52 protein-coding genes (1 of these 52 running past the window's edge) are annotated in these 57,671 nt (G+C 71.1%); 20 read left to right on the top strand and 32 right to left on the bottom strand.

The features are described from left to right. A protein-coding gene (locus AB0B98_RS07645; RefSeq protein ID WP_357361444.1) for an MBL fold metallo-hydrolase crosses the window boundary here: on the top strand, positions 1-33 show its 3' end. The gene continues 798 nt to the left of window position 1, outside the view; only the last 33 of its 831 coding nucleotides appear in the window; its start codon lies off the left edge, out of view; its stop codon occupies positions 31-33. Between the two features lie 5 nt (positions 34-38). On the opposite strand, the gene AB0B98_RS07640 is transcribed toward AB0B98_RS07645, so the two are convergent. From AB0B98_RS07640 to AB0B98_RS07630, 3 genes are all read right to left on the bottom strand, one after another. Further along, positions 39-1,850 (bottom strand): RICIN domain-containing protein, encoded by a 1,812-nt coding sequence (locus tag AB0B98_RS07640; RefSeq protein WP_357361443.1) that lies wholly within the window; start codon positions 1,848-1,850, stop codon positions 39-41. A 307-nt stretch (positions 1,851-2,157) separates the two neighbouring features. Continuing rightward, entirely contained in the window at positions 2,158-3,093 is a 936-nt protein-coding gene (locus AB0B98_RS07635; protein WP_357361442.1) for a carbohydrate kinase, read from the bottom strand. Positions 3,094-3,207: 114 nt separating this feature from the next. Then, positions 3,208-4,362 carry an XdhC family protein gene (locus tag AB0B98_RS07630; RefSeq protein WP_357361441.1) on the bottom strand — a complete coding sequence of 385 codons (1,155 nt, stop codon included), beginning with the start codon at positions 4,360-4,362 and terminating at the stop codon, positions 3,208-3,210. A gap of 369 nt (positions 4,363-4,731) precedes the next feature. On the opposite strand from AB0B98_RS07630, the gene AB0B98_RS07625 reads away from it, so the two are divergent. Further along, entirely contained in the window at positions 4,732-5,829 is a 1,098-nt protein-coding gene (locus tag AB0B98_RS07625) for a lytic polysaccharide monooxygenase (protein WP_238672718.1), read from the top strand. 90 nt (positions 5,830-5,919) lie between these two features. Here the strand turns inward: AB0B98_RS07625 and asnB are convergent, their stop codons facing one another. Continuing rightward, positions 5,920-7,881 carry an asparagine synthase (glutamine-hydrolyzing) gene (asnB, locus tag AB0B98_RS07620; RefSeq protein ID WP_238672693.1) on the bottom strand — a complete coding sequence of 654 codons (1,962 nt, stop codon included), beginning with the start codon at positions 7,879-7,881 and terminating at the stop codon, positions 5,920-5,922. A 132-nt stretch (positions 7,882-8,013) separates the two neighbouring features. On the opposite strand from asnB, the gene AB0B98_RS07615 reads away from it, so the two are divergent. The 3 genes from AB0B98_RS07615 (at position 8,014) to AB0B98_RS07605 (ending at position 13,813) form a co-directional block, all read left to right on the top strand. Then, the gene (locus tag AB0B98_RS07615; RefSeq protein ID WP_357361440.1) at positions 8,014-9,495 is read left to right on the top strand and encodes an aminopeptidase P family protein; all 1,482 of its coding nucleotides are present in this window, start codon (positions 8,014-8,016) and stop codon (positions 9,493-9,495) included. A gap of 520 nt (positions 9,496-10,015) precedes the next feature. Further along, positions 10,016-11,863, top strand: a complete 1,848-nt coding sequence (locus tag AB0B98_RS07610) for a hypothetical protein (protein WP_357361439.1) — start codon at positions 10,016-10,018, stop codon at positions 11,861-11,863. A 291-nt stretch (positions 11,864-12,154) separates the two neighbouring features. Next, positions 12,155-13,813, top strand: a complete 1,659-nt coding sequence (locus tag AB0B98_RS07605) for a hypothetical protein (protein WP_357361438.1) — start codon at positions 12,155-12,157, stop codon at positions 13,811-13,813. A gap of 109 nt (positions 13,814-13,922) precedes the next feature. Here AB0B98_RS07605 and pulA read toward each other — a convergent pair whose 3' ends face one another. The 5 genes from pulA to AB0B98_RS07580 form a co-directional block, all read right to left on the bottom strand. After that, positions 13,923-19,448: a pullulanase-type alpha-1,6-glucosidase gene (gene pulA / locus AB0B98_RS07600; RefSeq protein ID WP_357361437.1), complete on the bottom strand. Its 5,526-nt coding sequence runs from the start codon at positions 19,446-19,448 to the stop codon at positions 13,923-13,925. A 110-nt stretch (positions 19,449-19,558) separates the two neighbouring features. After that, positions 19,559-20,254, bottom strand: coding sequence for a cellulose binding domain-containing protein (locus AB0B98_RS07595; RefSeq protein ID WP_357361436.1), 696 nt, complete (start codon positions 20,252-20,254; stop codon positions 19,559-19,561). A gap of 114 nt (positions 20,255-20,368) precedes the next feature. Beyond that, positions 20,369-21,043, bottom strand: a complete 675-nt coding sequence (locus AB0B98_RS07590) for a hypothetical protein (protein ID WP_357361435.1) — start codon at positions 21,041-21,043, stop codon at positions 20,369-20,371. Positions 21,044-21,141: 98 nt separating this feature from the next. Continuing rightward, a complete protein-coding gene (locus AB0B98_RS07585) occupies positions 21,142-21,531 on the bottom strand; it encodes a hypothetical protein (RefSeq protein WP_357277385.1) in 390 nt (129 codons plus the stop codon). A gap of 37 nt (positions 21,532-21,568) precedes the next feature. Continuing rightward, on the bottom strand, positions 21,569-22,339 hold the full coding sequence (locus AB0B98_RS07580; protein ID WP_357361434.1) for a hypothetical protein: 771 nt from the start codon (positions 22,337-22,339) through the stop codon (positions 21,569-21,571). 19 nt (positions 22,340-22,358) lie between these two features. Here AB0B98_RS07580 and AB0B98_RS07575 point away from each other — a divergent pair, with 19 nt between their 5' ends. From AB0B98_RS07575 to AB0B98_RS07565, 3 genes are all read left to right on the top strand, one after another. Continuing rightward, positions 22,359-22,547, top strand: a complete 189-nt coding sequence (locus AB0B98_RS07575) for a hypothetical protein (protein WP_357361433.1) — start codon at positions 22,359-22,361, stop codon at positions 22,545-22,547. A gap of 64 nt (positions 22,548-22,611) precedes the next feature. Further along, a complete protein-coding gene (locus AB0B98_RS07570; RefSeq protein WP_357361432.1) occupies positions 22,612-23,334 on the top strand; it encodes a hypothetical protein in 723 nt (240 codons plus the stop codon). Positions 23,335-23,956: 622 nt separating this feature from the next. Beyond that, positions 23,957-24,616, top strand: a complete 660-nt coding sequence (locus AB0B98_RS07565; RefSeq protein WP_357361431.1) for a C39 family peptidase — start codon at positions 23,957-23,959, stop codon at positions 24,614-24,616. A 72-nt stretch (positions 24,617-24,688) separates the two neighbouring features. Here the strand turns inward: AB0B98_RS07565 and AB0B98_RS07560 are convergent, their stop codons facing one another. Continuing rightward, positions 24,689-25,498, bottom strand: a complete 810-nt coding sequence (locus AB0B98_RS07560; protein ID WP_357361430.1) for a DedA family protein — start codon at positions 25,496-25,498, stop codon at positions 24,689-24,691. A 213-nt stretch (positions 25,499-25,711) separates the two neighbouring features. Between AB0B98_RS07560 and AB0B98_RS07555 the strand changes: the two genes are divergently transcribed. Beyond that, entirely contained in the window at positions 25,712-28,564 is a 2,853-nt protein-coding gene (locus AB0B98_RS07555) for an aconitate hydratase (protein ID WP_238671536.1), read from the top strand. Between the two features lie 76 nt (positions 28,565-28,640). Here the strand turns inward: AB0B98_RS07555 and AB0B98_RS07550 are convergent, their stop codons facing one another. Further along, positions 28,641-28,856, bottom strand: a complete 216-nt coding sequence (locus tag AB0B98_RS07550; protein ID WP_357361429.1) for a hypothetical protein — start codon at positions 28,854-28,856, stop codon at positions 28,641-28,643. Between the two features lie 45 nt (positions 28,857-28,901). Continuing rightward, positions 28,902-29,345 carry a hypothetical protein gene (locus tag AB0B98_RS07545; RefSeq protein WP_357361428.1) on the bottom strand — a complete coding sequence of 148 codons (444 nt, stop codon included), beginning with the start codon at positions 29,343-29,345 and terminating at the stop codon, positions 28,902-28,904. Between the two features lie 114 nt (positions 29,346-29,459). Here AB0B98_RS07545 and AB0B98_RS07540 point away from each other — a divergent pair, with 114 nt between their 5' ends. Further along, positions 29,460-30,227 carry a DUF5753 domain-containing protein gene (locus AB0B98_RS07540; RefSeq protein WP_357361427.1) on the top strand — a complete coding sequence of 256 codons (768 nt, stop codon included), beginning with the start codon at positions 29,460-29,462 and terminating at the stop codon, positions 30,225-30,227. Beyond that, positions 30,218-30,406: a DUF397 domain-containing protein gene (locus tag AB0B98_RS07535; RefSeq protein ID WP_357361426.1), complete on the top strand. Its 189-nt coding sequence runs from the start codon at positions 30,218-30,220 to the stop codon at positions 30,404-30,406. Before AB0B98_RS07540 ends, AB0B98_RS07535 begins: the two co-directional genes overlap by 10 nt. Positions 30,407-30,582: 176 nt before the next feature. Here AB0B98_RS07535 and AB0B98_RS07530 read toward each other — a convergent pair whose 3' ends face one another. From AB0B98_RS07530 to AB0B98_RS07490, 9 genes are all read right to left on the bottom strand, one after another. Continuing rightward, positions 30,583-31,818 (bottom strand): sigma-70 family RNA polymerase sigma factor, encoded by a 1,236-nt coding sequence (locus AB0B98_RS07530; RefSeq protein WP_357361425.1) that lies wholly within the window; start codon positions 31,816-31,818, stop codon positions 30,583-30,585. A 29-nt stretch (positions 31,819-31,847) separates the two neighbouring features. Further along, positions 31,848-32,174: a YciI family protein gene (locus tag AB0B98_RS07525; RefSeq protein WP_357361672.1), complete on the bottom strand. Its 327-nt coding sequence runs from the start codon at positions 32,172-32,174 to the stop codon at positions 31,848-31,850. A 94-nt stretch (positions 32,175-32,268) separates the two neighbouring features. Then, entirely contained in the window at positions 32,269-32,880 is a 612-nt protein-coding gene (locus AB0B98_RS07520) for an ATP/GTP-binding protein (RefSeq protein WP_238671540.1), read from the bottom strand. Further along, positions 32,861-33,247: a DUF742 domain-containing protein gene (locus tag AB0B98_RS07515; protein WP_357361424.1), complete on the bottom strand. Its 387-nt coding sequence runs from the start codon at positions 33,245-33,247 to the stop codon at positions 32,861-32,863. Before AB0B98_RS07515 ends, AB0B98_RS07520 begins: the two co-directional genes overlap by 20 nt. A 5-nt stretch (positions 33,248-33,252) precedes the next feature. After that, positions 33,253-33,675, bottom strand: coding sequence for a roadblock/LC7 domain-containing protein (locus tag AB0B98_RS07510; RefSeq protein ID WP_091403761.1), 423 nt, complete (start codon positions 33,673-33,675; stop codon positions 33,253-33,255). A 90-nt stretch (positions 33,676-33,765) separates the two neighbouring features. Further along, positions 33,766-36,324: a nitrate- and nitrite sensing domain-containing protein gene (locus AB0B98_RS07505; RefSeq protein ID WP_357361423.1), complete on the bottom strand. Its 2,559-nt coding sequence runs from the start codon at positions 36,322-36,324 to the stop codon at positions 33,766-33,768. A gap of 124 nt (positions 36,325-36,448) precedes the next feature. Beyond that, positions 36,449-38,071, bottom strand: coding sequence for a prenyltransferase (locus tag AB0B98_RS07500; protein WP_357361422.1), 1,623 nt, complete (start codon positions 38,069-38,071; stop codon positions 36,449-36,451). Then, positions 38,064-38,981, bottom strand: coding sequence for a terpene synthase family protein (locus AB0B98_RS07495; protein ID WP_357361421.1), 918 nt, complete (start codon positions 38,979-38,981; stop codon positions 38,064-38,066). The genes AB0B98_RS07500 and AB0B98_RS07495 overlap by 8 nt, the downstream gene beginning before the upstream one ends. Continuing rightward, on the bottom strand, positions 38,978-40,315 hold the full coding sequence (locus AB0B98_RS07490; protein WP_357361671.1) for a cytochrome P450: 1,338 nt from the start codon (positions 40,313-40,315) through the stop codon (positions 38,978-38,980). Before AB0B98_RS07490 ends, AB0B98_RS07495 begins: the two co-directional genes overlap by 4 nt. A 444-nt stretch (positions 40,316-40,759) precedes the next feature. Between AB0B98_RS07490 and AB0B98_RS07485 the strand changes: the two genes are divergently transcribed. Further along, the gene (locus AB0B98_RS07485; protein ID WP_091403743.1) at positions 40,760-41,008 is read left to right on the top strand and encodes a DUF2630 family protein; all 249 of its coding nucleotides are present in this window, start codon (positions 40,760-40,762) and stop codon (positions 41,006-41,008) included. Between the two features lie 44 nt (positions 41,009-41,052). Here the strand turns inward: AB0B98_RS07485 and AB0B98_RS07480 are convergent, their stop codons facing one another. From AB0B98_RS07480 to AB0B98_RS07470, 3 genes are all read right to left on the bottom strand, one after another. Continuing rightward, positions 41,053-41,985: an RIO1 family regulatory kinase/ATPase gene (locus AB0B98_RS07480; protein WP_238671545.1), complete on the bottom strand. Its 933-nt coding sequence runs from the start codon at positions 41,983-41,985 to the stop codon at positions 41,053-41,055. A 210-nt stretch (positions 41,986-42,195) separates the two neighbouring features. Then, a complete protein-coding gene (locus tag AB0B98_RS07475; RefSeq protein WP_091403736.1) occupies positions 42,196-42,840 on the bottom strand; it encodes an HAD family hydrolase in 645 nt (214 codons plus the stop codon). A gap of 65 nt (positions 42,841-42,905) precedes the next feature. After that, complete coding sequence (locus tag AB0B98_RS07470) at positions 42,906-43,766, bottom strand: carbon-nitrogen hydrolase family protein (protein WP_357361420.1); 861 nt, start codon at positions 43,764-43,766, stop codon at positions 42,906-42,908. A gap of 77 nt (positions 43,767-43,843) precedes the next feature. Here AB0B98_RS07470 and AB0B98_RS07465 point away from each other — a divergent pair, with 77 nt between their 5' ends. From AB0B98_RS07465 to mug, 6 genes are all read left to right on the top strand, one after another. Continuing rightward, complete coding sequence (locus AB0B98_RS07465; RefSeq protein ID WP_091403732.1) at positions 43,844-44,416, top strand: TetR/AcrR family transcriptional regulator; 573 nt, start codon at positions 43,844-43,846, stop codon at positions 44,414-44,416. Between the two features lie 81 nt (positions 44,417-44,497). Then, positions 44,498-45,427, top strand: a complete 930-nt coding sequence (locus AB0B98_RS07460) for a TIGR04222 domain-containing membrane protein (protein WP_357361419.1) — start codon at positions 44,498-44,500, stop codon at positions 45,425-45,427. Beyond that, a complete protein-coding gene (locus AB0B98_RS07455) occupies positions 45,424-46,242 on the top strand; it encodes a DUF692 domain-containing protein (RefSeq protein ID WP_357361418.1) in 819 nt (272 codons plus the stop codon). Before AB0B98_RS07460 ends, AB0B98_RS07455 begins: the two co-directional genes overlap by 4 nt. Further along, entirely contained in the window at positions 46,239-46,784 is a 546-nt protein-coding gene (locus AB0B98_RS07450; RefSeq protein ID WP_357361417.1) for a hypothetical protein, read from the top strand. The genes AB0B98_RS07455 and AB0B98_RS07450 overlap by 4 nt, the downstream gene beginning before the upstream one ends. After that, positions 46,769-47,530: an SDR family oxidoreductase gene (locus AB0B98_RS07445; protein WP_238671551.1), complete on the top strand. Its 762-nt coding sequence runs from the start codon at positions 46,769-46,771 to the stop codon at positions 47,528-47,530. The genes AB0B98_RS07450 and AB0B98_RS07445 overlap by 16 nt, the downstream gene beginning before the upstream one ends. 143 nt (positions 47,531-47,673) lie before the next feature. After that, on the top strand, positions 47,674-48,267 hold the full coding sequence (gene mug / locus AB0B98_RS07440) for a G/U mismatch-specific DNA glycosylase (RefSeq protein WP_357361670.1): 594 nt from the start codon (positions 47,674-47,676) through the stop codon (positions 48,265-48,267). An 88-nt stretch (positions 48,268-48,355) separates the two neighbouring features. Here mug and AB0B98_RS07435 read toward each other — a convergent pair whose 3' ends face one another. The 3 genes from AB0B98_RS07435 to AB0B98_RS07425 all read right to left on the bottom strand — a co-directional run bounded on the left by AB0B98_RS07435 (position 48,356) and on the right by AB0B98_RS07425 (position 51,488). Further along, positions 48,356-50,332 carry an ABC transporter ATP-binding protein gene (locus AB0B98_RS07435; RefSeq protein ID WP_238671562.1) on the bottom strand — a complete coding sequence of 659 codons (1,977 nt, stop codon included), beginning with the start codon at positions 50,330-50,332 and terminating at the stop codon, positions 48,356-48,358. A 114-nt stretch (positions 50,333-50,446) separates the two neighbouring features. Continuing rightward, entirely contained in the window at positions 50,447-51,214 is a 768-nt protein-coding gene (locus AB0B98_RS07430) for an enoyl-CoA hydratase/isomerase family protein (RefSeq protein WP_357361416.1), read from the bottom strand. A gap of 46 nt (positions 51,215-51,260) precedes the next feature. Further along, entirely contained in the window at positions 51,261-51,488 is a 228-nt protein-coding gene (locus AB0B98_RS07425; protein WP_007462679.1) for a helix-turn-helix domain-containing protein, read from the bottom strand. Positions 51,489-51,704: 216 nt separating this feature from the next. Here AB0B98_RS07425 and AB0B98_RS07420 point away from each other — a divergent pair, with 216 nt between their 5' ends. Beyond that, positions 51,705-52,304, top strand: a complete 600-nt coding sequence (locus AB0B98_RS07420; RefSeq protein WP_357361415.1) for a cadmium resistance transporter — start codon at positions 51,705-51,707, stop codon at positions 52,302-52,304. Positions 52,305-52,325: 21 nt separating this feature from the next. Here AB0B98_RS07420 and AB0B98_RS07415 read toward each other — a convergent pair whose 3' ends face one another. Continuing rightward, complete coding sequence (locus tag AB0B98_RS07415; protein ID WP_091403713.1) at positions 52,326-53,930, bottom strand: ABC-F family ATP-binding cassette domain-containing protein; 1,605 nt, start codon at positions 53,928-53,930, stop codon at positions 52,326-52,328. A 262-nt stretch (positions 53,931-54,192) separates the two neighbouring features. Between AB0B98_RS07415 and AB0B98_RS07410 the strand changes: the two genes are divergently transcribed. Further along, on the top strand, positions 54,193-55,116 hold the full coding sequence (locus AB0B98_RS07410) for a neutral zinc metallopeptidase (protein WP_357361414.1): 924 nt from the start codon (positions 54,193-54,195) through the stop codon (positions 55,114-55,116). Between the two features lie 73 nt (positions 55,117-55,189). On the opposite strand, the gene AB0B98_RS07405 is transcribed toward AB0B98_RS07410, so the two are convergent. From AB0B98_RS07405 to AB0B98_RS07390, 4 genes are all read right to left on the bottom strand, one after another. Next, positions 55,190-55,549, bottom strand: coding sequence for a nuclear transport factor 2 family protein (locus AB0B98_RS07405; RefSeq protein WP_357361413.1), 360 nt, complete (start codon positions 55,547-55,549; stop codon positions 55,190-55,192). A 68-nt stretch (positions 55,550-55,617) separates the two neighbouring features. After that, on the bottom strand, positions 55,618-55,917 hold the full coding sequence (locus AB0B98_RS07400) for a muconolactone Delta-isomerase family protein (RefSeq protein ID WP_357361412.1): 300 nt from the start codon (positions 55,915-55,917) through the stop codon (positions 55,618-55,620). Between the two features lie 94 nt (positions 55,918-56,011). Continuing rightward, positions 56,012-56,659, bottom strand: coding sequence for an acVLRF1 family peptidyl-tRNA hydrolase (locus AB0B98_RS07395; RefSeq protein ID WP_357361411.1), 648 nt, complete (start codon positions 56,657-56,659; stop codon positions 56,012-56,014). A 144-nt stretch (positions 56,660-56,803) separates the two neighbouring features. After that, positions 56,804-57,436, bottom strand: a complete 633-nt coding sequence (locus AB0B98_RS07390; RefSeq protein ID WP_357361410.1) for a LysE family transporter — start codon at positions 57,434-57,436, stop codon at positions 56,804-56,806. Positions 57,437-57,671: the final 235 nt, after the last annotated feature.

The raw sequence follows: 57,671 nt of genomic DNA, 5'->3' as shown, positions 1-57,671 counted from the left end.
CGGGGCTACCTCCAGCTGAACGGCGACGCCTGACCCGCCTACGCCGAGGCACGTCGCCACTGCTGGTGGGTGCCGGTGCCACACGTCCACTGGGCGAGGCGGGCACCGTCGGTGGTGGCGGCGTTGAGCACCTCCAGGCACTTGCCACTGTGCCGGGCGACGAGCTGCACGTACCCCGAGCCGAGATCCTGCACGCGCCACTGCTGGTTCGTGCCGCCGTTGCAGCTCCACTGGATCACGCGGACCCCGTCGGTGGTTGCTGTCGCGCCGCCGGACACGTCGAGGCACTTGCCGCTGTGCACGCTGACCACCGCCTGGTAACCGCCACCCGCGTCCTGGAAGCGCCACCGCTGGTTCGGCTGACCGTTCGCGGCCCACTGCACGATCTCCGCACCGTCGGTGGTCGCGTTGTTGTAGACGTCCAGCAGCTTGCCGCTGTGTCGCGCGCTGAGGGTGTACGTGGTCGGCACCGGCACCGAGGTGTCCGGGGTCAGCCGGTACAGCCCGGCTCCGTGGGCCGGTAGCGACCGGGTGAGGGTGCCGGTCACCGTGCCGAGGGCCGCGCCGGACCACAGGTCGGTCACTGCGGCCGACCCGATCCCGAGGTCGGCGAGGTTCACCGACACCTGCGCCGCGCTGCTGTCCCGGTTGAACAGGGCGACGTACCGATCGGTGCTGCCCGGCACGTCGGCGACCCACACCTGCCGGCTGCCACCGTAGAGCTGACGGTTGTTCGTGCTGTTCTGGTTGACTCCCAGAACAGCGGCGTTGGTCATCAGCGCCAGCTCCGCGGCGCGGTTCTCGACAAGGTTGCCGCCCCACATCAACGGCGCCCGGTTGATCGCCCAGAGTGACATCAGGGTGCGCTGCTCGTCGGCTGTCAGATTGGAGTATCGCGGCGAGCCAACCGGCCCGTACTTGGAGAGCCGGCCGATCGGGATCATGTCGGCGTCGGGCCACGCGCCGGTGGTGCGGTACGGGGTCCAGTTGCGCAGTTGGTCGAAGAGCGCGTCCACTGACGACCAGTTGTCCCACAGATCGTTGACGATCCGCCACATGTGCGCGTTGGCCTGGACGTGTGCGCCGCTGGCCAACGAGGTCGGGCCGGGTGACAGGCTCAACACCATCGGACGGCCGCTGCGCTGGATGGCCAGTCGGTACCCCTCGACCTCCGACTGCCGGTACGTCGGGGCGGCGATGTCGTCCACCTTCACGTAGTCGACCCCCCAGGACGCCAGCAACTGGAACATCGAGTCCAGGTAGGTCTGCGCGCAGGGGTTGGACATGTTCAGGCCCCACATCAGGTTGAGCCAGGCCGCTGTGGTGGTGTTGTTGATCTGGTTGGCGCGGCAGGTGGTCCCGAGGATCGGAACGTTGTCGGCGACCGCCTGGCGGGGAATGCCTCGCATCAGGTGGACGCCGAACTTCAGCCCCTGCGCGTGGACGTAGTCGGCGAGCGGCTTGAACCCGTTCTCACCGGCGGCTGAGGGGAACCGGGTGGTGTCCGGCAGCAGCCGTCCGTTGGCGTCCATCCGGAGCCGGGGTTGCAGGTTCGCGTCCTGGTTGGGGCTGTTGTTGTGCCGACCGGGGTAGTACCAGGCCCAGTCGATCACCACGTACTCCCAGCCGAACTGCCGCAGGTTGGCGCCCATGTAGTCGGCGTTGGCCCGGACGTCGGCCTCGGTGACACTCCAGTTGAACGAGTCGTAGCTGTTCCACCCCATCGGCGGGGTGTCGGCCACCCCGTTGTCCCACGCCTTCGCCCGCTCGGGCGGGTCGGCGACGACCATCCCGGCAGCCACGAGCAGCATGACCAGCAGGGCCGCGACGCGGCGAAACAACAGAGGCACCAAAACCACCCGCATCAGAACCTCCCCGACGACGCCCACGTTTCCATCGTGCGACGTCGATGTTAACGCTCACAAATTCCCGAGGTCAACCCCCTCCCCCACCCCCGCCAGCACCCCCCGACGCCACCCCGCCCACCCCCTCCCCCCGCCCCGCCCGCCCCGCGTTGCCCGCGTTGCCCCACCCCCGCCCCCGTCGATCATGGAGTTGTGGCGGGTCGTAAAAGCCGCAAATATTCGGCATTCGGGCACCACAAGTCCATGATCGACTGGGCGGGGCAGTGCGGGGCGAGGGCAGCGCGGGGTGGGGTTAGGGGTTGAAGCGGTTTTGGACGGCGGTGCGGGTGGGCATGGCGGTGGCGCCGCCCGGGGATTCGCAGACCAGGCCGGCAACCCGCAACGCGAAGGCGACCCGGTCGACCCAGCCTGACGGGCTCTCCGGTTCGCCGTCGACGAGCAGGTCGGCGATCAGCGCGGCCATCACGGAGTCACCCGCGCCGGTGGCGTCGATGGCGTCGACAGTGGGGGCCGGCACCCGGACCGGGTCGGCTTCGGCGGCGGCCAGCACCGCACCGGCCGCGCCGAGCGTCACCACCACAGTGGCCGCCCCCAACTCACGCAGGTACGCCGCCACCCCCTCGACCGGCTCACCGGGATAGAGCAGCACCGCGTCGGCGGCGCTCAGCTTGACCAGGTGCGCGCCGGCGGCGAACTCGGCGACCACCTCGCGCAGCCCTTCCAGCGCGGCCGGCCCGTTCAGCAGCCGGGGACGTACGTTCGGGTCGAAGACCCGCAGGCCGGCGGCGAGCGACCAGGCACGGCGGGCGGCGGCCAGCGTGTCGGGTTGGAGCAGCACGATCGAGCCGCAGTAGAGCACGTCGGCGCCCTCCAGCAGCGCCAGGTCCAGGTCGTCGGGGCCGAGCAGTCCGTAGGAGGCCGGCTCGCCGTAGAAACGGAAGTCCGGCTCCGGCCCGGCGTACGTGACCACGGCGAGCGTGGTCGGTGCCGGGACCATGATCGCACCGGCCAGCCCGACGTCGGCCGCGGTGAGGAAGTCGCGGATCCTGCCGCCCAGCGCGTCGTCACCGAGCGAGCCGACGAACTGTGCCGCACCGCCGAGTCGGGCCACGCCGACGGCGACGTTGAGTGGCCCGCCGCCGATGGCCTGCCGATAGACCCGTTCCCCGTCGATTTCGCTGTCGAGCAGGTCGACGAGCGCTTCGCCGAGCACCACCGCGTACCCCATGCCGATCCTCTCGTCGTCGCCACCGGCTGCCGCTCGCCGAGCCGATCTCCGTGGCACCAGGCTGGCACAACGCACGGCCCGATGGGCGCCGAAGGCCGTGCACCGACGTGCGCGCTACCCCGGCCGGTGGATCGGCCCGTCGACAGCCGCCAGGGGGCGGCCGGTGCCGCCCCACCGGGCCGCGACGATCTGCGCGGCCACACTCACCGCGGTCTCCTCCGGGGTACGACCGCCGAGGTCCAACCCGATCGGGGAGGCGAGCCGGGCGAGCTGCGCCGGGCTGAGCCCCGCCTCACTCAGCAGCTTGTGTCGCTCGTCGTGGGTGCGCCGTGAGCCCATCGCGCCGACGTACGCCAGCGGGTGGCGCAGTGCCAGCTCCAGCAACGGCACGTCGAACTTGGGGTCGTGGGTGAGCACGCACAGCACTGTCCGCTCGTCGAGCCGATCGGCCGCCAACTCGGTACGCAGGTAGCGGTGCGGCCACTGCACCACCACCTCGTCCGCTTCGGGAAAGCGCCGCGCGGTGGCGAAGACCGGCCGGGCGTCGCAGACGGTGACCCGGTAGCCGAGGAACGCGCCGATCCGGGCCACCGCGGCGGCGAAGTCGATCGCACCGAAGACGATCATCCGGGGCGGGTTGGCGTACGCGGTCACGAAGAGGCTGATGCCGCCGCCTCGGCGCTGCCCGTGGTACCCGTACCGGAGCATTGCGCTGCGTCCGGCGGCGAGCAGCCCGAGGGCGTCGGCGCTGGCCGCGTCGTCGAGGCGGTCGTCACCGAGCGAGCCGACGGACCCCTGGCCGGTCAGCACCAGCCGCCGGCCGAGCCGCCGGGCCGGGTCGATCGATCCGCCGCCGCCCGGAGAACTGCCGGCGTCGGCGGCCACGCAGGTGACGATCGCCGCCGGGTGGCCGCTTCGGCGGGCGGCGGCGACCGCCTCCAGCACCGGCAGGGCGCTCGTGTCGACGCGCTCCACAAACACGTCGAGGATGCCGCCGCAGGTCAGGCCCACTGTGTACGCGTCGTCGTCGCTGATCCCGTAGCGGCACAGCTCGGGTCGGCCGGTGTCGAGCACCAGGCGGGCGCGTTCGTAGAGATCGGCCTCGACGCAGCCGCCGGAGACGCTGCCGGTGACCGTGCCGTCGGTCGCGACCACCATGGCGGCGCCGGGCGGCTGCGGGGCGGAGTGCCAGGTGGCCACCACCGTGGCCAGCGCGACCGGCTCGCCGTCGCGGCACCGGCGGTGCACCTCGTCGAACACGTCCGGCACCGGCTGCCGCCTCTCCGTTCCCGCTCCCCGTACGCAGGATATGGCGTCCAGCGGCGACCGACGGGACTTCTCATGCATCGAGGAACGACTATTGCGCTCGGCCGCCGTGGCGTGGTGGGATGACGCGTACCGGGCGGTGCGAGGGCTGCGGCGCCGCCGGTTGCCGGGTTGGTTAGACGCGAGGGCACCGGTCCAGGACAGGACCGTCGACGGCGCACGTCCACCGGCTGTTTTCCGCCGGGGCACGTCGCCGTGATCGTCGCACCGCTCACGACAGCGGGGCGATCACGCCACATCCCACCCGATTGCGGCGGGGCGGCTCGGACAAGCGCCCCTCGCGAGTCAGGAGAACCCGTGAACCGTTCCCGTATGGCCGCCTTGCTCACCGCGGCCATGACTCTCGCGCTGGGCGCTGTCGCCCTGGCGTCCACTCCTCAGCCGGCCGCCGCGCACGGCGCGGCGATGACGCCGGGCAGCCGCACCTACCTGTGCTGGCAGGACGGCCGCAGCCAGACCGGTGAGATCAAGCCGAACAACCCCGCGTGCTCCGCCGCCGTGGCGCAGAGCGGGGCGAACTCGCTGTACAACTGGTTCAGCGTGCTGCGCTCCGACGCTGGCGGCCGGACCACCGGCTTCATCCCGGACGGGCAACTGTGCAGCGGCGGCAACACCGGTTTCCGCGGCTACGACCTGCCCCGCACCGACTGGCCGCTGACTCACCTGACCTCCGGGGCACGGTTGGACTTCAAGTACAGCAACTGGGCGCACCACCCGGGCACGTTCTACTTCTACGTCACCAAGAACAGCTGGAGCCCGACCCGGGCCCTGGCCTGGAGTGACCTGGAGGAGCCGTTCCTGACGGTGACCAACCCGCCGCAGCGCGGCTCGGTCGGCAGCAACGACGGGCACTACTACTTCAGCGGCAACCTGCCGTCGGGTAAGAGTGGCCGGCACATCATCTACTCCCGCTGGGTCCGCTCGGATTCGCAGGAGAACTTCTTCGGCTGCTCCGACGTGACCTTCGACGGCGGCAGCGGCCAGGTCACCGGCGTGGGTCCGGGTGGGACGCCGACCGACCCGACCGACCCGCCGACCGACCCGACGGATCCGCCGACCGACCCGACGGACCCGCCGACCGACCCGACCACCCCGCCGCCGTCCGGCGGTGACTGCATGGCCACCTACAAGGTGAGCAGCGCCTGGCAGGGTGGCTTCCAGGGCGAGGTCACGATCATGAACCACGGCAGTACGCCGTTCGCCGGTTGGACGGCTAGCTGGGCCTGGCCCAACGGACAGTCGATCAGTCAGATCTGGGGTGCCACCCAGACATCGTCCGGCTCGACGGTGACGGCGACGAACGTCGCCTACAACGGCACAGTCGCACCGGAGGGCACCACCACGTTCGGCTTCCTGGCCAGCTCCACAGGCACGAACGGGCTCCCCACGGTCACCTGCGCCCGCCGCTAACCACCACCACAATGAAATGATCAAGAGGTTTGCGTCACCGGAACCGCTCCGGATGACGCAAACCTCTTGATCAACAGGGTGGGGCGTGGGTCAGCGGACCATGGAGCCGACCACCGGCTTCGTGAGCAGGGCGGACTGGTTGCGCTGGATACCCGGGTCGAGGGTCTTGGCCACGAAGATCGCGTGCCAGATGCAGAAGATCAGCACCGTCCACACCTTGCGGGAGTGGTCGGCCTCCTCCCGCTTGTGCTCGTCGAGCAGCCGCAGCGCGTACGACAGGTCGAGCAGGTCACCCGCGCCCGAGGTGCTGAGCACGTGCCGGGCCCACTCGTACATCTCGCCGCGCAGCCACACCCGGGTGGGGGTCGGGAAGCCCAACTTCTTGCGGTTGACGATGGCCGGCGGCACGACACCCTGCAACGCCTGACGCATCGCGTACTTGGTGGCGTCGGAGCGCGGCGGCAACTTCAGGTCGACCGGGATCTTCGCCGCGACGTCGAAGACCTCACGGTCGAGGAACGGCACCCGCACCTCCAGCGAGTGCGACATCGAGATCCGGTCGGCCTTGACCAGGATGTCGCCGCGCAGCCAGGTGTAGAGGTCGACGTACTGCATCTTGGTGACGTCGTCGAGCTCCGTGCACTCGGCGTAGATCGGGGCGGTGACGTCCGTGTAGCGCACCGAGGGGTCGTAGCGGCGCATCAGGTGCTGCTTCTCCTCCTCGGTGAACATCCGGGCGTTGCCGTAGTAACGCTCCTCGATCGGGGTGGTGCCGCGCTCCAGGAAGCTCTTGCCCTTGACCCCCTGCGGGATCGCCTTGGAGACCGCGCGCAGCCCCTTCTGCACACCGCCGGGCAGACCGTTGACGGTGCCCAGCGACAGCGGCTCCCGGTAGATCGTGTAACCGCCGAAGAACTCGTCCGCGCCCTCACCGGAGAGCACCACTGTGACGTGCTCGGCGGCCTTCTTCGCCACGAAGTAGAGCGGTACCAGCGCCGGGTCGGCCACCGGGTCGTCAAGGTGCCAGACGATCTTCGGCAGCGCGTCGATCATGTCCTGCGGACCGATCTTGGTGGGGATCGTGGTGACGTCGAGGTGCCGGGCCGAATCCTGCGCGACGTCGATCTCCGAGTAACCCGGCACGTCGTAGCCGACGGTGAAGGTGAGGATGTTCGGGTTGAACTCCCGCGCCAGCGCCACCACCGCTGTGGAGTCGATGCCACTGGACAGGAACGAGCCGACCGGCACGTCGGAGCGCATGTGCATGCGCACGCTCTCCCGCAGCGTCTCGCGGATCTCGTGGTAGAGCCTCTGCTCGTCGTCGACCGGCGCCGGCCGGAACACCGGCCGGTACCACCGGCGTACGTCGATCCGGCCGCCCGGGGTCCAGTTCAGGTACTCCCCGGAGCCGATCCGGCTGATGCCCTTGTGCAGGGTGCCGGGCTCGGGGACGTACTGCAGGGTCAGGTAGTGGCTCAGGTTCGCCGTGTCGACGCCAGCGTCGCCCTGGTAGTTGCTGTGCGCGAACGGCAGCAGCGCCTTCTTCTCCGAGGCCAGGTAGAGGCCGTCGGCGGTCTCCAGGTAGTGCATCGGCTTGATGCCGAAATAGTCGCGGGCACCGAACGCCCGGCGTTCCTGCCGGTCCCAGATGACGAAGGCGAACATGCCCCGCAGCCGGGTGAGCACCTGCTCACCCCAGAAGTGGTAGCCCGCGACGATCACCTCGCCGTCACCGGCGGTGGCGAACTGGGCACCGAAGTTTCGGATCAACTCCTCGCGCAGCTCGATGTAGTTGTAGATCTCGCCGTTGAAGGTCAGCAGGTAACGGCCGTTCGCGTAGGGCAGTGGCTCGTGGCTCGACGCGACGTCGATGATGGCCAGCCGCTTGTGGGCGAACACGCCGTCCGCGTACCGGCCGGAGGCGTCGCCGACCACCTCGACCCCTGTCTCGTCGGGGCCGCGGTGGTGCAGGCATTCCAACGCTCCGGCGATGTGGTCGCGATGCGCGGCGGCGTTGCCGTTCGCGCTGAAGAAGGCCAGAAGTCCGCACATGGTGGCCATCTTTCCACGCGCGCTGTCGGCCCTTGCAGCCGTCCGTCGATCCACCCGACTCCCAGGGGGCGTTACCGCCAACCGGACGCGCGGTACCGTCGGGACCAGCAACGAAGCGGAGGGAGCGGCGCAATGACCGAGGGACAGACCGACGGTACGCCGACGGACGGTACGGAATCGCACGATCCGGACTTCCCGGAGGCGTTCCTGTCCTTCATGCGGCAGGGCTGGAGCGACACCGCGCTCCCCGTGACGCCCCGCCCGGAGACGCCCAACTACGCCAAGCGACGGGCAGCGCTCTCGGCGGCCTTCCCCGGCGAGACGCTGGTGATCCCCACCGGCACCGAGAAGGTCCGGGCCAACGACACCGACTACCCGTTCCGGCCGGGCAGCGACTTCGCCTACCTGACCGGCGACCACGACGCCGACAGCGTCCTGGTGCTGCGCCCGAACGGCTCGGGGCACGACGCGACGCTGTACATGCGTCCCCGATCCTCCCGGGAGACCGACGAGTTCTTCCGCAGCCGCAACGGCGAGCTGTGGGTGGGCCGGCGGCACACCCTCGGCGAGAAGTCGACCGAGCTGGGCCTGCCCACCGCCGACCTGACCGGCCTGGAGGCGACCCTCGCCGACCTGGCTCCGGGGCGTACCCGGGTGCTGCGCGGTTTCGACGCCCAGGTGGACGCGGCCGTCCGGCCCTACGACGGGCCTCGCACGGAGGGCCAGCCGGCCCGCGACCGTGAGCTGGCCATCGCCATCTCGGAGATGAAGCTGGTCAAGGACGAGTGGGAGATCGGCCAACTCCAGGACGCGATCGACGCCACCGTCCGCGGCTTCGAGGACGTCGCCCGGATCCTGCCGGCCGACCGGGCGGTCTCCGAGCGGCTGCTGGAGGGCGTCTTCGCGCTGCGGGCCCGCCACGACGGCAACGACGTCGGGTACGGCTCGATCGTCGGTGCCGGCGAGCACGCCACGATCCTGCACTGGGTGCACAACCACGGTGCCACCCGACCGGGTGACCTGCTGCTGATGGACATGGGTGTCGAGGGCCGCAACCTCTACACCGCCGACGTCACCCGGGTGCTGCCGGTGAACGGCCGGTTCACCGCGCTACAGCGCCAGGTCTACGACATCGTGTACGCCTCGCAGCAGGCCGGCATCGAGGCGATCCGCCCGGGGGTGAAGTTCAAGGACGTCCACCTGACCTGCATGCGGGTGCTCGCCGAGGGCCTGTCCGAGCTGGGTCTGCTGCCGGTGAGCGTGGACGAGGCGATGGACGAGAAGTCGACGGTCTACCGGCGGTGGACGCTGCACGGCTTCGGTCACATGCTCGGCATCGACGTGCACGACTGCTCCAACGCCCGCAAGGAGACCTACCGCGACGGCACGCTGGGCGAGGGGTACGTGCTCACCGTCGAGCCCGGTCTGTACTTCCAGCCGGAGGACGAGCTGGTCCCCGCCGAGCTGCGCGGTATGGGCATTCGGATCGAGGACGACGTGCTGGTCACCGCGACCGGCGCGGTCAACCTGTCGGCCGGGCTGCCCCGCACCTCCGACGAGGTGGAGACCTGGCTGGCCGAGCAGCGCGAAGCCGGCCCCCGCCTGCCCAGCTGAGCCTGCTGGCGGCCGAGGCTGGCGGATCAAGCCCGCCCCTGGCCTGACCGCCCCTCGCCCCTTCGCCGCCAGCCCCTGGCCGCCTGCCCCTTCTTGAGGGCTGGCGGCCAGGGGCTTCGGCCGTGATCCACTCGGCTTCCTTGACGTCGCGCTGTCCCGGCCGCTCGGATGCCGCGCTTTCAAGAAGACCGAGTGGATCATCCCCGAGGGCCAGCAACGGTCGCTGTTCGTGCCGCTCGGGTCCTTTCCGCCGACCCCGGACCGGTTGGCCGCCCTCACCCGACCTGCGCCCAATGCGTGGTTATCTCGGATACGTCCGCATCGCGAAGATGGTTCTCATACGGTGAGGATCAGAGGCTACAACCCATTTGTAGCTGGTCGTGGCGCCTCGGGCGGTGCGATCCCGTCTGGTAGCAGGAAAGGGCGGAAGGCTCTGATGTCCAACGACGTAACGAGTACCGACGGCGGGGCCTCAGCAGCTCCGCCGACACGGCGAAGGCGGGCGCTCTGGGTCGCCGGCGTGGCCGGGCTGACCGGCGTGGTCGGGCTGGCGGCCCTCGGCGGCGTCGCCGCTCGAAACGACAAGCCAAAGGCCGACCAGGTGTCCGACGCGCAGCCGTCGACCAACCGGCAGAACGTCAGCGACGACGGCGGCGCGAACAAGGGCGGCGCCAAGGACGACGGCGGTCAGGACGACGAGTGGAGCGGCGACTGGAGCGGCTTCGACGACCAGTCCGGCAAGGATGGCAAGGAGCGCAAGGACGGCAAGGACGGCAAGGACGACGAGAAGGACCGGACCAGGCAGGTCCCGTGCGACTCCGACAAGCTGATCCAGGCGATCACGTTCGCCAACAACGAGGACGGCGGCGTACTGGAGCTGGCCAGGGGCTGCACCTACACCCTGACCCGCAACCAGGACGGCAACGGCCTCCCGGTGATCACCGAGCGCATCACCCTCAAGGGTGAGCACACCACCATCGGCCGCGAGGCCACAGCCGACTACTTCCGCATCCTCAACGTCGGCGCTGGCGGGCACCTCACTCTCAAGGGCCTGAGCATCAGGGGTGGCCAGACCCTTCAGCCCCCGATGGCCTTCGACCCGGCGACGGTCTGGGCGCCGTACTCGGCCCAGGTCCGCTCGACTGTTGCCGAGCCGGCGGCAGCAGCGACGCCCGCCGCGAAGCCGACGACCACGGCCGCGCCGGGCGCCAAGGCAGCGGCAGCGAAGCCGGCAGCAACCGCCGGCAAGCTGGCCACGAAGGCAGCGCCCGCGAAGGCCACAGCCAAGGCAGCGCCTGCCAAGGCCACCGCCAAGGCAGCGCCCGCGAAGGCCACCGCCAAGGCCACCGCCAAGCCGGCGGCGAAAGCAGCGCCAGCCAAGCCCGCAGCCGCAGCAGCCAAGGCCGCTCCGACTGCCAGCAAGGCCACCCCGGCCAAGCCGGTAGCCGCTGCGGCGAAGCCGGTGGGTGCCGGTACGGCGGTGGTGCCGCTGGTCGAGCAGCCCGGGTTCACCGACGGGGCCGGGGTGCTGGTGCAGCCCGGTGGTCGCGCGGAGATCCTGGACAGCGAGTTGCTCTACAACCAGTCCGGCGGCAACGGCGGCGGGCTGGCCAACTTCGGCAGCGCCAGGCTCAGCAAGACGACTGTGGCGCACAACACCGCCTTCTTCTTCGGCGGCGGCATTTTCAACGCCGGCGTACTTCAGGTCGACGAGTCGAAGATCACTGACAACACCGGGATCATCGGCGGCGGCGGCATCTCCAACGGCGCTGCCGACATCTTCACCGAGGACGTCGACGGCGGCTCGGTCTGGGTCTACAAGAGCGAGATCACCGACAACGAGACGCTCGGCTTCGGCGGCGGCGTCCTGGACGTCGGGGGCACCACGACGTTGCACCAGACGACGGTCAGTGACAACACAGCGGTGCTCGACGGTGGTGGCGTCGCGGTGGCCGACAGCCAGCTCACCCTCAAGGACGCCACGGTGGTCAGGAACAGCGCCGCTCGCTCGGGTGGCGGTGTGGCCGCCTTCGACAGCGTTGCGACCATCGAGAACAGCAGGATCAACGACAACACGGCGGGCTTCTCCGGCGCCGGCCTCTTCAACGAGGAGAGCGTCACCACGCTGCGCGACAGCGAGGTGTCGGGCAACCGGGCCGTCGGTCCGTTCGCCCGTGGCGGCGGCATCCTCAACACCGAGGGCGGCGAGGTCACGCTCCACCGGACGAAGGTGGCGCACAACTTCTCCACCCTTGAGCCGGGGGGCATCTTCAACAGCCTCGGTGGCACCGTGACGCTGGACGACGAGTCCGCTGTCACTGCCAACCGCCCGACCAACTGCTTCAACGTTTTGGACTGCTTCGCCTGATTGGGTGGGGCCGAAACACATAGAGGGCGCGCCCCTTCGAGCCGTGACCGGCTCGGAGGGGCGTACCCATTTGGGCAGGTCAGGCGCTTGCAGGCCGGCTTGGGTGGCGGTGTGTCGGTCCGGACCCCGCTGGGGGCAACATGAACCGAATGTGGGCTTCTCTCGGATAAGCCCGCGAGGCGAGGAACCTTCTCATACGGTGGTTTTGGGAGCTACAACCGATTTGTAGCAGGGGACGCCCGTCTGACGGCGGCGACCCTGTCTGGTACGAGGAGAGGGCAGAGAGCTCCGATGTCCAACTACCTAACGAACAACGAAGCCTCCGGGCGGGCGACGGCCAAGAGCCGCCGCAAGCTCTGGCTCGCCAGTGGCGTGGCCGGTTTGACGGGCGTGATCAGTCTCGCGGCGGTTGGCGTCGCGGGCAGCGCCGGAGCGGTCGGCTTGAACTGGAACACCGCGCAGGTCAGCAAGGACGGCGACCAGCGGGGTGACGAGGCGCGCGACTGGGACAAGGACGAGGACCGCAACAAGGACCGGGACAAGGACAAGGACCGGGACAAGGACCACGAGCGCGGGAAGGAGGTGCCCTGCGACACCGACAAGCTGATTCAGGCGATCGTGTTCGCCAACAACAAGCACGGCGGTGTGCTGGAGCTGGCCAAGGGCTGCACCTACAACCTGAGCCGCAACGACTACGAGGGCAACGGCCTGCCGGTGATCACCGAGCGGATCACGCTCAAGGGCGAGCACACCACGATCTCTCGGGAAGCCACCGCGGACTACTTCCGCATCCTCAACGTCGGTGCCGGCGGTCACCTCACCATCAAGGGCCTGACCATCAAGGGTGGCCAGACCCTCGAACGGTACAACGGCGTCGAGCCGGCGGCCGTCTGGGCGTCCTACTCGGACTCCGAGGCGATCGCGGCGCAGGTCAAGGCAGGCGTTCCGCTGAACCAGGCGCTCACCTCCCGGCAGGCCAACCCGAAGGCGGGCCTGACGGCGGCACCGAAGGTCACGGCCAAGGCCGCGCCGACCGCTCAGGGGGGCGTCGTGACGCCGCTCGTCGAATACCCGGAGTCCACCGACGGCGCCGGCATCCTGGTTCAGCCGGGTGGCACCGCCGAGATCCTGGAGTCCGAGGTCGTCCTGAACCAGTCGGGCGGCAACGGTGGTGGTGTGGCCAACTTCGGCACCACGAAGATCTGGCACAGCACCGTCACCCGTAACACCGCCTTCTTCTTCGGTGGTGGCGTCTTCAACGCCGGGCTGCTCAAGGTCGAGGAGTCGAAGATCAAGGACAACACGGCGGTCATCGGTGGTGGCGGTATCTCCAACGGCGCCGCGGAGATCTTCACCGAGGACGTCGACGGCGGAACTGTCGAGCTCAAGAAGACCGAGATCACCGACAACGAGACGCTCGGCTTCGGCGGTGGCTACCTCGACATCGAGGGCAACACCACTGCGTACGAGACCAAGTTCGTCTCGAACACGGCGGTCCTCGCCGGTGGCGGTCTCGCCGCTGCGGACAGCCAGCTGAACCTGCACAACGTCACCATCGAGAAGAACAGCACCGCCGGTGTCGGTGGCGGTGCGGCCATCGCCTTCGACAGCGTGGCCACCTTCGAGAAGAGCAGCATCAAGGACAACACCGCCGGCTTCTTCGGCGGCGGGCTCTTCAACGCCGGCAGCGTCACCACGCTGCGCGACAGCGAGGTCGCCGGCAACCGGGCCGTGGGCCCGATCGGGGTCGGCGGCGGCATCTTCAACATCTTCGGCGAGGTCAACCTGTCGAAGACGAAGGTCGCCCACAACTTCTCCACCTTCGAGCCGGGCGGTGTCTTCAGCTTCTTCGGAGACGTGAACGTGGACGACAAGTCCGCCATCACCGCGAACCGTCCGACCAACTGCCTGGCCATCCCGGGCGGCACCATCGAGAACTGCTTCGCCTGATCGATCGCCCTCGGGTGACGACGACTCAGCACCCTCGGGTGACGACGGCGTAGCGCCAACACAATGGACCGGCCCCCTTCCGCGAGACGCGGAAGGGGGCCGGTTCGCGTCACTTCTGGACGAAGACCGCCACGCTGCGCGCCGGTACGGTGAACGTGCCGGCCGCCCTGTCGAACGAGGCGGTACGCAGCACCGGGTCGGCCGAGTCGACAAGCACCGGGTGCAGTGCCACGTCCGCTCCGCGCAGTCCGGTCACCGTCTGGTCGACCGCCGACGGGGTGCTGTTGAAGACGACGGTCAGCGACTTCCACGGCCCGCCCAGCCCACCGGCGTCCAGGGTCATGGTCAGCACCCCCGGTGTCTCCTGCGCGCCGGACAGCGGGAACGCCACCCGCCGCTGCACCTGCTCGGCGGTGGCCAGCCCGAACACCGGCGACGACGCCCGGATGCGCAGCAACTCGGCGTACCTGGCGTCGGTGGTGTTGATCGCCGCGCAGTCCGGCACCAGCGTCGGGTCGGCCAGCAGCGGCTTCGCGTACGACCACTTGTCCTCGTTGTCGGGTGCGGGCGGCAGACCGGCACCGAACCCGTTGCCCCGCTCGCAGCCCCACCGGATCTGGTTGAACCAGTCACCGGAGTTGTACGAGTTGCGGTCCAACGACTTCGACCGCAGCCGCTCGGTGCCGGTGGTGACGAACCCGGTGCCCTGTCCCAGCACCACTGTGCCGAGCGCCAGCACCTGCATCCGTGAGCGGTCCGCCGCTGTCGTGGCCTGCGGGAGCTTGTACGCCAACGCGTCGTACAGGATCTCGTTGTCGTGCGCGTCGGCGTAGGTGACGGCCTCCCCCGGCGCGGCGGTGTAGCCGGCCGGGGAGCCGTTGTAGTCCACCTGCGCCCCGGTGACCTCACGCCCGGCGGTGTCGGTGAACCGGTAGCCGCGCAGGTTGCCGGTGAGCCCCACCTTGATCAGGTCGTGGGCGTGCAGCAGCCGGGCCTTCTGCTCGGCCGGTGACCCGTTGGCCGCGTCGCCGTTCGGGTCGGTGTAGAGCCCGGAGGCGAAACCCTGCACCCGGGGGTTGGCGTCGAACGGCCCGCCGCCACGCACCGCGTCGCGCAGCCGGTCGTTGAAGGTGCCGATGCCGGTGCCGGCCATGTTGGCCTGGGTGGCCTGGACGAAACGGGCGTCGTTGGCGACCTCGCCGAAGTTCCAGCCCTCGCCGTAGAGCATGATCGCCCTGCCGTCCACGCCGTCGCGGGCGACGGTGAGCCGGTCCAGTGCCGCCCGGACGGCGAGGATGTTCGCCTTCGGGTGGTGACCCATCAGGTCGAAGCGGAAACCGTCCACCTTGTACTGCCGGGCCCAGGTGACCAGCGAGTCGACCACCAGCTTGCCCATCATGGCGTGCTCGGGGGCGGTGTTGGCGCAGCAGGTGGAGTTGGCCACACTGCCGTCCTCCAGCAGCCGGTGGTAGTAGCCGGGCACGATCTGGTCGAGCACCGACTTCGCGTCGGTGCCGTCCGCCGACGTGTGGTTGTAGACCACGTCCATCACCACCCGCAGCCCGGCGTCGTTCACCCCGGCGACCATCCGCCGGAACTCGGTGGTCCGCGCCGCGCCCACCGGGTCGACGGCGTAGCCACCCTCGGGCACCGTGTAGTGCAGCGGGTCGTACCCCCAGTTGTAGCCGTCGGTTTCGGCGACCGCCGCCACGCACTTCTGCTGCTCAGCGGAGTCCGGCGGCAGCGCCGCCAGGTCGCAGGCCGGCTCGCGCTGGTCGGCCCGCTTCTCGAGGATCGTCGCGAAGTCGAACGCCGGCAGCAGGTGCAGGTGGGTGACCCCGGCGTCGCCGAGCGCCCGCAGGTGGGTCATGCCGGCGGTTCCCGGGTCGGTGAACGCGAGGAAGGTCCCCCGCCGCTCGGTCGGCACTGTGTCGTCGGCGATGGAGAAGTCCCGCACCGACAGTTCGGTGATCTGCGCCTTCGCGGCCGGCACCGGCGCCGGTTTGCGCAGCGTGCGCCAGCCAGTCGGGGCCAGCGCCGGGTCGTTCAGGTCGATCAGTTGGCTGTGCGTGGAGTCCGCGGCGAGGGCCACCGCGTACGGGTCGGTCACCGACGCGGTGACCATCCGCTGCGCCGCCGGCTGCCACGCCCGCACCTCGTACCGGTAGAACCTGCCGGTCCAGGTGTGGTCGCCGCGCACCGACCAGACGCCGGTACGGTCGTCGCGGCGCATCGGCACCGTCCTGGGTGTGGCGGTGGGCGAGTCGAACAGTTGCAGGCGCACGCTGTGGGCGGTCGGCGCCCACAGCGCGAGGCTCGGCGTCCGGCCCGCGAAGGTGGGCCCGAGGGTGGCGTCGGTCGCCCGGGAGTACACGTCGTCGAGCACGCCGGGGATCTGCACGCCGGTCGCGGCGAGCAGCGCACCCTCGGCGTCGCGTTCGGTGACCAGCAGTTGCCCCCGCAGCGCCGCCGGGACCTTGGCCAGGTCCGCCCGGTCCAGGTCGAAGCTACGGTACGACCACAGGTGCGGGAACCTGTCGCGTTGGGCCTCGGTGAGCCCGTTGCGCTGCGCCCGCAGCGGCACCGTGGTGTACGTGCCGGTCAGCTCGCCGTCGACCACGCTGACCCCGCCGGTAGGTGCGGTGACCAGCGCGTACGTCCTACCGTCGGTCGGCGGGGTCTGCCAGGCCACTGTGGACCTGTCGATCCAGTGCGCCTTCTGCTTGCTGATGTCGGTGTCTCCGCTGGCGGTGGTGGCCGTCGACGGCAGCAGGCGGCCCGGCGTGGCGGCGAGCAGCCACGCCTCCCGACCGGCGCTGGCGAAGTCGAGCCGCTGGTCGTCGGGCAGGTCCTTGGTGTCGCCGTTGTGGATGATGTAGTTCAGGCCGGTGGCGCCGGCCGCCAGCGGCACCCGGAACACCGCCCCGAACGCGTCGACGGCGCTCGGCCGCAGCGGGGCGGACCACTCGGTCGGGTTGGCCGCGCCGTCCCACAGGTGCAGGCCCCAACCGTCGTAGTTGCCGTCGGCCCGCCGATAGTGGAGCACCGCGGTGCCCTCCTCGACCGGCGGCTCCGGTTCACCGGCGGCCGCCTGCCTGCTCGGGTAGATCGCCGGGTCGCCCTGCTTGAGCCAGATCTCGCCGGTCCGGGTGACGTCGATGCTGCGGTCCTGGGCGACGTCCTTGGTACCAGCCTTGTCGACAACCAGGAAGTTGACCGACGTCGCGCCCGGCTTGAGTTTCACCCAGGCGAACCGGCCGTAGGAGTCCTCCCCGGCGAACGGCTGCCCCTTCGGCCACTCGGTGACGTACGCCGGGTCGATGTCCCCCCAGGCGTACAGCCCCCAGTCGTCGTACCCTCCGGCCGGGCGTTGGTAGTGCACCACCGCCCACTCCCGGGAGCTGCCCTGCGGCGGGGTCCCCACGACGGCCGTGGACCTGGCGGTGGCGGTACGGCCCCGGCCATCGCGGACCACCGCCTTGTACTCGACCCGGGTGCCGCCGGCCAGGCCGGTCAGGTCGTGCTGCACCGTGTACGGGGCGTGGTCGGCGCTGCCCAGCAGCGTCCACCGACCGCCGGCCACCCGGGCCGCGACGGTGACTGTGGCCAGGGGATCGCCTGTCACCCGGGCGGTGACCGCCGCCCTGGTGGCGACCGGCGCGTCCGGAACCGGGCTGGTGATGGTGATGGTCGGCTTGTTGGCCGCCGGTGCGATGGGTCGACCGGCCCGGTACACGGCGGCCGACAGCGGCGGCACGGTGAGGGTCAGTTCACCGTCGTCCCCGGCCCGCGCTGCGGCACAACATGCGCCGGAGGCCGGTCCGGTGCCGGCGCCGCCGTAGATGCCGGTGAAGGTGGCGCCGGCCGACCAGGTGTCCACCGTGACAGTTTGCGCGGTGTCGGCGTTGTTCACTGCCACCACGTACTCGGTGCGGTCTGCCGGGGCGATCCGGGACGCGGCGAAGACGCCCGGACCGTCGGCCGCGTACCTGGTGACCTGCACGCCGTCGCGCAACGCCGGGTGGGCCTGGCGCAGCCGGCCCAGGTCGGCGATGGTCCGGTACAGCGGGTGGGTCGGGTCGAACTGGTCGGCGGCGTGGGTGCGGTCGGTGCCGAGCAGGTCGTCGTCGAGGTAGTCGGGAACCGACGAGGCGAACATGTCCTGGCGGGCGTCCTTGTCCCCGCCAGGGCCGGTGAAGCCCTGCTCGTCGCCGGAGTAGACCACCGGCTGGCCCCGGGTCAGGAACATCAACTGGTGCGCGAGCTGGTCGCGACGCAGGTGGCTGGCCGGGTCGCTGCCACCACCGGCGATGAACGATCCGATCCGGCCCATGTCATGGTTGCCGAGGAAGGTGGTCAACCGGCCCGCGTCGGTGTCCCGGGCCGCGTAGAGGTCGTCGCGGGCGTACACGTCGGCGAGCGCCTTCGCGGAGCCGGCACCGGCGGTGAAGCCCCGCGCGGCCTCCTGGAAGGCGAAGTCGAGGGTGGCCGGAAGGCCACCCTGGCGGACGTAGCTGGAGCTGATCTCCGGATCGGCGCTGTACACCTCACCGAACATGAAGAAGTTCTTCTTGCCGGCCTTCTGCGCGGCCCGCTCGATGCCCTGGCTGAACTGCGGCCAGAAGTCCATGTTGACGTGCTTCACGGTGTCCAGCCGGAAGCCGTCGACGCCGGTCGCGCCGATCCAGTCCCCGTACGCCTTGGTCAGGCCCCGGACCACCTCGGGACGCTCGGTCCACAGGTCGTCGAGACCGAAGAAGTCGCCGTACTCGCTGTTCTCCCCGGCAAACGTGGAGTCACCCCGGTTGTGGTACATGGTGGCGTCGTTCAGCCAGGCCGGGACCTTGACGCTCGCGTCCTTCGGTTCGGCGAACGTCGGCGTGTACGGGAAGGACTCCTTGTCGACCGGCGGGAACGCCCGGCTGCCGTCGGCGTAGTTGCGGTCCTCGAAGGCCCGGCCCTGCGCGTCGGTGTACGGCGAGGTCGCCTTGTCCACGTACGCGTACTTGTCCTCGGCGTACTTGATGACGTCGGCGGTGTGGTTGACGATCACGTCGAGGTAGATCTTGATGCCGCGCTGGTGGGCGAGCCTGACCAGCCGCTTCATCTCCTCCATCGTGCCGAAGTGCGGGTCCACCTGGGTGAAGTCGGTGATCCAGTAGCCGTGGTAGCCGGCCGAGATGTCGTCGCCGGCGCCCTGCACCGGCCGGTTCTTGAAGATCGGGGCGAGCCAGATGGCTGTGGTGCCCATCCCCTGGATGTAGTCCAACTTGTCGATGACGCCAGCGAGGTCGCCGCCGTGGTAGAAGCCCTTGTCGGTCGGGTCGAGGCCGGTCCGCAGCCGGTCGCCGGTGAGGCCGCCCCGGTCGTTGCGGGGGTCTCCGTTGGCGAACCGATCCGGCAGGACGAAGTAGAACTGCTCGGCTCGGGCGGAGTTGCCGCCAGCCTTCAGCAGCGCCTCGGCGGTGGGTTCGTCACGCCACTGGGTCGCGCCGCCGAGCGTGAGTGGGGCGCCGTCGGACGGCCGGGGGCCTGCGGCGGCGGGGTGCACGGCGACCGGAGCGCCGACGAGCGTGACGGTGAGCAGGGAGGCAAGGGCCAGCAGGGCGGTGCGCGGTATCGGCGGGGGTTTCATCGACGCCTTCCTCTGGTCGCTGATTGGCCGCACGCTAACCCTTGCCGAAACATTCTGCAATACCTTGCAAACATGGTCGCAACAAAGCAGCATCCTTGCGGAAGTGCCGCTCAGAGCCCGTTACAGCGGACCCCGTCCACCGTGCACGCGCGGGGCGTCTGCGACGCCCGCTCGATGTGGAACCGCAACGACACCGAACCGCCGGGCGACACGTCGACGCCGCTGACGTAGGTGAAGCCGTCGTCGGACTGGCGGATCGTCCCCTGTGGTACGCCCTCCACCCAGGCGGTCACCAGCCGCCCACCGGAGAACTCCAACCGCACCGTCCAACCACGGCTCCGGGTGGACGTGTTGACCATCGCCACCTCGCCGATGAAACCCCCGTCGAAGCTCTGCACCACCCGGTACCGCCCGGTCATCGCCGGCTGCCCCGGCGCGGCCCGGCTCGGCGACCGCGTCGCCGACGGCTTTCCGATCGGACCGGCCGTCGGATCGGCCGTCGGTGAACCGGACCCGGCTGCGGCGCTCGGCGGCAACCCGCTCGCACGGCCGGATATTCCCGGCAGCACCGGCGCCGGAGACGGCACCGAGGTGGGCACGCTCGGAGCCACCACCACCGCAGACGGCACCGGCAGTGCCGGCGGTTGCGCGCCGTCCGGCGCGGGGCTACGTCCCCGGTACGCGCCCAGGGCCACGATGAGCAGGACCACCATCACGACGACACCGGCGCCGACCACGATCCAGGGTGACGTGGCGATCGCCACCGGACCGTGTGGCGGGCGCGGAACACGGCGCATGCCGGACATGTACCTCCTTCAGCGGACCGTCCGCGCAGCGTAGCGATCGGCGGCCCGGCCCGGAAAGCCTTGGCGGTGCGGCGGTGCGGCGGTGCGGCGGTGCTGGGGTGCGGCGGCGCTGGCTCAGCCGATCCGGCAGTCGACCCCGTTGATCGTGCACTTGGCCGGTCGCTGCCCCGAGTCACCCCAGCCGACGCGCAGCCGCAGCCTCCGGGAGTCACCCGCGTCCAGCGAACGGGTGCCGCGCAACACAAACTTTCCGTGCCCGCTGCCCTGCACCGAGACGCCCGAGTCATCACCCACTCGCAGCGTCCAGGTGTCGTCGTCGAACACCAACTCCACCTGCCAATCCGCCGACCGACTCGACTCGTTGGCGATCGCCAGCACCGCCGCGTCCCCGTCCCAGCCGTTCGAACCGACCTCGTACTGGGCGCTGACCGTCTGGTCCGCCGACGGCGCCAACAGGACGCTCGTCCGCCTCGGAGTCGGCGAGCCGGTGACTGAGGCTCGCGGTGACGGCGTCCGACTGCTGCGTGACGGTCGCGGCGACACCGAGCGTCGCTCCACAGCGGCCGGAGTCGGCCCACCGGTGGCCGACGCGGCGGCCGGCATGGTCGGCAGGAACGCCGGAGGCGCTGCCTGCGGCGGCGCGTCCCGCTCCCTGGTCCGAAACGACAGCAGCGCGATCACCAGGAGCACCACAAGCGCGCACACACCGAGCAGCACCACGATCCACGGCACCGACACCAACACCCGCGCCGCACGCGAATCTGCCGCACCGTCCGGCCGCACCGCCATCAGGTCTCCCCTCGTCCCCCACCGACGCGACAGCGTAGCTAGCGCCGCACGGACCGGAAACCAGGCGGGTACGGATCGGGCCGACCGGCCCCCGTCGGTCAGCCCGTCCGGACGACAGTGCAGATCAGTGGTCCGTCATCCGAGATTCGCAACAGGTAGCGGTACCGTTCCCCCGGCACCGCCTGCCCCCGACTGTCCAGGAACTCCCACTCCACCGCCACCATCGTCAACAGCGCGGACACCGGCTGCACGTCCTCTATCCGGGCGTGGGCCGCTATCAACTCCCGGTCCTGATAGTCGGGTGCGGCGCCCACGAAGGACAGCGCCACCGCCGCGGCGGACGTGAACGAGAAGCTGTAGGTGTCGGCCACCACCAGCCCCGGCAGGGCGTAGCAGCCGGCGATGGCCGGCAGGTCACCTGAGGTCAACGCCACGCCGTACCGGTCGAAGAAGTCGGCCAACGTGGCAAGATCCGTGGAGGCGTTCACGGTCACAGCAATTGCCGGTCACCGCCCAGGTCAAACCTCAGCGCGGCGGTACCCGCACCTCGATCTCGGAACCCAACCGGGCGTCGGCGGCCAGACCCAGGTCGTCCCCGCTCCAGAACCGCCCCGGGTCATACCAATTCGGACGCCGACCCGCCGGCAGCAACCCCATTGCCTCATAGGTCACCGCCACCACCTCGGCGCAGTACGCCGTCTCCAGCGCCCGGTCCCGCTCCCCCGCCGACCGGGCACGGTCGGCCGGGTTGGCACGGTCGGCCGGGTTGGCACGGTCGGCCGGGTTGGGGCGGGGTGTCGGCTGGCCGAGGCGTGACAGCGCCGACAGCCGGCCGAGGTGCGGCAGCGCGGAAAGCCGGTCCGGGCGCGGCAGCGCCGGCACCCGACCCCGCACCCAGCGCCACGCCAACTGGGCGGTCGACGGGAACGGCGTGCCGTCCAACCGCGCGATCGTCCGCAGCACGGCCCGCTCCATCTCGGCGTCGGCCGGCGGGTCGAGCTGCCGCAGCCAGGCCCGTTGGCCGTACCGGTTGGCCCAGACGCAGACCGCGTCCCGCAGGTCGTGCAGCTGGACACCGCGTTGGTGGCTGCCCGACCACAGGTCCGGCAACGACCTGCCCAACTCCGCGTGCCACATCAGCGGGGGCATGTCGTCCAGCACCACCGCCATCCCGACGTGGTTCACCGGGCTGTTGGTGGTGAACTGGATCGCCCGGTCCGGCACGCTGCGACCTCGGAACACCCACACGTCACCGGTGCGGGTCAACTCGACGGCCTCATCCAGGCTGATGCTCATGAGGGTCTAGCCTAGGCCGATGCGGCAACGAATGCGGTGGTGGAAGGTTCTCGGGCTGGCCGGGCTCGCCGGCGTCGCGGCCTCCGGTGTGGTCATCGCGCGGGCCGAACGGCGTCGGCGCGCGTACACCCCAGAGGAGATCCGGCAGCGGCTGCTGGAGCGGCATGCCCAGGCCAGCGATGCCGCGAAACCCGGCGACCAGACCTGACCCGCAGTCCTTTGTAGATCATGGCGGGGCAGCCGGGCAGGTCGATGATCGGTACGACCAGGCCATGACGACGCCCGTCGCACAACGGCCCTTCGTCCTGTCCATCCCGACCGCGCCGGTCGAACGACACGGCAACGTCGACCTGCACCTGCCCACCCACAACGGTCCCGCGCCCGCCGTCGTGGTGGTGCACGGCGCTCCGCTGCCACCCGACGCGGCCGATCCCCGCGACTGGTTGCTGTACCGCGGCTACGGTGCGCTGCTCGCCGCGAGCGGAGTGGTCACCGCGCTGGTCAGCTACCAGGTGTCCGACCTGTCGGCGCTGCCGGTCGCAGCCGACGACATCGCCGCGATGGTCGAGCAGGTCCGCGTCGATCCGCAGGTCGACCCCGAGCGGGTGGTGCTGTGGTTCTTCTCCGGCGGCGGCCTCTTCGCTGCCGACTGGCTGCGCGTCCCGCCGCCGTGGCTACGCGGGATCGCACTGACGTACCCGCTGCTCGTCCCGTTCCCCGGCTGGGAGGTCGACGATCGGTTCCTGCCGGTCGAAGCCCTCAGCTCCGGCACGGGTGTGCCTCTGGTGCTGACCCGCGCCGGCCAGGACATCCCGCCGGTCCTGGCCGGCATCGCCGCGTTCCTCCCCGCAGCGACCGCTCAGGGCTGGCCGATGCAGGTGATCGAGGTGCCGGACGGCCAGCACTCCTTCGAGATCCTCAACCACGGCCCGCAATCCGAGGCAGCCGTCCTGGCCGCCCGCGACGCCGTCCTGGAACTACTCGACGCGACCTGACCGTTCTCGCCCGCGGACCCCGCAAACGGGCGTGATCGACTCGGTTTTCATGATGTCGGGGTGTCCCCGGCGCCCGGACGCCGCGATTTCCGTGAACCCGAGTCGATCACGTCGTTTGGTCGCCGTGTCGGGGTCCGCCAGGGCCGGCAGGTGGGTGGTTTGTCGGGTTTGATCGTTGGTGTCGGGTGGTCGGGGGCACCCCGGTGGCGGAATCGTGGGCCGGGCCGGGTCGTTATACCTGGCAGACCACCGCAACAGCCCGGCTCAAGGTCCGCCGGCCGCGCCGGGAACACCCGGCCGGCCGCCTCGGTTACATCCCCGCACGGCCGAGCACCACAAACGGCCGAGCACCCCAACGGCTGAGCACCACAGCGGCCGGGCATGGCAGCCGCCGGGAACACCCGGCCGGCCGCCTCGGTTACATCCCCCGCACGGCCGAGCACCACAACGGCCGACCCCCGCGGGGAGGCGGAACGATTCGCCGCCGCGAACGGTTACACCCTGTCCCGACGCCGACCCCTCGTTACGGGTCGCCGGGCTGAACCCCTCGAACTTTCCCCGCGCCACCCAACCCACCCCCCGAGGTGGTGCGGGCACCCCCGATGCAGAGGAGCACGCCATCATGCGTACCGATCTGATCCGTAAGACCGCTCTGACCGCCGCCGGCCTCGCGTTCACCGGTGGAGCGATCGCCGGCCCGGTGACCGCCGCCTACGCGATGTCGGATGCCAAGCCCACCACGCAGACCCAGACCGACCGCAAGGGTCACGGTGAGCGTGAGTTGGGTGTGCGCTACGAGGCCCAGCCGAACTTCTACTACTGCGGCCCCGCCGCGACCCGTAACGCCCTGAGTGTGCAGGGCAAGAACATCAACGTCGACGACATGGCCAAGGAAATGGGCACCACCGAGGCCGGCACCAACTCCATCAACGACATCACCCCCGTGCTGAACAAGGAAACCGGTAAGACCAACGCCTACCGGTCGGTGGAGATCAGCACCCCCGACGCCGACGCCAAGCAGACCGACACCCTGCGCGCCGACATCGTCAAGACCGTCGACGACGGCCGGGCCGTGGTCGCCAACATCGCCGGCACCAGCACCGACACCGACGGTGTCACCCACTCCTACGAGGGCGGGCACTACATCAGCGTCGTCGGGTACCGCGACAACGGAGACACGGTGAAGATCGCCGACTCCGCCGACCCGAACACCGCCGCCTACTGGATCAGCGTCGAACACCTCGCCGACTGGATCGCCACCCGCGGCTACGCCACCAGCTGACACCACCCACACCCTCAGCACAGCGAAGGGCCGGACCCCCACCACGGGGTCCGGCCCTTCGGCATGTCCAGGTCAGTGCTCGCCAGCGCGAATCGGCCCAACGCCGGGGGTCACCGCAGCGGACTGACCGTCCGGGGCCACGTCGGTCGACTGATCGCCCGAAGCCACCGCAGCAGACTGACCGTCCGGGGCCACCGCAACAGACTGACCGCCGGAAGCCACCACGGCAGACGGGGAAGCCACCTCGACCGCAGCCGCGCTGGAGGCACCGTCGGCCGACTCGACGCGGTGGGCGCGTCGGCGCAGCCACCAGGTGCTGCCGAGCCCGGCGAGCACCGCGAGGACCAACCCGGCCCAGGAGATGTCCTTCAGCCAGTGTTCGGCCGCCCGGCCAACGGAGTAGAGCAGGTACGTCGTGCCGAAGGCCCAGACCAACCCGCCGGCCGCGTTCGCCAGCAGGAAGCGGCGGTACGGCACGTGCAGCGCCCCGGCGAGCGGCCCGGCCAGGATCCTCAGCAGTGCCACGAATCGGCCGAAGAAGACCGCCCAGACGCCGTGCCGCGCGAAGCTCTGTTCGGCGCGGGCGAGCTGCGCCGGGCCCAGGTGCTTGGGGAACCGTCTGCCCAGCCGGGCGAGCAGCGGACGGCCGCCGCGTCGGCCGACGGCGTACCCGACGGAATCGCCGACGATGGCGCCGAACGCCGCGGCGCTGGCCACCCACTCCGGCTCCACCACTCCGGTGGCGGCGAGCAGGGCGGAGCTGACCAGGACGATCTCGCCGGGCAGCGGGACGCCCATGCTCTCCACGCCGATCACGCCGGCGACGAGCAGGTAGACCACGCCCGGAGGCAGCGCCGAGAGCCAGTGCTGAACGTCGATCACTCGGCACCCCTTCCGAATCGGCCCCGACCCTACCCCGCCGACCGCGACGACGCGGCGCGGTCGTTGGCCACCCAACCCGTGACGCCAGGTTGCACAGATAGCAAGACGGACGTACGGTTTTGTTGGAAGCGGAATCGGCGGTAAGTGTCACCTAACCTCGGCGGCACCCCGACCGGTGCGACAGACTGCTCAGGACTACTCACGGTCGCTGGTGTGAAGGAGTACGACGTGGCGAGCCTCGACACCTTCGGTGCGAAGACCCAGCTACGCGTCGGAGACGCGAGCTACGAGATTTTCAAGATCGACAAGGTGGACGGCCACGCGCGGTTGCCGTACAGCCTGAAGATCCTGCTGGAGAACCTGCTGCGGACCGAGGACGGCGCGAACATCACCGCCGACCACATCCGCCAGCTCGGCGGGTGGGACTCCACCGCCGCCCCGAGCGTGGAGATCCAGTTCACCCCGGCGCGGGTCCTGATGCAGGACTTCACCGGCGTGCCCTGCGTGGTCGACCTGGCCACCATGCGCGAGGCCGTACGTGACCTGGGCGGCGACGCCAGCAAGGTCAACCCCCTCGCCCCGGCCGAGCTGGTCATCGACCACTCGGTCATCGCCGACCTGTTCGGCCGCGAGGACGCGTTCGCCCGCAACGTCGAGCTGGAGTACGAGCGCAACAAGGAGCGTTACCAGTTCCTGCGCTGGGGTCAGACCGCGTTCAACGAGTTCAAGGTCGTCCCGCCGGGCACCGGCATCGTGCACCAGGTCAACATCGAGTACCTGGCCCGCACCATCATGGAGCGGGGTGGCCAGGCGTACCCGGACACGGTGGTCGGCACCGACTCGCACACCACAATGGTCAACGGCCTGGGCGTGCTGGGCTGGGGCGTCGGCGGCATCGAGGCCGAGGCCGCGATGCTCGGCCAGCCGGTCAGCATGCTGATCCCCCGGGTGGTGGGCTTCAAGCTCTCCGGTGAGATGCCGGCCGGCACCACCGCCACCGACCTGGTGCTGACCATCACCGAGATGCTGCGCAAGCACGGTGTGGTCGGCAAGTTCGTCGAGTTCTACGGCCCCGGCGTTGGCGCCGTGCCGCTGGCCAACCGGGCCACCATCGGCAACATGTCGCCGGAGTACGGCTCCACCGTGGCGATCTTCCCGATCGACGCGGAGACGATTCGCTACCTGGAGCTGACCGGCCGTGACGCGGCGCAGGTCGCGCTCGTCGAGGCGTACGCCAAGGAGCAGGGCCTCTGGCACGACCCGGATGCCGAGCCGGACTACTCCGAACGCCTGGAGCTGGACCTCGGCTCCATCGAGCCGTCGCTCGCTGGGCCGAAGCGCCCGCAGGACCGGGTGCCGCTGGGTGCTGCGAAGACGCTGTTCCGCTCCGCGTTGACCGACTACGTGGCCGATGACTCCGTCGGCGAGCGCGACCTCAAGCCGGGTGTTCCTCGCGAGGAGCTGCCGCGTGGCGCGAACGGCCCGGCCGACGAGGCCAGCGCCGAGTCGTTCCCGGCCAGCGACCCGCCGGCCAACGAGTTCAGCGACCCGGCCGACGAGCCGCGTGACCTGGAGACCGCTGCTGTCGGCGCGGGCGGCCGGGCCAGCAACCCGGTCCGGGTCACCGGCGCGGACGGCGTCGAGTACGAGCTGGACCACGGTGCCGTGGTGATCGCCGCGATCACCTCCTGCACCAACACGTCCAACCCGCAGGTGATGATCGGTGCCGCGCTGCTGGCCCGCAACGCTGTGGAGAAGGGCCTGACCCGCAAGCCGTGGGTGAAGACCACACTGGCGCCCGGGTCGAAGGTCGTCATGGACTACTACGAGCGGGCCGGCCTCACGCCGTACCTGGACAAGCTCGGCTTCAACCTGGTCGGCTACGGCTGCACCACCTGCATCGGCAACTCGGGCCCGCTGCCCGAGGAGGTGTCCGCCGCAGTCAACGAGCACGACCTGTCGGTGGTTTCGGTGCTCTCCGGCAACCGGAACTTCGAGGGCCGGATCAACCCGGACGTCAAGATGAACTACCTGGCGTCGCCGCCGCTGGTGGTCGCCTACGCCCTGGCCGGCACCATGGACATCGACCTGGCCAACGAGCCGATCGGTGAGGACTCCGAGGGCAACCCGGTCTACCTGCGCGAGATCTGGCCGAACAGCGCCGAGATCCAGGACGTCATCGCCCAGGCGATCGGCGCCACCGGGTTCAGCGCCGCGTACGCCGATGTCTTCGCCGGCGACGAGCGGTGGCAGTCGCTGCCGACCCCGACCGGCGACACCTTCGCCTGGGAGAACGACTCCACCTACGTGCGCAAGCCCCCGTACTTCGAGGGCATGCAGCAGGAGCCGAGCCCGGTCGTCGACATCTCGGCTGCCCGGGTGCTGGCCAAGCTGGGTGACTCGGTGACCACCGACCACATCTCGCCGGCCGGCGCGATCAAGGCGGACTCCCCGGCCGGCACGTACCTGGCCGAGCATGGCGTGCCGCGCCACGAGTTCAACTCGTACGGTTCCCGCCGGGGTAACCACGAGGTGATGATCCGGGGCACCTTCGCCAACATCCGGCTGCGCAACCAGTTGGTCCCGGGGGTGGAGGGCGGCTTCACCGTCAACCACCTCACCGGCGAGCAGACCTCGATCTTCGACGCCTCCGTCGCCTACCAGGAGGCCGGCATCCCGCTGGTCGTGCTGGCCGGCAAGGAGTACGGCTCGGGCTCGTCGCGGGACTGGGCGGCCAAGGGCACCATGCTGCTGGGCGTCCGGGCGGTCATCGCCGAGTCGTACGAGCGGATCCACCGTTCCAACCTGATCGGGATGGGCGTGCTGCCGCTCCAGTTCCCGGTGGACGTCACCGCCGAGTCGCTCGGTTTGACCGGCACGGAGACGTTCACCATCACCGGGGTGACCGCCCTGAACGACGGTGAGGTCCCCCGCACTGTGCAGGTCAGCACCGACACCGGCGTGGAGTTCGACGCCGTGGTGCGGATCGACACCCCCGGTGAGGCGGACTACTACCGGCACGGCGGCATCCTCCAGTACGTGCTGCGCCGCATGATCGCCAACTGATCGCGTACGGCTGGTGAAGGCCGCTCCCGCTCCGGCGGGGGCGGCCTTCACCGTTCCAGCCGCGGAAGGCTCGCTGTCAGAGCGTCCGTAGTCGCTCGGCTACCGCGTCATCCACGGCGCGGCACGCGTAACCCCGTAACCGCCGTCGCAGGATGGTCGCCCGAAGCGCGTCTCGCGCGGCAGTCCGCAACACTGCACTGTCGGCGGCCACAGCCTCATCGAACTCGGCGAAGAGACTCTCGACCTGACGCATGTCGTAACCGCGCAGAGTAACCACGAACGGCAGTGCCATGTGGCCACCATATCGATCGCCGCCTGCGCCGACAGGGGTGAGCGCTCAGCGCAGCCGTAGCGCGACAGCGCGGGCCTCCTCGTCGGTCAGCGGCAGGAACCAGAGGAAACGGCGGACGATGGCGACCGGATCGGGTCCGCCCGGCTGACCACGCAGGTCGCGGATCGCCCGGCGGGTGATCCGGGAGAACTCGGGGATCAGGGTCGCGCGGCGGGCGGCGTCCGTCGGGGTAGCTCGCAGTGCCGGGCAGGGCCAGTCGCGACCGCAGGCGTTGCACATCCAGAGCGGGCCGTCGGCGGTGTGCGCGACCGGCGGGCCGCACCGGGGCCGCCAGCGTGATTCGGGTACGACGTCCGGTGCGCGACCGGGGCCACGGTACGGAGGGTGTGGTGGCCCGGTCGGGCCGGTGTTGACCATCCGGGGTGAGGCGGGCCGAGCCGGTCGATTGCCCGGCCGATGTGGGCGGTTGCAGGACCTGTCCTCGGGCATCCGGTGCTCCCTCTTCGACGCTGTCTACACAGCACCCTGCCGAGGGTTGCCAAGCGATCACACCGCGTAGAAGTATCTCCTTCTGACGTCTGGAACGTTCTGGAGGGGCCGGAGATGAATCGAGCCGTGCAGGCGGCCATGGTCGAGAAGGGCCACACGGCGGACAGTCTCGCTGCTCAGATCGGCGTCGATCCGAAGACGGCAGCCAAGTGGGCGAGCACGGGACGAATTCCGCAGACGCGTCATCGCGCCCGGGTCGCCGAGCTGCTCGGACGAAACGTCGACGAGCTGTGGCCGGACGCGCTCAAGCGCCGGACGCCGGCCTGGTTCCGCCCCTGGGCCGAGATCGAGCGTGAGGCGCTGTCACTGCGATCGTTCCAGCTCGCGTGGATACCGGGGCTTCTTCAGACGAAGGCGTACGCGCTGGCGACGCTGGGCGGCGAGGCGCTGACGCCGGCCGAGGCCGACGATCTCGCCGAGGCGCGGCTGAGCCGGCAGGCCGTCCTGCGGCGGGAGCGTCCGCCGCTGCTCGTCGCGGTCCTCGACGAGGCAATCCTCCGGCGGACCATCGACAGTGACCGGGCCATGATGCGGGAGCAGTGCGAGCGGCTTGCCGAGCAGGCCACGCTGCCGAACGTGTCGCTCTTCGTCGTGCCCGCCGACGTCGGCATGTACCCGGGCCTGGGTGGGCCGTTCACAGTGGCCGAGATGCCGGACGGGGCGCGGGTCGCGCACGTCGACAGCCAGGCGCAGGCACAGCTCATCGACAAGGCAGCCGACGTTGCTACCCTGGATCGACGGTGGGAACGCATTCGCGACGGAGCACTGTCCCGTGCGCAGTCCCTCAATCTCATCAGAGAAGCGGCAGCATCATGGATCTGACCGGCGCTCGGTGGCGCAAGAGCAGCAGGAGTGGCAACAACGGCGGCGACTGCGTCGAGGTGGCCGCCAACCTCCCCGGCGTCATCGGCGTACGCGACTCCAAGGACCCGGCCGGTCCGGCGCTCGCCTTCGACCCGGCGGCCTGGGCCCGGTTCCTGGTGTTGGCCAAGCGCGGCTGAACCTCTGCGAGGTCCCGGCACGACCCAGCCGCGTCACCCTCGAAAGCAGAGATCTTGGACAGTTTCCGTTAACTGATAACGGAAACTGTCCAAGATTCACCCTGCCCGCTCTTTCCTGGCCCGACCGCCGTCGTCGGCATGGCCGGACCATGACGCACGAGAGCCAACCCGAGCGTCTAGGGTGCGAGTTCGTCGGCCCGGTCGAGCAGCGCACGGCGCTCGGCGGTTGAGCCCACCGCTGCCGCCGCCTCCCGGAACAGTCCTGCCGCGCGCAGCCGGTCGCCCTGCCGGGCCACCAGATCGGCCTGCACCGCCACGGCCAGCGGATGGCCGTCCAGTCCGCCGTCGGCGCGCGCCGCGTCGAGCACCACCAACCCGGCGTCCGGCCCGTACGCGTACCCGTGCGCGACAGCACGGTTGAGCGCGATCACCGGTGAGGGGCGGAGGTCGGCGAGCGCGTCGTAGGCCCGCGCGATCCTCGGCCAGTCGGTCTCGTCGGCCGAGGCGGCGGTGGCGTGGCAGGCGGCGATCCGGGCCTGCCACGCGTACGGCCCGTCGTGGCGTACCCGATCGAGGGCGACCAGGGCCTCGGCGATGGCGGCGCCGTCCCACCTGTCGCGGTCCTGCCGCTCCAGGGTGAGCAGGTTGCCGGCAGTGTCGCGGCGGGCGTCCCGACGGGAGTGTTGGAACAGCACCAGTGCGAGCAACGCGGCGACTTCGGACTGGTCGGGCATCAGCCGGTCGAGCAGCCGGGCCAGCCGGACCGCCTCGTCGGCGAAGGCCGGTTCGCCGTCGGCGACGTAACCCCGGGTGAACAGCAGGTACAGCACAGCGAGGACGCCGGGCAGCCGCTCGGTCAGCGCCGGCCCGCTCGGCACCCGGTACGGGATGCCGGCCTGGGCGATGCGGGTGCGCGCTCGGGTCAACCGGCGGGTCATCGTCGACTCGCTGACCAGCAGCAGGCGCGCGATGTCGGAGGTCGGCACGCCGCAGACCGTTCGCAACGTCAACGCCACCCGGGCTTCGATCGCGAGCGCCGGATGGCAGCAGGTGAAGATGAGACGCAGCCGGTCGTCCACCACGTCCTGCCCCACCTCGGGCTCGGGATGCGCCTCGTCCGGCGTGAGCAACGCCAGGTCGTGCAGCTTTCGCCGCTCCACAGTGGCCCGGCGCAGCACGTCGATCGCCCGGTTGCGCGCCACCGTCATGAGCCAGCCGCCCGGGTTGGCCGGCACACCGTCGGTGGGCCAACGCTCCAACGCGACGGTCAACGACTCCTGGGCGCAGTCCTCGGCCAACGCCCAGTCCCCGGTCACCCGGATCAGTGTCGCGACGATCCGGGGGTACGCCTCGACGCTGGCGACCGCGACGGCCTCCGCCGCCACCGCGCCGGCCGGTGCCGGAGTGCGCACCGGCCGGCGCTGCGACGTCGACAACTCGGTCAGTCGGACAGGGCCGCGAACGGACGCAACTCCAGTCGCCCCTCGCGGGCCATCGGGTGGGTGCGGGCCACCTCGATCGCCTCGTCCAGGTCGGCGCAGTCGAGCAGGTCGAAGCCCACGATCACCTCGGCGGTCTCCGCGAACGGGCCCTCGGAGACGAGCAGTTCACCGCCGCGAACACGAACGGTGGTGGCCGCGCTGGTCGGCGCCAGCGCGTCGCCGGTCAGGCGGCGGCCACGAGAGTCGTTCTCCGCCACCCACTTGTGGATGTCGGGCAGCTCGGTGGGGTCGGTGTCCGGCTCAGCGTCGTTGCACACGAACATCATGTACTTCATCTGGTCGCTCCCTGGTCTCTCGGGGTATCACCAGCATGACGATCGGCCGACAGCGTTCCGGACACCCTCCCCCAAAAAACTTTGGTCAGTCTCCGCTGGCGGCGCGGCGGCGGGCCTCGCGGGTCTTCATGGCGTGCTCCATCAGCGTGACGAGCACCTCCTTGCTGGACTCACGCTGCCGGGCGTCGCAGAGCAGCACCGGCACACCCGGGTCCAGGTTCAGCGCGGCCTGCACCTCGTCCAGGCGGTACGACCGAGCGCCCTGGAAGCAGTTCACCGCCACCACGAAGGGCGTGCCCCGACCCTCGAAGTAGTCGATCGAGGGGAAGCAGTCGGCGAGCCGACGGGTGTCGGCCAGCACCACAGCGCCGATCGCGCCCAACGCCAGCTCGTCCCAGACGAACCAGAACCGGTCCTGCCCCGGCGTACCGAACAGGTACAGCACCAGGTCGTCGCTGATGGTGATCCGGCCGAAGTCCATGGCCACGGTGGTGGTGGTCTTGCCTTCCACCCCGGACAGGTCGTCGATGCCGACGCCCGACTCCGTCAGCACCTCTTCGGTGCGCAACGGCCGGGTTTCGCTGACCGCGCCAACCATCGTCGTCTTGCCCACGCCGAAGCCGCCCGCGACCAGGATCTTGATCGCGGTGGGCAGTGGCGTCGCTCCCGCCGGCCGGTCAGAGTGCCCGTAGTCCATTGATTACCGCCTCGAAGATGCTGTTGTCGGGAAGACCGGCCGTGGTCTGCGGCTCGCGGACCTGCACCAGGCTGCGGGCCGCCAGATCACCGAGAAGCACCCGAATGGTGCCCACCGGCAGGTCGAGATGGGCGGCGATCTCGGCGACGGACTGTATGCGTTGGCACAGCCCGACGATCGCCAAATGCTCGGGACCGAGACCGACCTCGGGTATGACCTCGGCTCGGGTCGCTGTGACCAGGGAGATCAGGTCGAATGTTCCGGTGACCGGGCGGGCCCGACCACGCGTCATCGCGTACGGACGCACCACCGGACCCGCGTGGTCATCCACCCACTGATGGTCTGCGGACTCCCCCTGGACCGTCATCGCCGCTACCTCTCGCCGACCTGCTGATCAGTGCCGCGCGAGGGCGATGCGACGTACTTGCCGACACGGGTGACCAGCATCGCCATCTCGTAGGCGATCAGGCCGACGTCGGCGTCCTCGCTGGCCAGTACCGCCAGGCAGGCGTTGCGGCCGGCCGCGGTGACGAACAGGAACGACGACTGCATCTCGATGATGGTCTGCTGCACCTGCCCGCCACCGAAACGCTTGCCGGCGCCTCGGGCGAGGCTCTGGATGCCGGCCGCCATGGCTGCGAGGTGCTCGCCGTCGTCCCGGCTCAACCCCTGGGAGGAGGCCATCAAGAGGCCGTCGGTGGAGAGCGCGACCGCGTGTTCGGCCTGCTTCACCCGGCCCACCAGGTCATCCAGCAACCACGTCAGGTCGGCGCTCGAAGCCGTCTTCTGGGTCACTTCGTCGTCCTCTTCTCGCCCGGCTGTGCGCCGTGTTCGTCTGGGGCTTGACCGTCACACCGCGCGGAAACCCGCGTCGTCGGTGCTCGGTCAGGTCGCTTGTGGATCCTCGTCGGTCGGCTCGGACGGCGTCGCCGCCGGGGCGCCGGAGGCGCCGCCGAGCAGCCGAGCCGCGTCGGTCCGCCCACGCCGGGTGCCGGTCTGGTAGGAGCTCATCATCCGGCGAACCTGCTCCGGTGGGCGCACCACATCCTCGTCGTCGGTTTCGGATACCGCCGGGTCGTCTCGCAACTCGGGAACGATGTTCGCCTGTCGGATCCGGACGGGCAGGCCGGAGTCGGTGCGCTCCGCCTCGGCGCGGGCGGGCATCGGACCACCGTCGCCGGCCGGGGTCGGCTCGCCGTCGGGGGCCTGCGCGCGGGGGCGGTCGACGGCGGGCAGGCCGGCGGGCACGGTCGGGGCTTCCAGGGCTGGCTGGGCCGGGCCGCGCCGGGCGCGGGTGGGCAGGTCGGGGGTGCCGGTTGCCGGGGTGGTCCGCTGTCGGGTGGGGAGAACGGTGTCCGCCTCGGCCTCCTCGTCCGTCGTCGGTGCGGTGGTCTCGGCCGGCACCGCCACCGGCGAGGTCACCGCCACCTCCGGCGCGGTGGTCGTCGGTGCCGCGAGCGCGACCGGTGCGAGGGACGCCGGACGGCCGCTGTCAGTGGCGGGCGCCGATGGCATCGGGATGGCCGAGCCGGCCCGGAACGAGCCGGAGTCCTCCGGGGAGGCGTCGGCCTCGGTGACCAGGTCCAGCGGGATCAGCACGACAGCTGTGGTGCCGCCGTACGCGGACTCCTTGAGCCGCACCCGCACGCCGTGCCGTTCGGTCAGCCGGCTCACCACGTAGAGCCCGAGGCGGGCGGCGTTGGCGAGGTTCAGCTCGGACTGGTCGACGATGCGGTGGTTCGCGGCGGCCAGGTCCTCCTCGCTCATGCCGAGGCCCCGGTCCTCGATCTCGATGGCGAACCCGTTGGAGACCAGTTGGCCGCGGACCTCGACGGTCGTGTGCGGTGGGGAGAACGACAGGCCGTTCTCGATCAGCTCGGCCAGCAGGTGGATGACGTCGCCGACCGCGCGGCCGGCGAGCGAGACCGGCCCGAGCGGCAGCACGTTGACCCTGGTGTAGTCCTCCACCTCGGCCACGGCGCCGCGCACCACGTCGACCATGGGGACGTTGCGTCGCCAGGCCCGACCGGGGGTGGAGCCGGAGAGCACGATCAGGTTCTCCGCGTTGCGCCGCATCCGGGTGGCCAGGTGGTCGACCCGGAACAGGTCCTCCAGCTCCTCGGCGTCGTGTTCGCGGCGCTCCATGGCGTCGAGCAGGGTGAGCTGGCGGTGGACGAGCGCCTGCGTGCGCCGGGCCAGGCTCAGGAAGACCTCGCGGACGTTGCGACGCAGGTCGGCCTGCTCGACGGCGGTCCGCAGCGCGGTCTCCTGGACGGCGTTGAACGCCTTGCCGACCTGGCCGATCTCGTCGGTGCCGAACTCCAGCGGGGGCGCCTCGGTGGCCACGTCGACCTCCTCGCCGCGCCCGAGCCGCTCCACCACCCGGGGCAGCCGCTCGTCGGCGAGCTGCCAGGCGGCCTCGCGCAGCCGGTCCAGCTGGCGCAGCAGGTTCCGCGCGGTGGTGATCGACACCACGACGGAGGCGATGACGGCGAGCAGGCCCAGACCGGTGGCGAGCACCAGTCGGACGACGACCATCACGGCCACGCCGGTGGCCCGATCCACGATGCCCTCACCGCCGGCGGTCACGGCGCCGTTCACCTCGGCCAGTACCGGCTCGACGGTGCCCCGCCACTGCTCGGCGCCGACCGGCAGTTGGGTCGACGGCCGCCCCTCGCGGATGATGCTGTCCTGCACGGCACGCAGCCGGGTGAACGCCTCACCCTCGACGAGCTGCTGGTAACGGCGCTGATCGGCGTCGGCGAGCCGGACCCGGGTCTCCTCACCGAGGAACCGCTCCGAGCCGACCAGCGCGACGTAGCGGGCGTACTCGGCACCGCTCATCCGACCGTTGCCGAAGAGGCCGCTGAGCAGCGCGTCCTCCTGGGAGATCAGCTCCTTCATCCGGTTGAGCTGGATCAGGGCCGCCGCCTCGCCGGCGATCTGCTTGTCGTCCAGACTGCCCGTCACGTCGTAGATCTGGAAGATCGACTCGATGGCGCCGGTGTACGCCTCAGCGGCGGCGATCCGGTCGATCTTGCGGTCCAGCACCTCCGCGCGGGTCTGCTGCAACGCGTTGACCTGGGCGATCGTCATACCGAGCTGGGTGTCCAGTGCGGAACTGCCGGCGATGTCGACCTGCCAGTTGCGTACCGAGGCGGCGAAGTCGGCGGCCAACTCGGCGGTCTTACGCTGTTCGGCCTCGAGCGCCGTGCGCTGCGCGGCCTCGGGGTTGCTCAGGTACGCCTGGGTCAACCGCCGCTCCACCTGGAGCTCCTGCAACAGCGGCTCGCTCGGCGTGTAGACCTTACTGTTCAGCAACTGGACACCGAGCAGGTTGAAGCCGTCCCGCAGGGTCACCCACGCCGCGAACATCCAGAGCGCGACCAGGGAGAGCAGCAGGGCGACAACCTTGGTGCGGATACTCGTACCGCGAGAACGCATTGAACCGTCCCAGGCAGGGCGTTGACTCAGCTCATCAACGGGTGATCAGAGGGGGCGACGTCCCACCGCAGCGGGGCATCCGGGGCTGAGGCTCTGCGTACGCTAGCAGTGTCCACACAACCCCTCAAGTTGCTGTTTTTGTTGACCGGTAACCGCAATCCACCACCGATCGGTCCACGCCGGAGGCACGGATGCCTGCCAGCCGGCAGGCGGCGAGCACTGCGGCGCGAACGATGACTGTCGGACAGTACAGCTCCTTGCCGTACCACAGTGGAGGGTGCTTGCGGCCGGCGGATTCGTGTAGGTAGGCGTGCCCACGGGCCACCGCGTCGTCGACCCTTGGCACTGTCGTCGGCACCGACAGCAGCACCTGGAGGGCGTACGCGGTCTCCTCGGCGGTGCCGTCCCACCGCCCCCACGAACCGTCAGCGCGCTGGCTGTTCAGCACCCAGCCGGCCGCCCGATCCACCGCCTCGGCGGCCGCCGCACCCCGCCCGAACTCGGCCAGCGCCAGCACGCAGCAGGCGGTGGCGTAGTACGGCGAGGCGTGCCACCGGTCCTGCCAGGGGCCGTCGGCGAGCTGGTGTGCCGGCAGCACGGCGCTGAGCCGCTCGACCGTCCGGTGGTACCGGGCGTCCGCGTCGGGGTGTGCGGCCACGTGCTGACCGAACGCGTCCAGCACGTGCGCGTTGGTGGTGACCGAGAAGCCGTCCTCGCTCCCCGGCCAGGTGCAGAACCCGTCCGCCGTCTCGTACGCCCACAGGCCGGCCGGGTCGGGGCGGCGGCCGAGCCGGGCTAGCGCGTCCAGCGTGACCGAGGTGGTGTCGGCGTCCGTCGGCAGGCCCTCGCCGGTGGCAATGCCCTCGGCGCCGGTGGCGGCGGCCAGGGTACGCAGCACGGTCTCCGGCGGGTTGACCAGGACACCGGCGCGGCGCAGCCCACTGAGCACCCAGGCGCGCTCGAACACGGTGATCGGGGTCGGGCAGGGCACCGGCCCGTCAGCCTCGCGGATCAACTCCCGCAGGAAGGCGTGCGCGCGGGGACTGGCGTCCGGACCGGCGGCAGTCAGCCAGGCGGCTGTCGCTGCGGGCGACGCGCCGACGGCGGTCACTGTCGGTCCGGCGGCGACCGGTGTCGCGTCCAGCACCTCGTAGAAGTGGGCAAGCTTCGTCGGCAGCGCCGCCCCGGCGGCAACCGCGGCGCGGACCGCGCGCAGCCGGTCGGACCCGAGGCCCACGGGCAGCGCCAGCGGAGGGCGCGGCAGCCGCTCGGCGGTCGCCCGGTCCAACAGTGCCAACCGGCCGTTGATCGACTCGACAAGCGCGGGGACGATGAGGTCCAGCGCCGGGGTGTCCGGCAACGCCCGCGCGTGCGTGGCGAGCAGCCGGCCGGTGAGCGCGTCCAGTCCGCGTGCCACCGGGGCGAGCAGGTCGCCACCGACCCATCCGCCGTCGGCCAGCGCCGCGAGCAGAGCGTCGGTGGCGCTGAGCGTGGGCACCACCGCGTACCCCTCGGGTGGGCCCCACGCGCCGTCCGGGCGCTGCTCGTGCAGCAGGAACCCGATCCGCTGGTGGTGTCCCGGCAGCCAGGCCGCACCGGCGACGAGCCGGCCGCTTTCGTACACCGAGGGGGCGACCTGCCCCCACGGCCGCAGCGCCAGGCCGGCGATCAACTCGCGGGCGGCGTCCGCGACCGGGTCGGCGGCGGTCCCCGCGTCGGCGAACACCCGGGTGCCGCCGTCACTCATCGCGCTCCCCCCAGAAGTCCGACAGTTGGTAGAAGCCGCCGGTGAACGAGATCTGCCGGTTGAGGTACTCCGCCTGGCGGGGGCACCGCTCGGCGAGGGCGGCCAGGTCCCCCCGGGACCGGGCGGTCAGCTCGGCCAGCCGGTCGTGCACCTGCGCCGGGTCGTCGACCAGCGACAGGGCGTTCAGATCACCCCACTCGGCGTCGCGCCCCTGGGTGGCGAGGTCGTTGACCAGCCGCAGCACCCGCTGCACGCCGCGTCCGGCGTCCAGCAGATCGGTCAACTGGGCGAGGGTCTTCTCGTCGCCGGTGGCGATCCAGTGGGTGACGTTGACGAATGAGCAGGCGAGGTTGTCCGCGTTGTCCAGGTAGCGGTCCAGGTCCGGCAGGCGCCGCCCGGTGGTCGGGTCGGTCGGCAGGTTCTTCCAGTCCCACTCCCGCGCCACGGCGGCGAACATCCGCGCCAACTCGTCGCGCCAGATCGGGCGCAGCCGGGCGAACGCCGGCACGGTGGCCAGCTCGTCGCGCAGGTCGGCCAGCAGCCGGGCGAGGTGGCGCCCCGGCGGCGGGGCGGCGCCGTCGGCCACCGCAAGGCAGTCGGTGACCACCGTCCGGACGTCGTCGACGGACCGCGCGAGGTAGTCGACCTGCCAGTCGGCGGCGAAGACCCAGAGCAGGGTACGGGTGGTGATCCGCAGCTCCGCGGCGGTGTGCCACGGCGCGGTGAAGGCGATGGCGGTGGCCACCGAGCTGAGCAGCGCCGGGTCGAACGGCGCGGCGTCGAACAGCTCCGGGTGCGCGGCGGTGACATCCTGCAGGTCGCGTACGCCCCGCACGGCGAGTGCGCACACCCGGCCCTGCTCGGCGACCGCGTCCTGACCGGCCCGCGCCGGTCGCGGGGTCGCCGTCACGATGCGGCCGGGCGCTCGACCGGGCTGAGGATGACCTGGGCGCGCTGCTTGGGTTGCAGCGAGGCGCCCATCCGCGGAGTGAGGTTCACCGGTTCGCGCAGCCGGAAGCGGTAGCGGCTCAGCACGGTGCTGACGATGAGCTGGGCCTCCAGCAGGAACAGGTACTGCCCGAGGCACTGGTGCGGGCCTCCGCCGAACGGGAAGTAGGAGTAGCGGTAGCGCCGCCGGGGCAGCTCCGGCGCGAACCGCTCCGGGTCGAAGAGCGTCGGGTCGTCCCAGAACGTCGACATCCGCTGGGTCACGTACGGGCTGACCAGCACTGTGCCGCCGGCCTTGATCCGCACCCCGCCCAGCACGTCGTCGCCGACGGCGGTGCGCGGGATCATCCAGCCGGCCGGGTAGAGCCGCAGCATCTCGTCGAGCACCATCCGGCCGTAGCGCAGCTGGGGCAGGTGCTCACGGCCGACCCGTTCGGCGCCGACCACCTGCTCGATCTCGTCGGTCATCCGCTCGGCCACGTCGGGGCGGGACGCCAGCACCGGCCAGAGCCAGGAGAGCAGGGCGATGGTGGTCTCGGTGGCGGTGGAGAACATCGCGACGACGTCGCCGCGGATCGCGTACTCGTCGGGTTCGCTGCCGTCGGCGCGCGGCCGGCAGAGGGTGGAGATGATGTCGTCGCCGTCGGTGGGACGGGCCCGGGCCTCACGGATGATCGGCAGCACCACCTCGTCGATGGTGCGCACCGCCTCGCGGAAGGGCCGGTCGCCGGGCATCGGCACCGCGTACGGCACGGCGGGCATCAGCAGTCGGGGGAGCATCGCGGTGGTGACGGTGTCCAACGCGGCGCTGATCCGCAGCGCGTCGGGGACCGAGATCCGGTCGGCGAAGAGCACCCGCATGGTGGTGCGCAGGACGATCCGGGTCAGCTCGGCGCCGCCGTCGATGGGGCGACCGGTGCGGGCCGGTTCGAGCCACTCGTCGACCGCCTCGTTGATCGCCTCGGCCATCTTGTCGACGAGCGTCTCGGCCCGCTTCGCGGTGAACAACGGTTGCAGCGCGCCTCGGCTGGACTCCCACACTTCACCCTCGGCGACCAGGATGGCGTCACCGACGATCCGACGAACGGGTCGCCAGAGCAACCCGTCGCCGTCCCGGGTGTAGTTGGCAACGTTGTCCCGCAGCACGCGTTGCAGGTGCTCCGGATGGCTGACCAGATAGGGGCGGAACGAGCCGAGGTTGAGCCGAATGACCTCGCCGTCGGCGTCCTGAGCGAAGTCGACGAGCGCGCCCAGCGGATCGCGGACCAGCGCCGGCAGCGCGCGTCGTAACGGGATTGTCCGGGGCTCGGTGCTGACGGTGGCGGGGCGTGCCTCGGACACCTGTGACATCGAACCACGTCTCCTCGTCGTCCCGGCGACCGAAGCGATCCACTTCGGTCGGGCAGGTTGATGAAACTTTCACCTTCTGGGCCGACGGAAGCATCTCACCAATCGAGGAGCACCTCCAGACTTGCGGACGGCGCGATTTCCATCTAAGCGAACGCACACTCATCGATGTTTGCGTTCCTGCCGCGTCCTGAGTGGACGCGAAGGCGAAGCTCTACGCCGGGTAGTCCGACCAACCAGCGCGACCGCCGGATCGGCCGCACGCCGTCGACCCGGCTGCGGCATCGGCACCGACGGGCGGCATCGGGCCGGCCGGTGCGGGTCGGTGACCCGGGACGCACCGGTACCCCCGAATCCGGGCGATGCCCGGCACCCTGTGCCAGGCTCTGTGGCATGGACGACAAGACCATCCTGAACCGGATCTCCGAGCTGGTCGACGAGGAACACAAGCTGCGTGCCGACGCCCAGGCCCACGAGTCGGGCACCGAGGGCGAGGCCAGCGAGCGACTGCGCGCCCTGGAGGAGTCCCTCGACCAGTGCTGGGATCTGCTGCGCCGCCGACGGGCCGCCCGGGAGACCCACGGCGACCCGGACGCCCAGGGCGAACGCCCCAAGCCCGAGGTGGAGCGCTACCTGCAATAGCCGACGTCGCGGGTCGGGCGGTGTGGCCGCCCGACCCGCTCCGATCAGCGCAGGCCCGCCTCGTGCAGCAACTCTCCGGTCAACATGCCGGGGTCCACCTGTTCGGCGGGGAGACCCCGGGCCGCGAACCAGGTGCCGACCACCCGCACATCGCGGGCCAGGAACTCCGGCCCCTGCGGGTTCGCCACCACGTCGACCACCTGCGGCAGGTCGATCACGACCAGCCGACCCTGGTGCACGAGCAGGTTGTACGGCGACAGGTCTCCGTGCGCGTAGCCGGCCCGCGCCAGCACCCGTAGCGCCTCCACCAGTTGGGACCACAGGTCACGCAGCTCGGCCGGGCCGGGCCGCAACTGGGCCAGCCGGGGTGCCGCCTCGCCCGACTCGGCGTCACCGACGAACTCCAGCATCAGCTCGGTGCCCCGGACCTGCACCGGGTACGGCACGGCGATCCGGTCGTGCCCGGCACCGATCTCCCAGAGCCGGCTCAGCGCGGCGAACTCGGCCGCCGCCCACTGCCCGGCGATCATCTGCCGGCCGAACGCCGTCCGGCCGGCCATCGCCCGGTTCTCCCGAGACCGGCGCACCCGACGGCCCTCCAGGTAGCCGGCATCCCGATGGAACAAACGGTGCTCGGGATCGCGGTAGCGTTTCACAGCGAGCAGGCAGGACCGGTCGGTGTCCGGCACGGCCCGACGGACCAGGTGGACGTCCGCCTCCTTACCGGTCTTCAGCACACCCAGCTCGGTGTCCTTCGCGGCCAACTCGGTGACCAGCCAGGCGGGGTGCGGCTGTGGCCCGTGCACAGCGTCGTCCCAGGACGACCAGCGTTCGCCGGTGTCCGGGTCGGGCTCGCTGTCCGGGTCTGCGAGCGGCTCGGTGGGCCGCCCGCGCTTCAGAAACTGCGGTTCGTCGTCGTCGAAGCGGCTCTTGCCGCGGCTTCGGCGCTCAAGCGCCGGAAGGTCATGATCGCGCACTGTGGTGAAGTTCCCTTGGTCGAGACTGAGATCGGCAGCTGGAAGCGACCTGCAAAGACGGCCATGACCGACCCCCTCTTCTCGACCGGGCACACGCCCGGGATGCACCATGCGCGGACAATGCTCGTACCACCACGTCCGCCGGTCAACCGAATTACCGAGCGCCACCCGAACGGCCGCTCGGACGCACGATCGCCAGCGCGGAAACCCTCAGCGGGCCAGGACTGTGGCGACCGCGGCGATCAACCCGTCCACCGTGCGGCTCGGCGCGAACCGGACGTCCGACCAGGTGCGCCCCCGGTGCAGCCAGACGCTGGGCAGCCCGACGGCGGCGGCGCCGCCGATGTCCGCCTCCGGGCTGTCACCGATCACCCAGGCCCCCCGCAGCGGCATCCGGACCCGCTGGGCGGCGAGCGCGAAGATTCTCGGGTTGGGTTTGCTGACGCCGGCCTCTTCGGAGATCACCCAGTCCGCGACGTACTGGTCCAACCCGGTCTGGCGAATCTTGGCGTCCTCGACGCGCACGGTGCCGTTGCAGACCACCACCGGCACCCAGCCGGCATCGTCGGCGATCCGCAGCGCGCAGGCGGTCAGCGGGTCGAGCCGGGTCTGCGCCACCACCCCGTCGTGCAGCTCCTCGACCAGGTCGATCGAGGGAATGCGCAGCTCGTAACGGTCCCGGATGGCGTCGGCGAGGTCCCAGCGGTCGGTCAGACCGTCGGCGTCGATCGAGATCAGCCAGTCGATGTCGGTGTGGGGCGCGCCGATGCTGTCCAGGAAGCGCTCACCCCAGCGGCGGAACGGCCCGGCCCGATCCAGCAGGGTGTTGTCCAGGTCCAGCAGGAGCAGTGGCACTCGGGCACCCTACGGGACCGACGTGTCCGCCAACAGATGCGGCGGCTATCGACCTGACGAAGGGCTCAGCCAGGCATCGACAGCCGCGGGCCGCCCTGGTCCGCCAGCCGATCGACGAGCATCGAGTGGGCCGTCCGGGTGGCCGCGAGCACGACGGGATCCAGCGTCGCCACGAGCACCGCGGTGCCGTCGTCCGCCCCGCGAGCCAGTACCCGCCCCTCGGGGTCGTAGACGGCCGCACCGCCGTTGAACCGCCACGGGTCGACACCGCCGACCGCGTTGGCGAAGACCACGAACATCGTGTTGTCCAGGGCACGCGCCGCGTAGTACAGATCCCGGCGGTGCTCGGAGCCGGCAAGGTATCCGCTGGGGCACAGGTAGGCGTGTGCGCCGTCGAGGGCTGCGGCCCGGCCGTGCTCGGGGAAACAGCCGTCGTAGCAGATGCCCAGCCCCATCCGCCAGTCGTCGACGAGCAGCGTGGCACCCCGCTCGCCGGGAGTGAACAGCTCCCGTTCGTCGCCCCACAACTGCTGCTTGTCGTACCCGACCCGCACCTCGCCGGTCCGGTCGACCACCAGCGCCGCGATGGTCCGCCGACCGTCCGGGTGCCGGACCGCGGCGCCGACCAACGCGCTGACGCCGGCCTCGCGCGCCGCCGCCCGTAGCGCGTCGAGCCGGGGATCCCCGACCATCCCGGCCGGATCGGCCGCGACGTCCGTGCCGGCCGGGTCGGCGGCGAGGACCGGCGGGTGGTACGCGCAGAGGAACAGCTCCGGCAGGACGGCCAGCCGGGCACCCCGCTCGCCGGCTCGACGGACCAGGTCGGCGGCGACGACCGCGTTGCCAGCGACGTCGCCGGGCGTGGGGGTGGCCTGGATGGCGGCCACTGTCAGCGGGGAGCTGGGCAGGGTGCGGGGCTGGGTCACCGGGCGATGGTAAACGGCCACATCCCAAGCCGTACGTACGGTTTGCATGCCCTGGGCTGACCTGCAACGATCGACGTGTGCCCAGAGTAAGCCAGGACCAGCTCGACGCTCGCCGGCAGGAGATCCTCGCCGCGGCCCGGGCGTGTTTCGCCCGGCTCGGCTACGAGGGGGCGACCGTACGCCGCCTTGAGGAGGCCACCGGCCTGTCCCGTGGCGCGATCTTCCACCACTTCCGCGACAAGGACTCACTCTTCCTCGCCGTCGCCGAGGACGACGCCGCGGCGATGGTCGAGACGGTGGCCCGCAACGGTCTGGTGCAGGTGATGCGCGATCTGCTCGCCCGCGCCGTCTCGCCGGACACCACCGGCTGGCTGGGCAGCCAACTGGAGGTCTCCCGGCGGCTGCGCACCGACCCGGCGTTCGCCCGACGGTGGGCGGAGCGGTCCGCCGCCATCGCGGAGGCGACCCGGGACCGACTGGCCCGCCAGCGCGACGCCGGGGTGCTGCGCGAGGACGTACCGATCGATGTGCTGGCCCAGTTCCTGGAGCTGGCCTACGACGGCCTGGTGCTGCACCTGGCCATGGGCCGACCGGCCGGTGACCTGGGCCCGGTGCTCGACCTCGTCGAGGAGGCGGTCCGCCGCCACTGACCGCTCGCACACCGGTCGGAAGCCCGTGGCGAGGCTGCTCCACAATGGGGCCGCCGATCCCTCCGGTGACAGGAGCAGTCGATGAACGTCCACGCAGCGTCCGGCGACACCTGGGGCATCTCGGGCCCAACCTTCCTCCGCTACTACATCGCGGCGGCCATCCTGGTGGTGGCGATCGCCGTCTACTACCGGGTCCGTCTCGCAACCGGGTCGATGGTTGCCATGACCGCCGAGCCACTCGGGCCGCAGCAGGTCGCCTACCTCAACGGTGGCCCTCAGCTCGCTGTGCACGCGGCCCTGGGCGGGCTGCGCGGCAGCGGGGCGATCGGCGTACGACCGGACCGCCGGCTGACCACCAGCGGCCCCGCACCCAGCGGACTCACCCCGCTGGAGCAGGCCATCCACTGGGCCGCGCACCAGCACTCGCGGGTCGGGGACCTGCCGCGGGACGAGCGCGTACGCGTCGCGCTGCACCAGATCCGCAACGGCCTGGAGCAGCGCGGGCTGCTCACCGACGACGCGCAGCGCGCCCGTGCCCGGTTCTGGACCACGATCCTGATCGCCCTGCTGGGCCTCGGCGTGCTCCGGCTGTTCTCCGGCCTGTTCAACGACCACCCGGTCGGCTACCTGCTGCTGACAGTGGTCACGCTGCTGATCGTCACGCTGGTGCTGCGCCGGGCGCCCATGCTCACCCGCGCCGGTCGAGCCGCGCTACGCGGCGTCCGCCGCGAGCACACCCACCTCGCGCCGGCCTCCGCGCCCGCCTACGCCACCTACGGAGCGGCCGGCGCGGCGATGGGCGTGGCCCTGTACGGCACCGCCACGCTCTGGGCACTCGACCCGGGCTTCGCCGAGCAGGCCGAGATTCAGCGCCAGGCCGCCTCCGGCAGCGGCTGGACGGGCGGCTCGGACGGATCCTCCGGCGGCGGGGACAGCTCCGGTGGGGACGGCGGCAGCTCCTGCGGCGGTGGAGGCGGCGGGTGCGGGGGCGGCGGCGGGTGCGGCGGATGACCGGCCCGTCCGGCATCGGCATCGGCTGGCGTCCGGAGATCGCCGGCTTCGTGGCCGAACTGCCCGGCCTGCGCTTCGTCGAGGTGGTGGCCGAGGGGGTGCCCGCCTCCGGGCCGCTCCCGCCCGGCCTGACACGGCTACGGGACCGCGCGGTGACCGTCGTACCGCACGGGGTGCGGCTCTCCCTCGGCGGCGCCGAACCGGTCGACCCGGCCCGGGTCGCCCACCTGGCCGCTGTGGCGCAACGCCTGGACGCCCCACTGGTCAGCGAACACATCGCGTTCGTCCGGGCCGGCGGCCTGGAGGCCGGCCATCTGCTGCCGCTGCCGCGCAGCCGGGAAGCCGTGGACGCGGTCTGCGCCAACGTGGCGCGGGCACAGGCGGAGCTTCCGGTGCCGATCGCGCTGGAGCCGATCGCCGCGTTGCTCGACTGGCCCGACGACGAGTTGACCGAGGCGGACTTCCTCACCGAGATCCTCGACCGAACCGGGGCACTGCTGCTGCTGGACGTGGCCAACGTGCACGCCAACGCCCGCAACCGGGGCACCGACCCGCTGGCGTTGCTGGACCGCCTGCCGCTGGAGCGGGTCGCGTACGCCCACGTGGCCGGCGGCGCGGAGCACGGCGGTCTCTACCATGACACCCACACCGACCCGGTGCCGACGGCGGTGTTGGAGCTGGTCGGCGCGCTCTGCGCCCGGCGGCGACCGCCGGCTCTGCTGCTGGAGCGCGACGGTCACTACCCGCCGGCCGCCGAACTCCGCGCCGAACTGGACGCCCTGGCCGCCGCTGCGGGCTTTCCGGCGGTGACATGACGGGCGCACCCGACGGCGACTGCGCGCCGACACCCCGCGCCGGGCTGGCCGAACGGCAGGCCGAACTGGTCGCGGCGCTGGTCGCCGCGGGGCCACCCCCGCCGGGGTTCGCGCCGGGGCCGCTGGCCGCCACCCGCGCGGCCCTGCTGCGGAAACGGGCCGGCGAGGTGGCCCGGCACTGGCCACTGCTCGCCGCCGGCCTCGGTGACAGGTGGGCGACCACCTTCGCCGACTGGGCCGCCCGGCGACCCACCGCCGGATCGTTGCGCGACGGTTGGGATCTGGCCCGGGCGCTGCACGACCAGCAGGCGCTCCCCCCGGCCGCCGCCGAGGAGTTGGCAATCCGGGAGGCGCGCCTGCGCTACGACGGGCTTCGGGCCCCGCGTCCGCGCCGGGTGCCGGCGGTGGGCCGCGCCGCCGGCGCCGTCGCGGTGCAGATCGCCGGCCGGGTACGCCTGCTGCGCCCCGCCCCACGGGGGTCCACCCGTGCTGGCGACGGTGTACCGGATGCGGCAGGATCGGAGTTATGGATCTCGGACTGACCGACCGCGTGTACGTCCTCACCGGCGCCTCCCGCGGTCTGGGTTACGCGACCGCGCAAAGCCTGGTCGCCGACGGTGCGCGAGTGGTGCTCTCGGCCCGCGACCCGGACGCGGTGGCAGCCGCCGCGCAGCAGCTGGGCGGCCCGGAGCACGCCGTCGGGCTGACCGCGGACCTGACCGACCCCCAGACCCCGGGGCAGCTTGTCGCCGCCGCCCAGGAACACTTCGGCCGGCTCGACGGGGCGCTGATCTCGGTCGGCGGCCCACCGGCGGGCAACGCCGCGGCGATCACCGACGAACAGTGGCGGCTCTCCTTCGAAACCGTCTTCCTGGGCACCATCCGCGCGGTCCGCACGATCGCCGCCGCACTGCCCGACGGCGGCGCGATCGGCCTGGTGCTCTCCACCTCGGCTCGCGGCCCGGTGCCCGGCCTGGGCATCTCCAACGGTCTGCGGCCCGGCCTGGTCGGCGCGGCCAAGGACATCGCCGACGACTACGGCCCACGTGGAGTCCGGGTGGTCGGGCTGCTGCCCGGCCGGATCATGACCGACCGCAACCGGGAACTCTTCGCCGCGACCGGCGACCCGGACCGCGCCCGCGCCGACGCGGAGGCCAGCATCCCGTTGCGCCGCCTCGGCGACCCCGCCGAGTTCGGCCGGGTGGCCGCGTTCGTGCTCTCCCCCGCCGCGAGCTACCTCACCGGGATCACAGTGCCGGTCGACGGCGGCGCGCTGCGCGGGCTGTGACAGCCGAGCGGGCCCGAGGTGCCCGTTCGGCAACGCCGCCCGAGAACACTCAGTCCGGCGACCCGACCGTTGATCGACTCGGCCTTCAGGAAACCGGGGGGTTGACGCGACCAGGACACCCCGACTTTCAGGAACCTGAGTCGATCAACGCGCGGCCCACCCGCACGGACCTGACGGCCGGGACAGCCCGGCCCACCCGGGCGGACCTGGCGGCGGCCGCCGATCGGACCATTCCCGACGTGCTCGCGCCGGGGCTGGAGGTGCTCTTCGTCGGCATCAACCCGGGCCTGTGGTCGGCCGCGACCGGGTGGCACTTCGCCCGACCCGGAAACCGGTTCTGGCCCGCCCTGCACGCGGGCGGGTTCACCCCCCGGCTGCTGCACCCCAGCGAGCAGGACGAGCTGCCCGCGCTCGGGCTCGGCATCACCAACATGGCCGCCCGGGCCAGCGCCCGCGCGGACGAGCTGAGCACCGAGGAACTCCTCGACGGCGCGGCGATCCTGGCCGACAAGGTGACCCGGTACCGGCCGCGCTGGGTAGCCGTGGTGGGGGTGACGGCGTACCGAATCGGTTTTCAGCGGCCGAAGGCCGCCTTCGGGCCGCAGCCGGAGTCGCTGGCCGGCGCCCGGCTGTGGGTGCTGCCCAACCCCAGCGGCCTGAACGCGCACTTCACCCCGGTCACCCTGGGCCTGGCGTTCGCCGAGTTACGGGCGGCCACCGAGCTACCGGCCCCCTGATCGACTCGGTTTCATGGAAGTCGGGTGGTCAATGCGACCAGGACACCCCGACTTCCGGGAACCGGAGTTGATCAGCGCGGCGCAGACGTCAGTTGGCGGCGGCGGGCGGCAGCACCTCGTCGGCACGGTAGGTGCCCAGCGGCATGACCACCGGCTCGGGGCCGGTCGCGTCGACGAACGGGGTGGGCGAGTCGGCGACAGCGAACTGGGTCCGGTACAGCTCGGCGTAGAGCCCGCCGACTGCCACCAACTCCTCGTGGCGCCCCCGCTCGACGATCCGCCCACCGTCCAGGACCAGGATCTGGTCGGCGTCGCGCACTGTGGAGAGCCGGTGCGCGATCACCAGCGCGGTACGCCCGGCCAGCGCCACCGACAGCGCACGCTGCACCGCGGCCTCGCTCTCCGAATCCAGGTGTGCTGTCGCCTCGTCGAGGATCACGATCGACGGGGCCTTGAGCAGCAGTCGCGCGATCGCGATGCGCTGCTTCTCGCCGCCGGAGAACCGGTAGCCGCGCTCCCCCACTGTGGTGTCCAGACCGTCGGGCAGCGCCCGAACCAGATCGGCCACCTGCGCCCCGGCCAGGGCGGCCCAGATCTCGTCGTCTGTGGCGTCCGGCTTGGCGTAGCGAAGATTCTCGGCGATCGTCTCGTGGAACAGGTGCGAATCCTGAGTGACCACGCCGATCTCGTCGCGCAGGGAGGCGAGCGTCGCGTCGCGCACGTCCACCCCGCCGACGAGCACCTGACCGTCGCTGACGTCGTAGATCCGGGAGATGAGCATCGACAGTGTCGACTTGCCCGCCCCGGACGGGCCGACCAGCGCGACCATCTGCCCCGGCTCGACGCTGAACGAGACCCCCTTGAGCACCGGTTCGTTGACGGTCCGGTCGAGCGTGGCGACCTCCTCCAGGGAGGCGAGGGAGATCTCGGCGGCGCTCGGGTAGCGGAAACGCACGTCGCGGAAGTCGACCCGGCCGGCGCCCACTGGCACCGACACCGCGTCGGGCTTCTCCACGATGCCCGGCTTGAGGTCGAGCACCTCGAAGACCCGGTCGAAGGAGACCAGCGCGCTCATCACGTCCACCCGGACGTTGGAGAGCGCGGTGAGCGGCCCGTACAGGCGGGTGAGCAGCAGCGCGAGCGTCACCACTGTGCCGGCGCTGACGCCGCCGGTCACCGCGAGCCAGCCGCCGAGGCCGTAGGTCAGCGCCTGCGCCAGTGAGGCGACCAGCAGCATCGCCACGAAGAACGTGCGGGAATACATCGCCGACTGGATGCCGATGTCGCGGACCCGCTCGGCACGGTCGCCGAACCGGCGGGCCTCGATCTCGGGCTGGCCGAAGAGCTTCACCAGCAGCGCGCCGGCCACTCCGAACCGCTCGGTCATTGTCGCGTTCATCTTGGCGTCGAGGTTGTACGCCTCGCGGGTGATGTCCGCCAGCCGTCGACCGACCCGACGGGCCGGAATGATGAAGATCGGTAGCAGCACCAGTGACAGCGCGGTGATCTGCCAGGAGAGGGTGAACATCACCGCCGCGGTGAGCACCAGCTGGATGACGTTGCTGACCACACCGGACAGGGTGGAGGTGAACGCCCGTTGGGCGCCGAGCACGTCGTTGTTGAGCCTGCTGACCAGGGCGCCGGTCTGGGTGCGGGTGAAGAACTGCAACGGCATCCGCTGCACGTGGTCGTAGACCCGGGTACGCAGGTTGAAGATGATGCCCTCGCCGATGCGGGCGGAATACCATCGTTGGGCCAGCGACAGCAGCGCGTCGGCGACCGCCAGCGCGGCGATGAACAGGGCCAGCCGCACCACGAGTCGCCCGGCCTCGGCACCGCCCCGGTTGATCGCGTTGATCACGTCACCGGCGAGCACCGGAGTGGCCACGCCGATGATGGCGGCCAACACGACTGTGGCCAGGAAGACGATGATGTCGCGCCGGTAGGGGTGGGCGAAGGCGACGATGCGGCGGGCCACCCCGCGCTTGAGCCGGTGGGTGGAGACCTCGTCGCTGTTGCGCATCGACCGGAGCATGCTCCACCCGGCCATGCCACCGCCGGACATCGGGTTGGACATCGCTCACCTCCGGGTTGCCGGGCAGACCGCACCGTCAGGTCAATTCTCCCGACGAGTGTGACAACCTCGGTCGTAACCCGGATCTTCCCGTGCGGTCCTTACCTATTCTCCAGTACCGGCGAGGTCACGCAGCCGACGGGTCTGCGCCTCCCGCTCGGCGCGCTGCTGGTCGGCGTGCGACCGCCCGGCCGCACCGGCGAGCAACGCCTTGATCTCCACCACCGCGTCGCGGGCCCCGGAGAGCAGGCCGGCGGTCAGGTCCCGCACCGCGTCGTCCAGCTCGGCCGGGGGTACGACGAGGGTGGCCAGCCCGATCCGGTCCGCCTCGACGGCGTCCAACCGGCGGCCTGTGGCACAGATCTCCAACGCCCGCGAAAACCCGACCAGCTCGACGAGGCGTTTCGTGCCGGCCAGGTCGGGCACCAGACCGAGGGTCACCTCGGCCATCGACAGCTTCGCGTCCGTGGACAGCACTCGCAGGTCACAGGCGAGCGCGAGCTGGAAGCCGGCACCGATCGCGTGGCCCTGAACGGCCGCGACGGAGACGACATCTGGCCGGTGCAGCCAGGTGAAACCAGCCTGGAACTCCGCGATGCGATCGGCGCACTCCTGCTCAGGCAGCGTGGCCAACTCAGCGAACGACCCCGGGCCGGAGGCGCCCGCCACTGCGAGGTCGAGGCCGGCCGAGAACGCGCGACCCTCACCGCGGACCACCACCACCCGCACGTCGCCGGGCAGGTCACGGGAGAAGTCGCTCATCGCTCGCCACATCGCGGGCGTCTGGGCATTGAGCACGTCGGGCCGGCACAACGTCACCGTGGCGACCGGCCCGTCGCAAGTCAGCCGAACCCCGGTCGCCTCGGCGGTCACCGGACGTCCCGGGGCGCGGCGCTGGTGGACGACGCTGAGGGGCGGGTCACGCCTTCTTGCGGCGCCGGGCGCCACCGCGCTGACGCAGCTGCACGCCGGACTCGGTGAGCACTCGGTGGATGAACCCGTAGGAACGGCCGGTCGAGGCCGCCAACGCGCGGATGCTCTCCCCCGAGGTGTACCGCTTTACCAGGTCCTTGGCGAGCGTCTGACGCTCGGCTCCGACGATCCGGCGACCCTTCTCAGTGCTGGTGGCTGTGCCAGTGGCTGCCATGCTGTGTCCTCACGTCCCAGACTGTGCGGTTCGGATACGGTCCCACCTATTAGACCGCCTCGGACGATCATGCGCCAGATATCAACTCTTCGCCAACCGACACGCTATGCAATGTCAGCTTCCCGATAGAGTGATCCTGGCGATCCGGCCCGCCGCGGCATCCACGCGTACCACCGCCGAAAGCTGGCGGCTGCCGACGACCCGTAGCCTTCGGTCGTGATCGACCTGTTGAGCACCGCCGGCGCGGCGGCCGTGGTCTTCGCCGCCACCGACGTCGACGACATCGTCATTCTGACGCTGTTCTTCGTCGCGGCCCGCACCACCGGCCGACCTCGCACCTGGCAGATTGTCGCCGGACAATACCTGGGCATCGGTGCGCTCGCGTTGGCCAGCGCGGTGATCGCGGGTGGACTCCTGGTGGTGCCCGACCCGTGGACGGGGCTGCTCGGCCTGCTGCCGATCGCGCTCGGCGTACGCGCGCTGCGGAGTTCGGGCGACGACGAGACACCGGCGGTTGTCACCGGAGCACTCGGCGTGGCCGGGGTGACGATCGCGAACGGCGCCGACAACGTCGCTGTCTACGTACCCGTCTTCCGGGCCCTCGGTGTCGCCGACAGTGCCGTGTTCCTGCTGGTCTTCGTGCTGCTGATCGGGCTCTGGTGCGCGGTCGGGGCCTGGCTGGGCGGGCACCGGAGGGTGGTCCGGCTGGTCGAGCGCGCCGGCGCCTGGCTGGTGCCGACGATCTTCATCGCCATCGGGCTGGTGATCCTGGTCAGCTCCGGCGTGCTCGGCCGACTGGCCGAGCTGCTCGGCTGAGAGCCGACCGAGCCCCCTCGGTCAGGCCAGCTCGACAAGTTCGAGCAGGTCGTCGCTCCAGGCATCCTCGTCGCCGTCGGGCAGCAGGATGGCCCGGTCCGGCTTGAGCGCCAGCACCGCACCCGGGTCGTGGGTGACCAGGACGATCGCGCCGGGGTAGTTGGCGATGGCGTCGAGCACCTGCTCCCGGCTGACCGGGTCGAGGTTGTTCGTCGGCTCGTCGAGCAACAGCACGTTGGCGCCGGAACAGACCAGAGTGGACAGGGCAAGCCGGGTCTTCTCGCCGCCGGAGAGCACGCCGGCCGGCTTGTTCACGTCGTCACCGGAGAACAGGAACGCGCCAAGGATCTTGCGCAGGTCGGTGTCGGACTGCTCGACGGCGGCGGCGCGCATGTTCTCCAGCACCGTCCGCTCCACGTCCAGCGTCTCGTGCTCCTGGGCGTAGTAGCCCAGCCGCAGGCCGTGCCCCGCGTGCACCTCGCCGGTGTCCGGGCTGAGCAGCCCGCCGAGCATCCGCAGCAGGGTCGTCTTACCCGCGCCGTTGAGCCCGAGGATGGCCACTCGGGAGCCCCGGTCCACCGCCACGTTGACGTCGGTGAAGATCTCCAGCGATCCGTACGACTTGGAGAGGCCGGTCGCCGTGAGCGGGGTCTTGCCGCACGGCGCGGGACTGGGGAAACGCACCTTGGCCACCCGGTCGGCGACCCGCACCTCCTCCAGGCCGGAGATCAGCTTCTCGGCACGGCGGGCCATGTTCTGCGCGGCCACGGTCTTGGTGGCCTTGGCCCGCATCTTGTCGGCCTGCGCCATCAGCGCGCCGGCCTTCTTCTCCGCGTTGGCCCGCTCCCGGCGGCGGCGTCGCTCGTCGGTCTCGCGCGCCTCCAGGTACGCCTTCCAGCCCAGGTTGTAGACGTCGATCACGCTTCGGGTGGCGTCGAGGAACCAGACCTTGTTGACCACCGACTCCAGCAGCGCGCCGTCGTGGGAGATCACGATCAGGCCACCCTTGTGGTTGGCGAGGAAGCCCCGCAACCAGGTGATCGAGTCGGCGTCGAGGTGGTTGGTGGGCTCGTCGAGCAGCAGGATGCCGCCGCCGTTCTCGCCCGCGTCACGGAACAGGATCCGGGCCAGCTCGATGCGGCGCCGCTGGCCGCCGGAGAGGGTGCCGATGGTCTGCGCGAGCGCCCGGTCCGGCAGGCCGAGGTTGGCGCAGATCCGCGCGGCCTCAGCCTCGGCCGCGTACCCGCCGAGGGCGGCGAACTGGTCCTCCAGCGCGCCGTACCGACGGACCAGCTTGTCGTTGGCGTCCTCGGCGAGGCGGGCCTCGACCTCCTGCATCTGCGCCATCAGCACGTCCAGGCCGCGCGCGGAGAGCACCCGGTCGCGGCCGGTGACCTCCAGGTCACCCGTGCGCGGGTCCTGCGGCAGGTAGCCGATGGCGCTGCGCTGGTCGATCTGGCCGCCGTACGGCTGCCCCTCGCCGGCGAGCACCTTCAGCGTGGTGGTCTTGCCGGCGCCGTTGCGACCGACCAGGCCGATCCGATCACCGGGCTGCACGCGCAGGGTGGTGTCGGACAGCAGGATCCGGGAACCGGCACGCAGTTCCAGGCCGGTGGCAGTGATCATGGTTGCGGGCTCGCTCTCGGGGTTGGAAGGCTGACTCGGGGCACGCGAAACGGCCGGCGGGCTCAAGGGGCCCGACGGCGCGGGGCGGTTCAGCCTTCGCAGCGCAGCACCTGACAAGTGTACCGGTCGCCGCGGAACGGCCTGCCCGGATTACCGATCAAGATCATCGGGTACCGGAACGCCTTACCGGACCCCGTCCGGCACTCGATGGACGAAACGACACACAAAAGACACTCACCGGCATACGGCGATCGGGGTCACCATGGAACTCAACGAGCGGGCCGAGCTCGACACCTCCCAGGCCAACGACCTGGGCCGGGGTAGCGGCGGGTCGGGCGGCGGCTTCGGCATCCCCATCCCTGGCGGCGGCGGCCGGGGCGGCATCATCGGCATCGTGGTGGCCGTTCTCGTCGCCCTGCTCGGCGGCGGGTTCGGTCTCAACGCCATGACCAACGGCGATGACGGCGGCCAGGCCGGGGGCGGTGACCTGGATCAGGTGTGCGGCACCACAAACCCCGACCGTCTCGACGACGCGCGCTGCCGCAACCTGCTCTACGTCAACAGCATCCAGGACTACTGGAAGAAGGCGTACCCCGAACTGGGCAGGAGCGACTACGAGGTCACCACCACGAACTTCTTCCAGGCGGCCGTCAACACCGGCTGCGGGCAGGCCGACTCGGGTGTCGGCCCGTTCTACTGCCCGGCAGACCGGAAGGTCTACATCGACCTGAGCTTCTACGACGAGCTGGCCTCCCGGTTCGGCGCGAAGGGCGAGTTCGCCCAGCCGTACGTGCTCGCCCACGAGTACGGCCACCACGTGCAGAACCTGCTCGGCACCAACGCGAAGGCCGGCCAGGGCGACCAGAGCGGGCCTCGCTCCGCCTCCGTGCGGTTGGAGCTCCAGGCCGACTGCTACGCCGGTGCCTGGGCCCGGCACGCCACCGAGAGCAAGGACAAGACCGGCCAGCAGCCGCTGTTCAAGTCGATCACCGACGCCGACATCAGCCAGGCCATCGACGCCGCCGAGGCGATCGGCGACGACAGCATCCAGGAGCGCTCCGGCGGGCAGGTCAACCCCGACCAGTTCACCCACGGCACGTCCGAGCAGCGCAAGCGTTGGTTCAACCAGGGCTACGACCGCGGCGACCCGAAGACCTGCGACACCTTCGGCACCGACCAGCTCTGACATCCGCCCCGAGATCGTGGCAGGCCCCCTCGGCGGGCCTGCCACGATCGTCATTCCTGCCGAAGCTCCCGCGTCAGGTGAGCCGGGAGACCTGGTAGTGGCCGATGAGCCAGCCGTCGTCGACCCGCCGCAGGAGCACGCCGAGGTTGACCGTCAGGGCCGGCCGGTCGGTGAAGCCGAACTCCACCTCCAGGTAGCCGAGGATCACGTCGTCGGCGAGACGGCGGATCTCCCGGATGTCGTACGCGGCGGTCAGGCCGAGCGGCTGCCCGGCGTAGTACGCGGCGACGCCGGCGGTACCGACCGTGTACGGCTGCAACCCCTGAAAGATCGCGTCGTCGGTGAAGCACGCCGCGACCCGATCGGGCTCGTGGGCGTCGACAGCCGATTTCCACCGGTCGAGAACCGTACGCAGAATCTGCGCCTCGGACATCATGATCTCCCTGCTGGACGGACGTGCCCTGTTTCGTGCCTGTCGAGCTACCCCAGACCCCTCCAGGCTCAGCGAGGCGGCTGACCCGGGTCGTTCGGGTGCGGCGTCAACGGCGTCACTGTCTCGCGCCGCCAGGCGCGCAGCGGCATCGACGCGAGGACCGTCTCCAACTCGTCCGCGTCGGCGGCCTGGAACAGCCCCCACGTACGCCACTCCCCCGGCGCCAGCGGCGGCCGCCACAGCCGCAGGAGGCTGCCCTGCGCCGTCAGCTCGGCCGAACGCGCCGCCTCCCGCGCGCGCATGTCGGCGACCCCGTCGTCTGACGTTCCCCGCGGCACCGTCGTCACCATGTCAACCAGAAACTCCACGCCCTCATCCTCCGACGGCTGGGCGGGCAGCACGCCGCGAACCCGTTCTCGGTGGCCATCGTCTCCCCACCGACGCCACCGGCGATGGCCGAGGTCAGTCGGGGTCGCGCACCAGGATCCGCACCGCGCGGGCCGCACCCACCGCCGCCACCAGCACCGCGTGCCGGGGCTCCGGCACGTCGAGCAACCGCTCCGCCCGCAACGGCACGAGCGGGGCCAACCGCCGGTCGGCCAGCACCCCGTCCACAGCCCGCCGGTCACCGCCGCAGACGAGGGCCGCCAACCTCGACGCCTGCGGCAACAGCAGCCGTACGGCCAGGTCCGCCGCGTCGCCCAGCGCAGCCTTCGCCTGGTTGTCACGTCGGCGGGCGAACCGGTGCTGCGACCATCCCCCAGCGGCGGTGCGCCCCTGCACGTACCGGGTGTCCACCTTGGAGAAAACGAGGTCGCCGCCCTCGGCCACCCCGAGCGCCACCGCGCCCTTGCGGGCCAGCAGCAGGCCGATCCGGCGGGGCATCACGGCGGCGGCCACGAACCCGGCCACATCCACGCCGCCCGGCGCACCCGGTGGGGCGTACAGCTCGGCGGTTGCCCCGTCCGGGGCGGCGAGCAGCAGGCCGTACTCCTGGGCGCTGGCGGTGGGCGGGCCGTGCCGGTCGGCGAAGCCCTCGACCCAGCGGCCGACGCGGGCCGGGTCGACCTCGACCCACCGCCCTCCGCCGGCTGCGGGTCGACTGGTCATCGCCCGACCGTACGGCACAGCGGGCCCACCCGGGCCCCCGGGCGACCCGTCGGCCCCGCAGGGACACCCCGGGCGACACCGCCGACGCGACGCGGACGGGCCTCGGCCGGGATGGCCGAGCCGTCTGATCGTTGCCGCGACCGTTCAGCCTGGCAGGAGCGCGGCCACCGCCAGCGCGGCGATGAGCGCGCTGGAGGCCAGGCCGGTGACCAGCCGTCCACGCGGCCCGGTCAGCGCCCGGCCCACCACAGTGCCACCGCCGGCGATGACCAGTTGCCAGCTCGCCGACGCCAGGAACACCCCGGCCACGAAGAGCGCCACCGGGGCCACGCCCGAGTCGGCAGTGTCCCGGCGGCCGAGCACCAGGGCGGTGAAGTAGAGCACCGTCATCGGATTTAGCAGTGTCAACCCGAGCAGCGCCGCGTAGGCCCGCCCCGGAGTGCTCATGCCCCCACCTTCGCGTGCCGTCGGCGGTCGCTGCGAGCGGTGCGCGGACCACGCTCGCCACAGGCCGTGCCCGGCGAGACCCAACAGGACCACTGCGGCGACCACCCGCAGGGGCCCGGCGACCGGTGCGATGATCCCGGCCAGGCCGGCGCCGCCGAGCACAGCCACCACCGCGTAGAGCCCGTCGGCCGTCGCCACCGCCAGCGCGGCGGCCGCACCCACCCGAAACGTGGTACGGGCGCTCAGCCCCAGAATGAGAATCGCTATCGCACCGACGGGTATGGCGACGCCGTAGCCGGCTACGAGACCGGCGAGGAACGCCCCGGTCACCGAAGTCGGTGCCGGGTCGAGGTTCGTCCCCGGAGCGGCCGCTGTCGACGCACGGCAGCGGCCGCACGGACGGGAACCTGCTTCGGGTACGCCTCAATCACCCGCGCATCCTGCGCGCCGAACCCGCGCCCTCGCCACCGATTTTCCCCGCGCCCCGCGCCCCGCGCCCCGCGCCCCGCGCCCCCCGCCCCCCGCCCCCCGCCCCCCGCCCCCCGCCCCCCGCCCCCCGCCCCCC

The organism is Micromonospora sp. NPDC048947 (assembly GCF_040649495.1).
GTDB lineage: Bacteria > Actinomycetota > Actinomycetes > Mycobacteriales > Micromonosporaceae > Micromonospora > Micromonospora alfalfae.
The sequence above is the reverse complement of the archived record's forward strand: the minus strand, read 5'-3'. Positions and strand labels throughout refer to the sequence as shown.

Bases quoted from the DNA above. Each gene is read 5' to 3' on its own strand.
- AB0B98_RS07545 (WP_357361428.1), bottom strand. From the start codon at position 29,345: ATGCCCGAGGACAGGTCCTGCAACCGCCCACATCGGCCGGGCAATCGA.
- AB0B98_RS07500 (WP_357361422.1), bottom strand. From the start codon at position 38,071: ATGAGTGACGGCGGCACCCGGGTGTTCGCCGACGCGGGGACCGCCGCC.
- AB0B98_RS07590 (WP_357361435.1), bottom strand. From the start codon at position 21,043: ATGGCGGTGCGGCCGGACGGTGCGGCAGATTCGCGTGCGGCGCGGGTG.
- AB0B98_RS07520 (WP_238671540.1), bottom strand. From the start codon at position 32,880: ATGGACTACGGGCACTCTGACCGGCCGGCGGGAGCGACGCCACTGCCC.
- AB0B98_RS07460 (WP_357361419.1), top strand. From the start codon at position 44,498: ATGAACGTCCACGCAGCGTCCGGCGACACCTGGGGCATCTCGGGCCCA.
- AB0B98_RS07505 (WP_357361423.1), bottom strand. From the start codon at position 36,324: ATGCGTTCTCGCGGTACGAGTATCCGCACCAAGGTTGTCGCCCTGCTG.
- AB0B98_RS07595 (WP_357361436.1), bottom strand. From the start codon at position 20,254: ATGTCCGGCATGCGCCGTGTTCCGCGCCCGCCACACGGTCCGGTGGCG.
- AB0B98_RS07550 (WP_357361429.1), bottom strand. From the start codon at position 28,856: ATGGCACTGCCGTTCGTGGTTACTCTGCGCGGTTACGACATGCGTCAG.
- AB0B98_RS07580 (WP_357361434.1), bottom strand. From the start codon at position 22,339: ATGAGCATCAGCCTGGATGAGGCCGTCGAGTTGACCCGCACCGGTGAC.
- AB0B98_RS07575 (WP_357361433.1), top strand. From the start codon at position 22,359: ATGCGGCAACGAATGCGGTGGTGGAAGGTTCTCGGGCTGGCCGGGCTC.
- AB0B98_RS07445 (WP_238671551.1), top strand. From the start codon at position 46,769: ATGGATCTCGGACTGACCGACCGCGTGTACGTCCTCACCGGCGCCTCC.
- AB0B98_RS07605 (WP_357361438.1), top strand. From the start codon at position 12,155: ATGTCCAACTACCTAACGAACAACGAAGCCTCCGGGCGGGCGACGGCC.
- AB0B98_RS07525 (WP_357361672.1), bottom strand. From the start codon at position 32,174: ATGATGTTCGTGTGCAACGACGCTGAGCCGGACACCGACCCCACCGAG.
- AB0B98_RS07485 (WP_091403743.1), top strand. From the start codon at position 40,760: ATGGACGACAAGACCATCCTGAACCGGATCTCCGAGCTGGTCGACGAG.
- AB0B98_RS07395 (WP_357361411.1), bottom strand. From the start codon at position 56,659: ATGACCAGTCGACCCGCAGCCGGCGGAGGGCGGTGGGTCGAGGTCGAC.
- pulA (WP_357361437.1), bottom strand. From the start codon at position 19,448: ATGAAACCCCCGCCGATACCGCGCACCGCCCTGCTGGCCCTTGCCTCC.
- AB0B98_RS07625 (WP_238672718.1), top strand. From the start codon at position 4,732: ATGGCCGCCTTGCTCACCGCGGCCATGACTCTCGCGCTGGGCGCTGTC.
- AB0B98_RS07425 (WP_007462679.1), bottom strand. From the start codon at position 51,488: ATGGCAGCCACTGGCACAGCCACCAGCACTGAGAAGGGTCGCCGGATC.
- AB0B98_RS07450 (WP_357361417.1), top strand. From the start codon at position 46,239: ATGACGGGCGCACCCGACGGCGACTGCGCGCCGACACCCCGCGCCGGG.
- AB0B98_RS07435 (WP_238671562.1), bottom strand. From the start codon at position 50,332: ATGTCCGGCGGTGGCATGGCCGGGTGGAGCATGCTCCGGTCGATGCGC.
- AB0B98_RS07410 (WP_357361414.1), top strand. From the start codon at position 54,193: ATGGAACTCAACGAGCGGGCCGAGCTCGACACCTCCCAGGCCAACGAC.
- AB0B98_RS07615 (WP_357361440.1), top strand. From the start codon at position 8,014: ATGACCGAGGGACAGACCGACGGTACGCCGACGGACGGTACGGAATCG.
- AB0B98_RS07570 (WP_357361432.1), top strand. From the start codon at position 22,612: ATGACGACGCCCGTCGCACAACGGCCCTTCGTCCTGTCCATCCCGACC.
- AB0B98_RS07415 (WP_091403713.1), bottom strand. From the start codon at position 53,930: ATGATCACTGCCACCGGCCTGGAACTGCGTGCCGGTTCCCGGATCCTG.
- AB0B98_RS07635 (WP_357361442.1), bottom strand. From the start codon at position 3,093: ATGGGGTACGCGGTGGTGCTCGGCGAAGCGCTCGTCGACCTGCTCGAC.
- AB0B98_RS07455 (WP_357361418.1), top strand. From the start codon at position 45,424: ATGACCGGCCCGTCCGGCATCGGCATCGGCTGGCGTCCGGAGATCGCC.
- AB0B98_RS07535 (WP_357361426.1), top strand. From the start codon at position 30,218: ATGGATCTGACCGGCGCTCGGTGGCGCAAGAGCAGCAGGAGTGGCAAC.
- asnB (WP_238672693.1), bottom strand. From the start codon at position 7,881: ATGTGCGGACTTCTGGCCTTCTTCAGCGCGAACGGCAACGCCGCCGCG.
- AB0B98_RS07515 (WP_357361424.1), bottom strand. From the start codon at position 33,247: ATGACGGTCCAGGGGGAGTCCGCAGACCATCAGTGGGTGGATGACCAC.
- AB0B98_RS07405 (WP_357361413.1), bottom strand. From the start codon at position 55,549: ATGTCCGAGGCGCAGATTCTGCGTACGGTTCTCGACCGGTGGAAATCG.
- AB0B98_RS07540 (WP_357361427.1), top strand. From the start codon at position 29,460: ATGAATCGAGCCGTGCAGGCGGCCATGGTCGAGAAGGGCCACACGGCG.
- AB0B98_RS07565 (WP_357361431.1), top strand. From the start codon at position 23,957: ATGCGTACCGATCTGATCCGTAAGACCGCTCTGACCGCCGCCGGCCTC.